Annotated in this window: 50 protein-coding genes, 8 tRNA genes, 1 other RNA gene and 1 pseudogene (2 of these 60 only partly in view); 28 read left to right on the top strand and 32 right to left on the bottom strand. The window is 72.0% G+C overall.

The features are described from left to right. A protein-coding gene (locus tag KV205_RS00540; RefSeq protein ID WP_265861237.1) for a TetR/AcrR family transcriptional regulator crosses the window boundary here: on the bottom strand, positions 1–271 show its 5' end (the start). 407 nt of this gene lie to the left of the window's left edge; only the first 271 of its 678 coding nucleotides appear in the window; its start codon is at positions 269–271; the stop codon falls past the left edge of the window. Between the two features lie 225 nt (positions 272–496). Between KV205_RS00540 and KV205_RS00535 the strand changes: the two genes are divergently transcribed. After that, entirely contained in the window at positions 497–1,897 is a 1,401-nt protein-coding gene (locus tag KV205_RS00535; protein WP_265861235.1) for an MBL fold metallo-hydrolase, read from the top strand. Next, the gene (locus KV205_RS00530; protein ID WP_265861233.1) at positions 1,891–2,667 is read left to right on the top strand and encodes a sulfite exporter TauE/SafE family protein; all 777 of its coding nucleotides are present in this window, start codon (positions 1,891–1,893) and stop codon (positions 2,665–2,667) included. The genes KV205_RS00535 and KV205_RS00530 overlap by 7 nt, the downstream gene beginning before the upstream one ends. A 10-nt stretch (positions 2,668–2,677) precedes the next feature. On the opposite strand, the gene KV205_RS00525 is transcribed toward KV205_RS00530, so the two are convergent. Beyond that, positions 2,678–2,965, bottom strand: coding sequence for a metal-sensitive transcriptional regulator (locus tag KV205_RS00525; RefSeq protein WP_265861231.1), 288 nt, complete (start codon positions 2,963–2,965; stop codon positions 2,678–2,680). Positions 2,966–3,046: 81 nt separating this feature from the next. Here KV205_RS00525 and KV205_RS00520 point away from each other — a divergent pair, with 81 nt between their 5' ends. Next, the gene (locus tag KV205_RS00520; protein WP_265861230.1) at positions 3,047–3,637 is read left to right on the top strand and encodes a rhodanese-like domain-containing protein; all 591 of its coding nucleotides are present in this window, start codon (positions 3,047–3,049) and stop codon (positions 3,635–3,637) included. A 28-nt stretch (positions 3,638–3,665) separates the two neighbouring features. Here KV205_RS00520 and KV205_RS00515 read toward each other — a convergent pair whose 3' ends face one another. The 7 genes from KV205_RS00515 to KV205_RS00485 all read right to left on the bottom strand — a co-directional run bounded on the left by KV205_RS00515 (position 3,666) and on the right by KV205_RS00485 (position 11,527). Further along, positions 3,666–5,807, bottom strand: coding sequence for a TerD family protein (locus tag KV205_RS00515; RefSeq protein ID WP_265861229.1), 2,142 nt, complete (start codon positions 5,805–5,807; stop codon positions 3,666–3,668). 93 nt (positions 5,808–5,900) lie between these two features. Then, the gene (locus KV205_RS00510; protein ID WP_265861227.1) at positions 5,901–6,332 is read right to left on the bottom strand and encodes a YciI family protein; all 432 of its coding nucleotides are present in this window, start codon (positions 6,330–6,332) and stop codon (positions 5,901–5,903) included. 113 nt (positions 6,333–6,445) lie between these two features. Further along, positions 6,446–7,261 carry an ATP-grasp domain-containing protein gene (locus KV205_RS00505; protein ID WP_265861226.1) on the bottom strand — a complete coding sequence of 272 codons (816 nt, stop codon included), beginning with the start codon at positions 7,259–7,261 and terminating at the stop codon, positions 6,446–6,448. Then, entirely contained in the window at positions 7,258–8,508 is a 1,251-nt protein-coding gene (locus tag KV205_RS00500) for a winged helix DNA-binding domain-containing protein (RefSeq protein ID WP_265861225.1), read from the bottom strand. Before KV205_RS00500 ends, KV205_RS00505 begins: the two co-directional genes overlap by 4 nt. A 64-nt stretch (positions 8,509–8,572) precedes the next feature. Then, complete coding sequence (locus KV205_RS00495) at positions 8,573–9,634, bottom strand: aldo/keto reductase (protein WP_265861223.1); 1,062 nt, start codon at positions 9,632–9,634, stop codon at positions 8,573–8,575. Between the two features lie 10 nt (positions 9,635–9,644). Beyond that, positions 9,645–10,550 carry an alpha/beta fold hydrolase gene (locus KV205_RS00490; RefSeq protein ID WP_265861221.1) on the bottom strand — a complete coding sequence of 302 codons (906 nt, stop codon included), beginning with the start codon at positions 10,548–10,550 and terminating at the stop codon, positions 9,645–9,647. Then, complete coding sequence (locus tag KV205_RS00485) at positions 10,547–11,527, bottom strand: DUF5937 family protein (protein WP_265861220.1); 981 nt, start codon at positions 11,525–11,527, stop codon at positions 10,547–10,549. Before KV205_RS00485 ends, KV205_RS00490 begins: the two co-directional genes overlap by 4 nt. A 30-nt stretch (positions 11,528–11,557) precedes the next feature. On the opposite strand from KV205_RS00485, the pseudogene KV205_RS00480 reads away from it, so the two are divergent. Continuing rightward, positions 11,558–12,910, top strand: a pseudogene (locus KV205_RS00480) (MDR family MFS transporter); the annotation flags it as partial. Positions 12,911–12,958: 48 nt separating this feature from the next. Here the strand turns inward: KV205_RS00480 and KV205_RS00475 are convergent. The 4 genes from KV205_RS00475 to KV205_RS00460 form a co-directional block, all read right to left on the bottom strand. After that, on the bottom strand, positions 12,959–13,189 hold the full coding sequence (locus KV205_RS00475) for a DUF4287 domain-containing protein (RefSeq protein ID WP_265861218.1): 231 nt from the start codon (positions 13,187–13,189) through the stop codon (positions 12,959–12,961). Positions 13,190–13,322: 133 nt separating this feature from the next. Further along, on the bottom strand, positions 13,323–15,605 hold the full coding sequence (locus tag KV205_RS00470) for an FtsX-like permease family protein (RefSeq protein WP_265861216.1): 2,283 nt from the start codon (positions 15,603–15,605) through the stop codon (positions 13,323–13,325). Between the two features lie 4 nt (positions 15,606–15,609). Beyond that, positions 15,610–16,290: an ABC transporter ATP-binding protein gene (locus KV205_RS00465; protein ID WP_265861215.1), complete on the bottom strand. Its 681-nt coding sequence runs from the start codon at positions 16,288–16,290 to the stop codon at positions 15,610–15,612. Then, positions 16,287–16,721: a hypothetical protein gene (locus KV205_RS00460; RefSeq protein ID WP_265861214.1), complete on the bottom strand. Its 435-nt coding sequence runs from the start codon at positions 16,719–16,721 to the stop codon at positions 16,287–16,289. Before KV205_RS00460 ends, KV205_RS00465 begins: the two co-directional genes overlap by 4 nt. 194 nt (positions 16,722–16,915) lie before the next feature. Here KV205_RS00460 and KV205_RS00455 point away from each other — a divergent pair, with 194 nt between their 5' ends. The 3 genes from KV205_RS00455 to KV205_RS00445 all read left to right on the top strand — a co-directional run bounded on the left by KV205_RS00455 (position 16,916) and on the right by KV205_RS00445 (position 18,899). Further along, positions 16,916–17,236 carry a hypothetical protein gene (locus KV205_RS00455; RefSeq protein WP_265861213.1) on the top strand — a complete coding sequence of 107 codons (321 nt, stop codon included), beginning with the start codon at positions 16,916–16,918 and terminating at the stop codon, positions 17,234–17,236. A gap of 61 nt (positions 17,237–17,297) precedes the next feature. Beyond that, entirely contained in the window at positions 17,298–18,185 is an 888-nt protein-coding gene (locus KV205_RS00450; RefSeq protein ID WP_265861211.1) for a GNAT family N-acetyltransferase, read from the top strand. A 153-nt stretch (positions 18,186–18,338) separates the two neighbouring features. Next, complete coding sequence (locus tag KV205_RS00445) at positions 18,339–18,899, top strand: hypothetical protein (RefSeq protein ID WP_265861209.1); 561 nt, start codon at positions 18,339–18,341, stop codon at positions 18,897–18,899. Between the two features lie 322 nt (positions 18,900–19,221). Here the strand turns inward: KV205_RS00445 and KV205_RS00440 are convergent, their stop codons facing one another. The 3 genes from KV205_RS00440 to KV205_RS00430 all read right to left on the bottom strand — a co-directional run bounded on the left by KV205_RS00440 (position 19,222) and on the right by KV205_RS00430 (position 21,642). After that, positions 19,222–19,743: a hypothetical protein gene (locus KV205_RS00440; protein WP_265861208.1), complete on the bottom strand. Its 522-nt coding sequence runs from the start codon at positions 19,741–19,743 to the stop codon at positions 19,222–19,224. A gap of 107 nt (positions 19,744–19,850) precedes the next feature. Beyond that, positions 19,851–21,323, bottom strand: coding sequence for an ATP-binding protein (locus KV205_RS00435; protein ID WP_265861207.1), 1,473 nt, complete (start codon positions 21,321–21,323; stop codon positions 19,851–19,853). A gap of 234 nt (positions 21,324–21,557) precedes the next feature. Then, positions 21,558–21,642, bottom strand: a tRNA-Ser gene (locus KV205_RS00430). A 129-nt stretch (positions 21,643–21,771) separates the two neighbouring features. Between KV205_RS00430 and ffs the strand changes: the two genes are divergently transcribed. The 6 genes from ffs (at position 21,772) to KV205_RS00400 (ending at position 30,215) form a co-directional block, all read left to right on the top strand. Further along, positions 21,772–21,870, top strand: an RNA gene (gene ffs, locus KV205_RS00425) — signal recognition particle sRNA small type. A gap of 100 nt (positions 21,871–21,970) precedes the next feature. Continuing rightward, positions 21,971–24,076: a DNA polymerase III subunit gamma and tau gene (locus KV205_RS00420; protein ID WP_265861206.1), complete on the top strand. Its 2,106-nt coding sequence runs from the start codon at positions 21,971–21,973 to the stop codon at positions 24,074–24,076. Positions 24,077–24,137: 61 nt separating this feature from the next. Next, positions 24,138–25,388 carry a phosphoribosylamine--glycine ligase gene (gene purD / locus KV205_RS00415; RefSeq protein WP_265861205.1) on the top strand — a complete coding sequence of 417 codons (1,251 nt, stop codon included), beginning with the start codon at positions 24,138–24,140 and terminating at the stop codon, positions 25,386–25,388. A 279-nt stretch (positions 25,389–25,667) separates the two neighbouring features. Further along, positions 25,668–27,482 (top strand): hypothetical protein, encoded by a 1,815-nt coding sequence (locus tag KV205_RS00410; RefSeq protein WP_265861204.1) that lies wholly within the window; start codon positions 25,668–25,670, stop codon positions 27,480–27,482. A gap of 231 nt (positions 27,483–27,713) precedes the next feature. Next, positions 27,714–29,174, top strand: a complete 1,461-nt coding sequence (locus tag KV205_RS00405; protein WP_265861203.1) for a N,N-dimethylformamidase beta subunit family domain-containing protein — start codon at positions 27,714–27,716, stop codon at positions 29,172–29,174. A gap of 129 nt (positions 29,175–29,303) precedes the next feature. Then, positions 29,304–30,215: a phosphoribosylaminoimidazolesuccinocarboxamide synthase gene (locus tag KV205_RS00400; protein ID WP_265861202.1), complete on the top strand. Its 912-nt coding sequence runs from the start codon at positions 29,304–29,306 to the stop codon at positions 30,213–30,215. A 45-nt stretch (positions 30,216–30,260) separates the two neighbouring features. Here the strand turns inward: KV205_RS00400 and KV205_RS00395 are convergent. The 8 genes from KV205_RS00395 to KV205_RS00360 all read right to left on the bottom strand — a co-directional run bounded on the left by KV205_RS00395 (position 30,261) and on the right by KV205_RS00360 (position 34,924). After that, positions 30,261–30,336: transfer RNA gene (locus KV205_RS00395), tRNA-Gly, on the bottom strand. Between the two features lie 22 nt (positions 30,337–30,358). After that, positions 30,359–30,976, bottom strand: coding sequence for a response regulator transcription factor (locus KV205_RS00390; protein WP_265861870.1), 618 nt, complete (start codon positions 30,974–30,976; stop codon positions 30,359–30,361). 8 nt (positions 30,977–30,984) lie between these two features. Next, complete coding sequence (locus KV205_RS00385; RefSeq protein WP_265861201.1) at positions 30,985–32,253, bottom strand: sensor histidine kinase; 1,269 nt, start codon at positions 32,251–32,253, stop codon at positions 30,985–30,987. An 82-nt stretch (positions 32,254–32,335) separates the two neighbouring features. Beyond that, a complete protein-coding gene (locus KV205_RS00380; RefSeq protein WP_265861199.1) occupies positions 32,336–33,130 on the bottom strand; it encodes an ABC transporter permease in 795 nt (264 codons plus the stop codon). After that, a complete protein-coding gene (locus tag KV205_RS00375) occupies positions 33,127–34,068 on the bottom strand; it encodes an ABC transporter ATP-binding protein (RefSeq protein ID WP_265861198.1) in 942 nt (313 codons plus the stop codon). The genes KV205_RS00380 and KV205_RS00375 overlap by 4 nt, the downstream gene beginning before the upstream one ends. 138 nt (positions 34,069–34,206) lie before the next feature. After that, positions 34,207–34,279, bottom strand: a tRNA-Gly gene (locus tag KV205_RS00370). 83 nt (positions 34,280–34,362) lie between these two features. Next, positions 34,363–34,434 (bottom strand) — tRNA-Gly (locus tag KV205_RS00365). 133 nt (positions 34,435–34,567) lie between these two features. Continuing rightward, complete coding sequence (locus KV205_RS00360; protein WP_265861197.1) at positions 34,568–34,924, bottom strand: Lsr2 family protein; 357 nt, start codon at positions 34,922–34,924, stop codon at positions 34,568–34,570. Between the two features lie 316 nt (positions 34,925–35,240). Between KV205_RS00360 and purS the strand changes: the two genes are divergently transcribed. From purS to purL, 3 genes are read left to right on the top strand one after another with little or no spacing between them, the layout of a single operon-like run. Then, complete coding sequence (gene purS / locus KV205_RS00355) at positions 35,241–35,486, top strand: phosphoribosylformylglycinamidine synthase subunit PurS (protein WP_137994413.1); 246 nt, start codon at positions 35,241–35,243, stop codon at positions 35,484–35,486. Beyond that, complete coding sequence (purQ, locus tag KV205_RS00350; RefSeq protein ID WP_265861196.1) at positions 35,483–36,163, top strand: phosphoribosylformylglycinamidine synthase subunit PurQ; 681 nt, start codon at positions 35,483–35,485, stop codon at positions 36,161–36,163. The genes purS and purQ overlap by 4 nt, the downstream gene beginning before the upstream one ends. Further along, a complete protein-coding gene (gene purL / locus KV205_RS00345) occupies positions 36,163–38,412 on the top strand; it encodes a phosphoribosylformylglycinamidine synthase subunit PurL (RefSeq protein ID WP_265861194.1) in 2,250 nt (749 codons plus the stop codon). Before purQ ends, purL begins: the two co-directional genes overlap by 1 nt. A 59-nt stretch (positions 38,413–38,471) precedes the next feature. On the opposite strand, the gene KV205_RS00340 is transcribed toward purL, so the two are convergent. Beyond that, complete coding sequence (locus tag KV205_RS00340; protein ID WP_265861192.1) at positions 38,472–38,879, bottom strand: nuclear transport factor 2 family protein; 408 nt, start codon at positions 38,877–38,879, stop codon at positions 38,472–38,474. A gap of 72 nt (positions 38,880–38,951) precedes the next feature. On the opposite strand from KV205_RS00340, the gene KV205_RS00335 reads away from it, so the two are divergent. The 4 genes from KV205_RS00335 to purM all read left to right on the top strand — a co-directional run bounded on the left by KV205_RS00335 (position 38,952) and on the right by purM (position 43,508). Continuing rightward, complete coding sequence (locus tag KV205_RS00335; RefSeq protein ID WP_265861191.1) at positions 38,952–39,749, top strand: maleylpyruvate isomerase family mycothiol-dependent enzyme; 798 nt, start codon at positions 38,952–38,954, stop codon at positions 39,747–39,749. A 50-nt stretch (positions 39,750–39,799) separates the two neighbouring features. Beyond that, a complete protein-coding gene (locus KV205_RS00330; protein ID WP_265861188.1) occupies positions 39,800–40,654 on the top strand; it encodes an META domain-containing protein in 855 nt (284 codons plus the stop codon). Between the two features lie 216 nt (positions 40,655–40,870). After that, entirely contained in the window at positions 40,871–42,397 is a 1,527-nt protein-coding gene (purF, locus tag KV205_RS00325; RefSeq protein WP_265861186.1) for an amidophosphoribosyltransferase, read from the top strand. A 43-nt stretch (positions 42,398–42,440) separates the two neighbouring features. Next, positions 42,441–43,508, top strand: a complete 1,068-nt coding sequence (purM, locus tag KV205_RS00320; protein ID WP_265861185.1) for a phosphoribosylformylglycinamidine cyclo-ligase — start codon at positions 42,441–42,443, stop codon at positions 43,506–43,508. 127 nt (positions 43,509–43,635) lie between these two features. Here the strand turns inward: purM and KV205_RS00315 are convergent, their stop codons facing one another. Continuing rightward, on the bottom strand, positions 43,636–43,890 hold the full coding sequence (locus KV205_RS00315; RefSeq protein WP_265861184.1) for a DUF3073 domain-containing protein: 255 nt from the start codon (positions 43,888–43,890) through the stop codon (positions 43,636–43,638). Positions 43,891–44,211: 321 nt separating this feature from the next. After that, complete coding sequence (locus tag KV205_RS00310; protein WP_265861183.1) at positions 44,212–45,300, bottom strand: Glu/Leu/Phe/Val dehydrogenase dimerization domain-containing protein; 1,089 nt, start codon at positions 45,298–45,300, stop codon at positions 44,212–44,214. A 154-nt stretch (positions 45,301–45,454) separates the two neighbouring features. Here KV205_RS00310 and KV205_RS00305 point away from each other — a divergent pair, with 154 nt between their 5' ends. Then, complete coding sequence (locus KV205_RS00305) at positions 45,455–46,315, top strand: hypothetical protein (RefSeq protein WP_265861182.1); 861 nt, start codon at positions 45,455–45,457, stop codon at positions 46,313–46,315. A 513-nt stretch (positions 46,316–46,828) separates the two neighbouring features. Further along, positions 46,829–47,035 carry a developmental transcriptional regulator BldC gene (gene bldC / locus KV205_RS00300; RefSeq protein ID WP_003949541.1) on the top strand — a complete coding sequence of 69 codons (207 nt, stop codon included), beginning with the start codon at positions 46,829–46,831 and terminating at the stop codon, positions 47,033–47,035. Between the two features lie 429 nt (positions 47,036–47,464). On the opposite strand, the gene KV205_RS00295 is transcribed toward bldC, so the two are convergent. After that, a tRNA-Asp gene (locus KV205_RS00295) sits at positions 47,465–47,538 on the bottom strand. A gap of 93 nt (positions 47,539–47,631) precedes the next feature. Then, positions 47,632–51,636, bottom strand: coding sequence for an ATP-dependent RNA helicase HrpA (gene hrpA / locus KV205_RS00290; RefSeq protein ID WP_265861181.1), 4,005 nt, complete (start codon positions 51,634–51,636; stop codon positions 47,632–47,634). A 118-nt stretch (positions 51,637–51,754) separates the two neighbouring features. Between hrpA and KV205_RS00285 the strand changes: the two genes are divergently transcribed. From KV205_RS00285 to KV205_RS00275, 3 genes are read left to right on the top strand one after another with little or no spacing between them, the layout of a single operon-like run. Then, the gene (locus tag KV205_RS00285; RefSeq protein ID WP_265861180.1) at positions 51,755–52,132 is read left to right on the top strand and encodes a hypothetical protein; all 378 of its coding nucleotides are present in this window, start codon (positions 51,755–51,757) and stop codon (positions 52,130–52,132) included. Positions 52,133–52,189: 57 nt separating this feature from the next. Beyond that, positions 52,190–52,993, top strand: coding sequence for a thioredoxin domain-containing protein (locus tag KV205_RS00280; RefSeq protein WP_265861179.1), 804 nt, complete (start codon positions 52,190–52,192; stop codon positions 52,991–52,993). Continuing rightward, on the top strand, positions 52,990–53,880 hold the full coding sequence (locus tag KV205_RS00275) for a cytochrome c biogenesis CcdA family protein (RefSeq protein ID WP_265861178.1): 891 nt from the start codon (positions 52,990–52,992) through the stop codon (positions 53,878–53,880). Before KV205_RS00280 ends, KV205_RS00275 begins: the two co-directional genes overlap by 4 nt. A gap of 43 nt (positions 53,881–53,923) precedes the next feature. On the opposite strand, the gene KV205_RS00270 is transcribed toward KV205_RS00275, so the two are convergent. The 3 genes from KV205_RS00270 to KV205_RS00260 all read right to left on the bottom strand — a co-directional run bounded on the left by KV205_RS00270 (position 53,924) and on the right by KV205_RS00260 (position 54,206). Further along, positions 53,924–53,997: transfer RNA gene (locus KV205_RS00270), tRNA-Phe, on the bottom strand. Between the two features lie 22 nt (positions 53,998–54,019). Next, positions 54,020–54,093: transfer RNA gene (locus tag KV205_RS00265), tRNA-Asp, on the bottom strand. A 40-nt stretch (positions 54,094–54,133) separates the two neighbouring features. Further along, positions 54,134–54,206, bottom strand: a tRNA-Glu gene (locus KV205_RS00260). Between the two features lie 104 nt (positions 54,207–54,310). Between KV205_RS00260 and KV205_RS00255 the strand changes: the two genes are divergently transcribed. From KV205_RS00255 to KV205_RS00245, 3 genes are all read left to right on the top strand, one after another. Next, on the top strand, positions 54,311–54,661 hold the full coding sequence (locus tag KV205_RS00255) for a metallopeptidase family protein (RefSeq protein ID WP_265861177.1): 351 nt from the start codon (positions 54,311–54,313) through the stop codon (positions 54,659–54,661). A gap of 250 nt (positions 54,662–54,911) precedes the next feature. Next, entirely contained in the window at positions 54,912–55,439 is a 528-nt protein-coding gene (locus KV205_RS00250) for a hypothetical protein (protein WP_265861176.1), read from the top strand. A 201-nt stretch (positions 55,440–55,640) separates the two neighbouring features. After that, on the top strand, positions 55,641–55,933 hold the beginning of the coding sequence (locus KV205_RS00245) for a DEAD/DEAH box helicase (protein ID WP_265861175.1). Its footprint extends 1,918 nt past the window's final position; only the first 293 of its 2,211 coding nucleotides appear in the window; it begins with the start codon at positions 55,641–55,643; its stop codon lies off the right edge, out of view.

Here is a 55,933-nt window from a genome sequence, read left to right as displayed (position 1 = left end):
CGCGGTCGTCGAGCAGCGCCCACAGCAGCTGGGAGACGTCGCCGAAGCGCCGGTAGACGGTGCCGACGCCGATGCCGCTGGCGTGGGCGACCTGGTTCATCGTGACGCACTCGGGGCCCTGCTCGGCGACGATCCGGGCGGCGGCGTCGAGGATCTTGCGCCGGTTGCGGGCGGCGTCGGCCCGCTCGGGCGCGGGTCCGCCGATGCCCGGCAGCAGGTTGAGCAGGGGCGCGGCACTGCCGTCCGCGGGCTGCCGTCTCGTCATGCTCATCCGCCGCTCCCTGCCTTTCCCGCCTGTGCGCCCCCTCGCGTACGGCCTTCGCATACGTCCTTGACTTCGAGCATACCCGCCCACCCGACAAACCGGATAGATGTCCGCTTAGCAGTCCGGAGAGGTCCTCGGAGATACCCCCGGGGGTACTTCTGTTATGGTCGTTCACATACCCCGGGGGGTAAGCGTTCCTGAAGTTCTGGAGCTCCTGGAAGGAGTACGGGCGTGTTCTTCGTGGACACCGTCGAAGTGCCGGGCCTCGGCAACCGCAGCTATCTCGCGGGCGGTCGGACGGCCGCGGTCGTGATCGACCCTCCGCGCGACATCGACCGGGTGATCGCCGCCGCCGCGCAGCGCGGTGTGCGGATCTCCCATGTGGTCGAGACCCATGTGCACAACGACTACGTGAGCGGCGGCCATGAGCTCGCCCGGATCACCGGAGCCGCGTACGTCGTCCCGGCCGCCGCGCCCGTCTCGTACGAGCGGCTGGCCGTGACCGACGGGGACGTCCTCCCCGTCGACGCGGGGATCGCGCTGCGGGCCGTGGCGACCCCCGGGCACACGCCGCACCACACCGCGTACGTGCTTGAGGAGGGCGGCGAGGCCGTGGCCGTGTTCACCGGCGGCTCGCTGCTCATCGGCACCGTCGGCCGGCCCGACCTGGTCGAGCCGCGGCTCACCGCCGCACTGGCCCGGGCCCAGCACGCCTCCGCGCACCGGCTCGCCGCCGAGCTGCCGGACCGTACCGCCGTCCTGCCCACCCACGGCTTCGGCAGCCTGTGCGCCGCGGGCGCCGTGCCCACCGATGTCTCCGGTGCGCCGACCACGATCGGGGAGCAGGCCGCCGTCAACGAGGCCCTCGTCAAGGACGTCGACACCTTCGTCGCCGACCTGCTCGCCGGGCTCGACGACATCCCCGCGTATTACGCCCACATGGGCCCGCTCAACAGTGGCGGCGCCGCGCCCGTCGACCTCACCCCGCCGGCCGTCGCCGACGCCGACGAGATCGCCGCGCGGCTGGCCGCCGGCGAGTGGGTGGTCGACCTGCGGAGCCGGGTCGCGTTCGCCGCGGGGCACGTGGCCGGCTCGTACAACATCGAGGCGGGCGAGGGCCCCGGCGGTCAGCTCGCCCTGCTCCTCGCCTGGCTGATCCCCTGGGGCAAGCCGGTCACCCTGCTCGCCGAGTCGCCCGAGCAGCTCGCCAAGGCGCAGCGCGAGCTGGTCCGGGTCGGCATCGACCGGCCGGCCGCCGCCGCGACCGGGACGCCGGAGGAGTGGGTACGGGACGGGGAGCGGCCCGCGACGCTGCGCCGCGCCACCTTCGCCGACGTCCGTGAACTCCCGGAGGGATCCGTCCTGTTGGATGCGCGCCGGGCCACCGAGCGGGCCTCCGCCGGGTACGTCGAGGGCTCCCGGCACATCCCGCTGCACGAACTGCGCGCCCGTATACGGGAGATACCGCTCGGGGTCCCGGTGTGGGTGCACTGCGCGGGCGGTCTGCGCGCCTCGCTCGCCGCCTCCCTGCTCGCCTCGGCCGGTCACGAGGTCGTCGCGATCGACGACTCCTTCGACAACGCGCCGTTCGTGAACACGTTCGTGAACACGCCTGCCGCCGACCGATGTTGACCGCTCTGACGGCACTGGCCGCCGGGGCGGTGGTCGGGCTCGCGCTCGGTGCGCTGGGCGGCGGCGGCAGCGTGCTCGCCGTACCGGCCCTGATCTATCTGCTGGGCTTCAGCCCGGGCGCCGCCGCGACCGCCAGTCTGCTGATCGTGCTCGGCACGGCCGCCACCGCGCTGTACGGGCACGCCCGCGACGGCCAGGTCCGCTGGCGTACGGGAGCGCTGTTCGCCGCGGCCGGCCTGGTGCCGGCGGCACTGGGCGGGCTGCTCTCGGCGCATCTGCCGGACTGGCTGCTCACCCTCGGCTTCGCGGGGGTGGCGGGGATCGCGGCGGTACGGATGGTCCGCCGGGCCCCGGCCCCGGCCGCCGCCCCCGCCTCGGCCTCGGCCGGGGAGTCGGGCGTACGCCGCTCGGGTCCGGCGGTCGCGGGTGCGGGCGCCGGTCTCGGCGCCGTCACCGGGGTGCTCGGCGTGGGCGGCGGCTTCCTGACCGTACCGGCGCTCGTCCAGGTCGTCGGCCTGCGGATGCGTCCGGCGGTCGGGACCAGCCTGCTGGTCGTCGCGGTCAACGCGCTGGTCGCGCTGCTCGCCCGGGCGGGCGGCTCGGCGCCGGTGGACTGGGCGGTCGTCGCCCCGTTCACGGGCGCGGCGGTCCTGGCGGCCTGGGACGGCCGGCGGCTCGCCTCCCGCATCCCGGCGGACACGCTGCGCCGGGTGTTCGGGGCGGTGCTGCTGGTGGTCGCGGCGCTGATGCTGCTCGATTCGGCGATGTAGCGGGAGGCGCTCAGGCCAGGGAGAGGAAGAGCTTCTCCAGACGGGCCCGCATCTGCTCGGGGTCCTCGCCGTCCTTCCTCCCGTTCTCCATGTCCGTCAGGCACTGCTGGAGCCCGGTCGCGATGATCGCGAACCCGGCCCGGTCGAGTGCCCGGGACGCGGCCGCCAGCTGGGTCACGACCTCCTCGCAGTCGCGGCCTTCCTCGATCATCCGGATCACTCCGGAGATCTGTCCCTGCGCCCGGCGCAGCCGGTTCAGCACGGCCTTCAGCTCGGCGCCCGCGAGATCCAGTTCCACAGCCACTCCTCAGCAGATACCCCAGGGGGTAATTTACTCCCCACCACGGGGTCCCGTCGAAAACCAAGGATGACACCTGCCATGCCCACCCCCACCCCCGCTTCCCTCGACGCCGACCAGACCCGGGCCCGGCTCGCCGAGCTCACCGTCGTCGACGTCCGCACCCCCGGCGAATACGCGGGCGGCCACGTCCCCGGCGCCCTCAACGTGCCCCTCGACCGGATCGACCGCGCCGTCCCCGCCCTCAAGGAGGCGGCGGCCCGCGGCGAGCTCGTGATCGTCTGCCAGTCCGGCAACCGCTCCCGCACCGCCTGCGACCGCCTCGCCGCCCACGGCATCCCGGTCACCAACCTGACCGGCGGCACCTCCGGCTGGGCCGCCCGCGGCCACGCCCTCGCCCACCCGGCCGGCCCCGCCCCGACCCGTACTCCCTGGGCCATGGACCGCCAGGTCCGCCTCACCGCCGGCACCCTGGTCCTCCTGGGCCTCCTCCTCGGCCTCCTCCACCCCGCCTTCCAGCTCCTCTCGGCGGCGATCGCGGCCGGCCTGGTCTTCTCGGCCCTCACCAACACCTGCGGCCTCGCCGCCCTCCTCGCCAAACTCCCCCACAACCGCACCACCTCCTGCGCCGTGGACCTGGACACGACCCTGGCCCGGCTCAGGCAGGGCTGAGCCGGGGCTGAGGGGCGGCCGAGCTGTTTCAGGCCCGGGCGGCGGGTGCGGGCGTGGGCGCGGCCGCGGGCGTGGGCGCGGCCGCGGGGGTGGCGCGGCGCTCGAACTGGCCGAGATGGGCGACCACGGAGCCGTGGAACCGGTCCACGGCGTCGTCCACGCTGCGGATGAACCCGGACTCCGTACTGCCCCGGCTGGCGCCCATGCCCTTGAACAGGGACAGCCGGAATCCGGTGATCGCCGCCCCGTCCTTCGGCAGCAGGTCGCCGGGCTCCGGCCGCAGCCGCTCCAGGGTGCCGCGCGGCCCGTTCCGGCCCTCCACCAGGGTCTCCACGTGCAGGTCCGCCGGAGCCTCGGCCAGGACCCGGACGAGCCGCTTGGCGACGGACAGCGGATATCCGCTGTCCGGGGCCGCGACCTCCACGGACGTGCGGATCTTGCCCGTGCGCAGGTCAGCGGTGACGGTGAGGATGCTCTGCGCGCCGTCCATCCGCACCTCCGCGCTCAGCCGGCCCTCCTCGCACAGCCGGTCCGCGAGCTCCGCGCGCCGCGACATCGGGTCGGTGCCCCGCCGGGCCCGCTGCACGGGCAGCACCTTCTGTCCGAGCTCGCCGCCGAGCCGCAGACACACCTGGCGTACGAGGCGCTCCCAGCTCTCCACGACCTCCACGGCCCGCGGGTCGCCCTGGCAGAGCGTCTCGGCGTCGATGCCGTTGCGAACGGGGACCCAGGCGGGGCCCATGTTCTGGAAGCCGTGGCAGCCCGAGTTCTCGTGCTGGAGGTAGTGGAGCAGCTCCTGCAGCAGCCAGGCGTGCGCCGCGTTGCCGACGCCCTCGTGCCGGATCAGCATCTGCGCCTGGTGGGCGACCTCGGCCCATGAGAGATGCCGGAGCGCCACCCTGTGCTTGCGCCGGCCGTCGATCTTGACGTCGACGAGCGGGGTGCCCTCCAGTGCCACGTCGTTGGAGAGGGTGATCACGGCCTCGTAGCCGCGCCGGGCCGCGATGTCCATGTAGTCCTGGACCTGCTCGGCCTTGAGCGGATTGCCGTTCGTCTTCGTCTCGACGAGCGCCGTCCACAGCTTGCCCGCCCGCTCCACCCGGATCACGCCGTCCGGGCGCCTGGGGGTGTCCCCGTGCGGGAGCGAGACCTCCGTGAACGTCTGCATCCGCCCCGCCGGTGCGCCGAACGCGGCGGTGAGCCGCCGCCCGAACTCCGGCACCTCCGCCATCACCGACAGCAGCACGGACGTCGCCCGTACCTCCCGCTCCCGGTCGCTCTTGTAGGAGGGGACGGGGAAGAGCCGGGCGGGCTTCCACGCGTCGTTCTCCGCGAGGGACTTCTTGGGGGTGGTGGGGAGGGTGACCTTCTTCTTCGCGGTGCGGGGGCGCCGGCGCGGTGCGGGGACGGGGGCGACCGGCGTGGGGCCGGGGGCTGCGGCGGGGGCTGGGACCGTGGAGGGCGCGGCGGGTGCGGCGGACGGTGCGGCTTCGGTGGGCGAGGCGGGCGCGGAGGGGGCCGGGTGTGCGGGCGGTCCGGAGGTTTCCACTGCCGTGGCGGCCTCCGCGCCCGCCGCCTCCGCCGCCTCGGTCGTGACGTCGCCCTCTCCGTCGCCGTCCGCCTCGTCCTCGAGGATGTCGATGCCGAAGTCGGTGGCGAGGCCGGCGAGCCCCGTCTCGTAACCCTGCCCGACCGCGCGGAACTTCCACTCCTCGTTGCGCCGGTACAGCTCGCCGAAGATGAACGCCGTCTCGACCGTGGCGTCGCTGATCGAGAAGCCGAGCAGCGTCTCGCCCGAGCGGTCCGAGACCGTCATCCGCAGGTCGTCCAGGTCGCCGAAGCGGGCCCCGCCGTACTGGCTCGCCGCCACGACGACGGTCCGTACGTCGTCCGGGACGGCCGTGAGGTCGAGCCCGATGCGGTCCTCACTGCCGTTCTCGGTGGGCGTCTTGCCGAGCAGCTGCACGCTGCCGTCCTCGGCGGCCGGGTGGTTGTAGAAGTAGAAGTCGGCGTCGTTGCGGACCTTGCCGTCGCCGTCCAGAAGCAGGACGGACACGTCCGCGTCCCCGGCGCCGGAGGCGCTGCTCCAGCTCAGACCGACGATCACCGATCCCGCGTCCTCGCTCAGTTCGGCGAGGCCGACATTGGCTCCCTTGGTCAACTCGTGCATGTGTCCCCCCGGACAGTTCCGATGCGGCAGGCGCCCCGGGGGAACCGTAACGTCCGCAACCGCCGGTTGAGGAGGAGTTGTGAATTTCGGGCGTCACGTCGTGGCGGCGCCGATGTCGGCGCCGCCCGCCTCGTCGATCGGGCGGATCACCACCGGGTACTCCGGTGCGCCGGGCGGCTGCGGGCACTGGGCCACCCGGGCCGCGATCTCCGTGACCCGGTCCAGGCTCGCGCAGTCCACCACCCAGTAGCCCGCGAGCACTTCCTGGGTCTCCGCGTACGGCCCGTCGGTCACGACCGGCCGGCCCTCGGAGTCGGCGGTCACGAACCGGGTCCTGGCCGGCTCGACCAGCCCCTGCCCGTCGATCCACTCGCCGCTCTCCGCGAGGTCCTCGTTGATCGAGTTCATGTAGGCGAACATCGCCCTCAGGTCCTGTTCGCTCCACGCCGGGCTCTCGGGCGTGGCCTTGCCGTTCATCGCGTCGTAGTCGGCCTGCGAGCCCTGCACCATCACCAGGTACTTCATGACGTTCTCCTCGCTCCTCGTCCGGAGGGGTGGGGTGGGGTGTTCTGGTGTGCTGTGGTTCTCTCACAGGGGACGTCGGAGCCGGGGCGCGTTTCTCGTCACCCGTACGCCAGTCAGCCCGATCCCGTCGGCGATGTCACCCGAAGGAACGAGCGGTCCCGCTCCGCGACCCGCTCGCGCGGGCCCGCCGCCCGCAGGACCACATCGAGGACGGCATCCGGATCCGCCGCGTAGCACTGGGCGAACCACGCCATGTTCGCCTCCACCACCGCCCACCCGGTGCCTTCCACCGTGCCCACGTCCACGACCACCCCGCTCGGCAGGGTGTCGCCCACCGCCGAGAGCAGCTCCTCTCCGAAGCGCCGCGCCTCCGGCGTGAGCGGGCCGGGGTCGAGCCGCCCGTACACGGCGTAACGGCTCCCGGTCACGACCCGCCCGTCGAGGACGAAGAGGCGGTACTCGGCCGTGAACGTCACCGGGTCCGAGACGAGGACCGGCGTGTGCGGCGGCACGGTGCGCGCGAGGTCGGAGAGGCCGCGGTCGGGGTCGTCGCCGTACACCCCGGGCGCGAACGACTTGTCCGACGGCGGCTTCAGGAACACCGGCTGGAACACCTCCCGGTAGACGGCCGAGAACGGCTCCAGCGTGATCCGGCGCCGCGTGAACTCCCACGGCAGCCCCGCCAGCCAGCCGTCCGACGGCTCAAGCAGCCCGAGCCCGAGCCCGGACCCGAGCGCTGGAGCGACCCGGTCGGCGAGCCGCGGCCCGCCGTGCCAGTGCACGGCCTCGCCCGGGCGTACGACGGAGTCCGCCGGCCGGCTCCCGTCGAGCACCCGGGTCGCCATGCCGCGCCGCCGGGCGGCCTCGGTGAGGAGGAGCGCGGTGGAGGTGCGCTGCGCGGATATCAGGAGGAGGTCGGTGCCGGTCACAGGGAGCTCAGTTCCTTTTCGAGAGGGGTACGGAAGCGGGGCGTGATCCGGACCTCGCCGACCCAGGCCGCCAGTCGCGCCGCCTCGGCCTCCACCGCCACCTCCACCGCTCGTACGGCATCCTTCCCCAGGTCCGTGCCCATGCCGGCGCCTGTGAACAGCCGCCACACGATCTCGCCGTCGGCGCGCTGCGCCCAGCCGCCCACGATCCGCCCGTTCCACCACACCGTCGGACCGATGTTCCCGCTCCGGTCGAACAGCGCGGCGCGGTGCGCCGGGTCCAGGTACCAGTCGCGGGACTGCCACCCCATCGGCGTCGGATCGAGCGCCGGCAGCAGCGCCGCCCACGGCTCGTCCGCCGGCGGTACGTGTTCGGATACGGGTACGGGTACGGGATCGAGGTCGTCCGGCAGGACGAAGCCGGTGCCCTCCTCCAGCGCGACGCGTTCCGCCCCGACCGCCGCCAGGGCCCGCCGTACGTCCGTGACCTTCCAGCCCGTCCACCACTTCAGGTCCGCCTCGGTCGCCGGACCGTACGCGGCCAGCCAGTGCCGTACGAGCTCCGCCTGCGCCTCGCCCCGCGGGATCTCGGCGTACGGCGGGGCCGGCGCCCAGCGGAACCGGCTCGACGTCCAGCCGCCCTGCGGCCGCCCCCGGGCGATCCGCCCCTCCATGCCGAGCACCCGCAGCACCCGGCTCGCGACCGACTGCGGCCCCTCCTGGTTGGTGCCCACCCCGTACACGTACTGCGCCCGCAAGCGCGGTACGGCCGCCCCGAGTTCCGCACCCGTCGCCTCGCCTCGCGCCGCCAGCTCGGCCAGGACCTGCCGCTCGGTCTCGGCAAGCCACTGCGCGTCGTAGTCGCTGCCCGCCGTCAAGTGCTTGACGAGCGTGGTGCGTTCGCGGACGGAGGCGGCGTCGGCGGTGGAGGAGTGGACGACGGCGGCGAGCGCGGACGGCACGACGAAGAGGGTGTGCCGCATGCCGTGCATCCGGGTGAGGGTGCGTTCCCCATACAGTGCCTGCTCCAGCGCTGTCACCGGGTCCGGGGCCCGGCCGGGCGCGGCCGCGAGCCGCGCGCCCACGGCCAGGAACACCGTCGCCGCGTCCGTCGCGTGCAGCGCCACCAGCGAACCGGCGACCTCCTCCGCTGTCCCCGCCCGCGCCGCCCCGGCCAGCCGGTGCCGCACCGCGAGCCGCGCCCGGCGCTCCTCCGGCCCGATCGTTCTCCTCGTGGTCTCACCCATGGGCCCAGGATGACCTCACGCGGCGCGCCCGGCGAGGAACCTGGGCGGGAATCCACTCGGGAACCTAGTCGGCGGCGGCGCGTTCGCCCGCCGGCCGTCGCCGTGCCGCCGGGTCGGTGAGGGAGCGCGGCTGCCAGACGCCGTCCGCCCGGTAGACGTCGGTGCCGGGCGGCACGATGGAGTCGATCCGGTCCAGGATCTCGTCGCTCAGCACCAGCGAGGCGCCCTTAAGGAGCCCGTCCAACTGCTCCTGGGTACGCGGCCCGAGGATGACGGAGGTGACCGCCGGGTGCGCCGCCGCGAACGCGATCGCGAGCTCGGGAAGCGTGCAGCCGATCTCCTCGGCGATCGCCGTGAACTCCTCCACGGCGTCCAGCTTGGCGGCCGTGACCGGCAGCTCCGGGTCGAAGCGCTGCGGGTGGATCGTGGGGCGCCCGGAGCCGAGGTCCATCGGCCGGTTCTTGCGGTACTTGCCGGTGAGGAAGCCGGACGCCAGCGGCGACCAGGTCAGCACGCCCATCCCGTACCGCTGCGCGACAGGCAGCACGGAGGTCTCGATGCCGCGCGCGAGCAGCGAGTACGGCGGCTGCTCGGTGCGGAAGCGGCGCAGGCCGCGCCGCTCGGCGACGGCGTGCGCCTCGACGATCCGTTCGGCGGGGAAGGTGGAGCAGCCGAAGGTCCGGATCTTCCCCTGGGTGACGAGGTCGCCGAGGACGTCGAGGGTCTCCTCGATGTCGGTGCGCTCGTCGGGCCGGTGTACCTGGTAGAGGTCGATGCGGTCGGTGCCGAGCCGCCGCAGGCTGTTCTCCACCGCCTGCATGATCCAACGCCGGGACGTGCCGCCCCGGTTGGGGCCTTCGCCGCCCACCGGGAAGTACACCTTGGTGGCGAGGACGGTGTCGTCGCGGCGCCGCGGGTCGCGCAGCGCCTTGCCGACGATCTCCTCGGCCTCGCCCGACGAGTACATGTCGGCCGTGTCGACGAAGTTGATGCCCCGGTCGAGGGCGCTGTGAATGATCCGCTCGCAATCCTCGTGGTCGCGATTGCCGATGGCCCCGAACATCATCGTGCCGAGGCAGTACGTGCTGACTTCGATCCCGGTCCCGCCGAGTACCCGATAGCGCATGCGCCGCACCCTAGGTGTTGGAGTCCACTCCAGGGCAAGCGAGTTGGGCGTCGGAGTCGAGGCCGACGTCGGCGAGGAACTCGGTCACGAGGGCGTGGAGCAGTTCGGGGCGTTCCAGGTGCAGGTCGTGGCCGGTGCCGGGGAGGCAGACACCGCGCAGGCGGTCGGGTCGGAGCCGCGCCATCTCGTCGTACTCCTCCGTCCCGATGATCCCCTTCTCGCCGAGCACGGCGAGGACGGGCACGCGGATCGCCGCCCACTCCTCCCACCAGGCTCGGCCGGTGGGCCGGGTGTTCTCGGCGAGGGAGGCCACCATCACCTCGGGGTCGAATCGGGGCCAGAGGCCGTCCTCCCGCTGCTCGAGCCCGTCGGCCCAGCCTTCCCCTACGGGTCCGCCGCCGAGGTGGGCGACGGCCGCCGCCCGGTCCGGGAACGGCACCGGCCAGGCCCGCAGCCAGCCCCCGACCTCGTCCAGGACGCCGGGTTCGGCGGCACCGGGACCGGCCTCGACGAGGACGACCGCGGCGAGGTTCTTCGCCTGCCGGCCGGCGGTGAGGAGGGCGGCATGGCCGCCGTACGACTGCCCGAGGAGGACGGTCCCGTCGAGCGCGAAGTGATCGAGTACGGCGAGGACGTCGGCGACGTACGCGGCGCGCGAGACATCGGCCGGGTGCCGCTCGCTCGCGCCGTGTCCGCGCTGGTCGAGGGCGAGGACGCGGTGTCCGTCGGCGCGCAGCCGGCGGGCGAGCCCGGCCCATTCGCCGGCGTGGCCGGCGAGCCCGTGCAGCAGGAGGAAGGGCCGCCTCCCGTCGCCGCCCCAGTCGCGCACCGAGAGCCGTACGCCGTCGGGTTCGCGCGCGCTCCGCCGTACGAGAACGTGCTCGGTCCACGATTCGCGGGAGGTCCATGAGTTCATCGAGGCTCCAACTGGGTGTCCGGCCGGGGGCAGAGCAGCGTGTCGGCGACGGCGGTGCGGGCGTAGAGGACGGACCGGCCGCTGCGGTGCGCGGTGACGAGCCCGGCGTTGCGGAGGGCGGTGAGGTGCTGGGACACCGCGGCCGCCGACAGGCCGAAGACGGCGGCGAGCTGGGTGGTGGAGGCGGGGGTGTCGAGCTCGGCGAGGAGCAGCGCGCGGGACCGCCCGAGGACGCCGGCGACGGCCTCGGTGGCGTTCGTGGTGGTGCGTGGCTCCCACAGGTTGCCGATGCCCCGTGCCGGATAGGCGAGTTGGGGCGGATCCGGGGCCACCGAACGGGTCAGCACGCGCGGCCACGCGAACGCGGACGGGATGAGCAGCAGCCCCGAGCCCGCCTGGTCGCGGGTGAGCGCGCAGGCCCGCCGGACGAGCCGCAGGGTGCCGTCGTCCCAGCGCACGGTCTCGTGGAGTTCGCCGAGGACGCGCGCCGATCCGTGCTCGGCGACCTGGCGGGCGCGGTGGAAGACATCGGCTTCGAGGAGGCCGCGGATGCGGGCCCAGTAGGGGGCGAGGGCGATCTCCCAGTAGGTGAGGATCTCCTCGCGGAGCCGTTCGAGGTCGATGTGTTCGGCGCGAACCCCCGTCCTCCCGAGCATGTCCAGGTCGCGGGCGATCTGCTCGACGGGTGTGCCTCCGATGGCGTCGAGTTCGCCCTCCAGGGTGGGGAAGGGCCCGGCGGGGGTGGGGTTCAGGAAGTCGGCGAGGTAGCCGTGCGGTGGTACGAGCGCGGCGAGGCGCCCGCGGTCCAGCCCGGCCCGCCGGAAGCGGGGCCGCACCTGATCCGCCCAACTGTGGTGGAGCGGCGTCGGGTTGTCGTTGCGGAGGAGGCGGAAGCTGGTGACGACCTCCCACATGGGGGAGACGGCGAAGCGGGTCTGGGCGAGGTCGGCGGCGGAGAAACTGAGCGCGGAGTCCATGTGTGCGTGCTGCCCCCGTGATCGATCCCGATGGCGGATCCCCATGCTGGATCCCGATGGTGGATCCCGATGGTGGATCCCGATGGTAGATGGATTCGGCTGGAGCTTAATCATTGGAGGGGGTACGGGGCACGCCCGCAAGCTCCTGCCATGCCCTCCCAGCCTGCCAAGCTTCCCAAGCCCGTCTCCTCCTCGTCTTCCTCGTCCTCCTCGTCCTCCTCGTCGTTCGGGAACCTTCCGCCCGTCGTCTGGACGCTGTTCGCCGGCACGGTGATCAACCGGCTCGGCTATCTCGTCACCCCGTTCCTCGTCTTCTTCCTCGCCTCGCGCGGGGTCACCGGCACCGACACCACGTACGTCCTCGGCGCGCTCGGCGCCGGCAACCTGGTCGGCCCGGCGGTCGGCGGCATCCTCGCCGACCGCATCGGACGCCGCCCCACGATGCTGATCGGCCTGCTCGGCTCGGCCGCGGCGCAGGGCGCGCTGTTCATGGCGCCCGGCGTGTGGACGATGGCCGCCGCGGCGCTGCTGATCAGCGCCACCGGCATGGCCGTGCCCCCGGCGGCGTACGCGCTGATGGCCGACGCCGTCGACCCGGACCGCCGGCAGCGCGCGTACGCCCTCTTCGGCTGGGGCGTCAACATCGGCACGGCGGTCGCGGGCGTCCTCGGCGGCTTCCTCGCGGCGCAGGGCTACTGGCTGCTGTTCGCCGTCGACGCCGGTTCGATGCTGCTGTACGCGGTGGTGGTCGCCGCCCGCCTGACCGAACCGCCGCGCGGCCCCCGCCCCGCCGGCGACGGCCTCGGCTACGGCGTCGTCCTGCGCGACCGCCTCGCCGTCCTCCTCCTGCCGCTCTTCGGCATCGCGCTCTTCGTCTACTCCCTCACCGAGGTCGCCCTGCCGCTCGCCATCCGCGACAACGGCCTCTCGCCCGCGGTGTACGGGACGATGGCGGCCCTCAACGCGATCCTGGTGGTCGGGCTCCAGCCCTTCACCACGGCGCGGCTCGCCCGGCTGCCGCAACTCCCGGTGTACGTCGCGGGCAGCGTCCTCGTCGCGATCGGCGTGGCCCTCACCGGACTCGCCGACGGTGCGGCCGGCTTCGCCGTCTCGGTCGTCGTCTGGTCGCTCGGCGAGGTGGTGGTCGCCGGCATCGGCGCCGCGATCGTCGCCAACCTGGCCCCGGCCCACGCCCGCGGCCGCTACCAGGGCGCCTTCAGCTGGACCTGGGGCGTCGCCCGCTTCGGCTCCCTCACCCTGGGCGTCACCCTCTACACCGGCCTGGGCCCCGCCACCCTCTGGTGGACCGCCCTGGTCGCGGGCGTGGCCGCCTCGGCGGCGACGCTGGCCCTGAAGGGGCGCGTGACGGAGCGTGCGACTGCGACTGCGACTGCGACTGCGACTGCGACTGCGGCTGAGGCTGAGGCTGAACTAGCGGTTCCGGCCGGCGAGGACGTGCGCGACGAGGGCGTTGGCGTGGCCGTGCCCGAGCCCGTACTCGCTCTTGAGCCAGCCGACGAGCTCCATGTGCTTGACGAGCGGTGACCCGTCGACGATCTCCAGCCACTCGGCGATCGGACGCCCGTACTTCTTCTCGATGGAGGGGAAGTAGCTGGCGGGACCCTTGACGGCGGGCGCGGGAGCGGCGGGGGCGGTGGACATGAGGCGACCTCTTCTCGTCGGGGCTTCCCCTGGGCTTCTCCTGGGCTGTCCCGGGGCTTTCGGGGAGGTAGACGTGGGGCGCGCCGAAAAGTCATCGGCGCGCCCGCGATCTTTTCGATTCCTTGCGACGTGGTCAGTCCCGGCGGATGTGCTCGGGATCGACGTGCCGCCGTACGACGGGCAGCGCGGCCACCCCGCCCACCACCAGCACCCCGACCGCGCTCCCCACGAGCAGCGGCAGCCCCTCCCAGTCCCAGTGCACGGCCCCGCCCCCGGTGATCAGATAGCTCGACTCCGCCAGCCACCCGGTCACGACCGCCGCCCCGAGCCCCACCCCGAGCGGCAGCACCACCTGCGCACACTGCGCCACCCGCAACGTCCCGCCCCGCGCCCCCAGCAGTGCGAGCGCGGCCACCTGGCCCCGCCGCTCCATCGCCCGATCGGCCACGGACACGAGGAAGGCGGCCACCCCGACGACCAGCCCGAGCGCCATCCCGGACACGAGCAGGCTGCGGATGACGGTGAGTTGGTGGAGCGAGGTCACGACGATGCCGACGGGCTCGACGTGCGCGGTGGGGGCGACGGCGCCGATGGCGTCGAGGGTGGCGCGGACGGTGGCGGGGTCGGAGGAGGTGGCGAGGCTGAGGGTGCCGTGGACCGTGCCGTACGGCGCGATGAGCGAGGGCGGTACGAGTACGTCGGCGCCGACGACCACCGACGGCTGGACGACGCGCACCGCCGTCGCATCCTTCGGCACCGTGATGTCGAGGCCGCGGCCCTCACCGAACCGGAAGGGGTAGGTGCGCCCCGGGATCGCGTCGGGGTCGGGAAGGAGGTCGGGATCCTCGATGCGGAGCACCTTCCCGTCCACGCACTCGCTGGACGAGCTGACAAAGGCAGCAAGTTGGGCACACGTGGCCACCATGACGGTGAGCTGGGGCCGGAGTTCCCCGTCCTTCGGTGCCCACGAATCCGTGGCGAGCGCCTGGCCGCGTAGGTCGGCCACCTGCCCCAGCCGACCGCGCTGCTGCGCGCTCAGCTCGTCGGTCGACAGCTGGTACTCCTGTACGGGCGCGGTGCGCCGGCTCACCTGGTCCAGTTCCACCAGCACGCCCTGCGTCAGCGAGGTCGCGTACACCAGCAGCACCAGCCCCGTGACGACCCGCAGTGCGCTGCCCGGCTCGACCTCGGCGCGCCGCATCGCGAGGGCGAGGGGCAGGGACTGCACACGGCCGGCGAGCTGCCGGGCGAGCCAGGCGGTGATGGGCGCGAGTCCGAGTACGAGGCCGGCGCCGGTCAGGAGCACGGCTCCGGGGATCAGCAGGCTGGAGGCGGCGCCGCCGCTCGGGTCGCGGCCGATGACGCTGAGGACGCAGTAGCCGCCGATGACGCCGAGGCCGGGCAGCAGGAGCAGCGTTCCGTACTTCCGCGGCGGCTTGCGCTGCGCGGTGCGGCGGACGTTGAGCGGCCGGAGCGCGGCCTCGCGCGCGGACCGCCGGCCCACGAACCAGGCGAGCGCCGGGCACAGTACGAGACAGACGCCGAGCGTCGTCGCCTCGGGGCGTCCGTCGGCCGGGAACCAGTGCAGTCCCGGCAGCCCGATCCGTGCCATGACCTCGTTGAAGCCGAGGTATCCGGCGATCCCGATGACCGCACCGAGGAGGGCGGCCGCGACGGTCTCGCCGGCGTTGACCCGCAGGGTGTCCTTCACGCTCAGGCCGACGAGGCGGAGCGCGGCGAGCCGGCGGGCCCGGGTCTCGGCGGAGAGCCGGGCGCAGACGGAGAGGAAGACGGCGAGGGGGAGCAGGACGATGCAGGAGAGGGTGAAGCGCAGGATGTCGAGGGTGGACGGCTCGACGACCTCGTGGTCGGGGTACGCCTTGCCGAACGAGACCAGGGGGTGGGCGTCGGAGGGCAGTTGGGCGGGGGTCCGGCCGATGTACGCGTAGAGGTCGTCCTGCGCGGCGAGCCCGGCGGGTCCGATGACGCCGGTGATCCGGCCGGGTACGAGCCCGGCGAGAGCGGGCCGCTCGGCGAGGAGCCGCTTCAGACGGGGCGAGACGACGGTCTCGCCGGCGGCGGGCAGCCGGTCGAGGCCGGGCGGTACGGGTACGGGGGCCGCGCCTGGCGTGGTGCGGGCGACGAAGACCCGGTACATCGGCTCGGAGCCGTAAGCGTCCTCCCGTTCCGCTGCGGCGACGGTGGAGACCTGCCTCGGCTCCGCCAAGGGGTCGAGGAACCGCAGGCTGCGGGCCGCGTCCCGGGCCTCGTTGGCGGCGAGGACCGTCGGGATGGTGAGGACGGCCGCCAGACAGGCCACGCCGAGCGCGCACCCGCCGGTCATGAGCAGGAACCGGGCGCGGGCCCGGTTCCCGCCGCGCCACAGCAGGCGCAGGCCGAGGAGGAAGGAGTTCACGCGGTCACCGCCCGACCGCTGCTACGGGGCTCAGGACGCCGTCGACCATCGTGTACGTGACGTCGGCGCGGGCGGCGACGCCCTGGTCGTGGGTCACGATCACCACGGCGGTGTCCTGGTCGCGTGCGAGCCGCAGGAACTCGTCGAGTACGGCGGTGGCGTTGGCGCTGTCGAGCGCGCCGGTCGGCTCGTCGGCGAACACGACGGCCGGCCGGTGTACGAGCGCCCGCGCGACGGCGACCCGCTGGCTCTGCCCGCCGGACAGCTGCGACGTCCTTCGCTGCAGCAGACCGGTCATCCCCAGCCGCCCGAGCACTTCTCCGGCCGCCGCGTGCGCGGGGGCCTTGCGCTGCCCGGCGAGGCGCAGCGGCAGGGCGGCGTTCTCCTCGACGGTCAGCTCCGGCAGCAACTCCCCGTACTGGAAGACGAACCCGAACCGCTCGCGCCGCAGCGCGCTCAGCTCCTCGTCCCCGAGCCCGGCGAGGTCCACCCCCTCGAAAACCACCCGCCCCCCACCCGGCGCGAGCACCCCGGCCAGGCAGTACAGCAACGAGGACTTCCCGGACCCGCTGCTCCCCATGACGGCGGCCACTTCTCCGCGCCGCAAGGCGAAGTCGACGCCGCTGACGGCCCGGTGGTCCCCGTAGAAGAGATCCACGCCCTCGGCGCGGAGAAGGTCACTCACGACTCGCCGTTCCCCTGTCGGAGGTAGTGGAAAGTGGGAACGCAGTTGTCGGGCCGCAGTGAGCCGCGGTCGCGGCACACGCGGAGGCGGGCCTCCGAGGTGAACTGCGCTGCCCCGTCCCAGACGACCCTGTCGAGGTAGACGTATTTCTTCTGGGTCCCCTTGAACCGGTTCCAGTCGTAGGCCTCGACCTTCACCTCGACGTAGACGTTGTGGCCGTCGTTCGGCGAGACGTCCCTCAGGCTTCCCTTGAAGTGGAAGCCGCCGTGGTTCCGGCTCTTCGGCTCGAAGACGTAGGAGCCACCCTTGAACTCGACTCCGTCGGTGTGCACGTTCGGAATGGTGTGCCACGAATCCGCCACCGCCCCGCCCGCCCCGCCCAGGAACAGCCCGGCGGCGATCGCCACCGACACCCACGTGCGCTTGCGCATGTGTCCTCCACTCGTCGCACCAAGAAGATCTTGTCGCGATGAGTATTGAGGTGACTACTCGGCGTAGTGAAATGCGGGATCGTTTCCTTCCCACCATCTGGTGAACCGACGAACGGATCGTCAACACAAGCCGCACCCCCGCGTGTCGCGCGAATTCCGCCGCGCCGTCCCGGGGTTGCTCCTAGGCTCCTCGCGTGACCGAGAACGAGATCAAACTCAAGGCCATCGCCGCATTGACGGCGCTCCGCGGCGGCGTCGACGAGAGCCTGGTCTCGGATCTGTTGGGCGAGGTCATTCCGGGGCAGTTCGCGGTGCCGGCCGACGCGAGTGCGGAGGAGGTCGGGCTGTCGGTCCTGGCGCAGTTGTCGGAGCCGCTGAGCGCGCTCGTGAACGGGTTCATCCTCGCGTTCGAGGCCGTCGCGGACGCGCATGACGCCTCCGGTGCCGTACCGGCCACCGAGCCGATCCTCCAGGAGCTCGCGCTGCGACTGGCCAGCGACAACTTCGACGACTGACCTCCTCCCCTCCCTCCTCCTCCCCTCCCTCTCCCGTTCTTCACCTGCTTACGGAGCTGACGTGCCCATACGCCTGACCGCCCTCGCCGACCCCGAGCCGAACTCCATCGGCCGCCGTCTCGCCTGGCTCGCCGACGGGCCCGAGGGGGCGCCCGCCGGGTCCGCCTTCCTGCGGCTCTTCGAGCGGGAGGGGCAGCGGCACCTCGCCGAGTTCGACGCGCGGGTCCATCCGTCCGAGCGGCGGCGGGGCGTCGCCACCGCGCTGCTCGACGCGGTGGTGGCGGCGGCGCGGGAGGACGGGCGGCGCAGTCTTGTCGCGCAGGCGGAGGCGGGGTCGCCGGGCGCCGCGTTCCTCGCGGCGCGCGGCTTCCGGGTCGCGATGACGCTCACGTACGCCCGACTGCCCCTCGCCGAGGCCGATGTCCCCGCGCTCGCCGCGGAGGTCGAGAAGGCGCCGGCCGGCTACCGGCTCGTGGAGTGGGAGGGCATGGTGCCGGACGACCTGGCGGCGAGCTACGTCGCCTCGCGCCGTGCGATGGACGACATGCCGATGGGGACGATCGACTACGGCACGGTGGTGTGGGACCTGGAGCGGGTACGGGCGGCGGTCGGCGCGGTCGAGGGGCGCGGCGAGGTGCTGCACACGGTGGCGGCGGTGGCCGAGGCGGACGGTTCGGTGGTCGGGTTCACCGAGCTCGTGAGCCCGGCGGAGGGGGTGGGCGACGGGGAGCACTACGGCACCGCCGTCCTTCCCGAGCACCGCGGCCACGGCCTTGCCCGCTGGATGAAGGCCGCCTCGATCGTGCGCGCCCGCGAGCGGCAGCCGAAGCTCGGCGGGCTCGTCACGGACACGGCCGACAACAACCCGTACATGCGGCGCGTGAACGACGCCCTCGGTTACCTGCCGACGCACGAGGCGCACGAGTTCCAGCGCGAACTCACGGGCTGACGACTCACGGCTGACGGCTCACGGGCGGAAGGGATTCCCGGCACGGACCTCCCCCAGCGGTCGTCACTCGCCGGGGTGATCACCGGTGTGATCACCCCGCTCCGGCGGTGCGCCTGCGTGAACGGGCGCGGCGCGGCTGCCGAGGATGCGCGCATGCGCCTCTCCTCGACCCTGCCGCGTCGTGTCCTCGTACCGTTCGTCACCGCCGTCGCCCTGCTCACCACCGGGGCCGCGGCCTCGGCGGGCGCCGCCGAGGCCTGCGGTTCGATCATCACCGCCCCGCTCGCCCCGCCCGTCGCCGCCGACGACCCGTGTCCCAGCACCGACCCGGTCGTGTGCCGCATCCGCGTGATGCCGATGGACGAGAAGGTCGACGCCCAGCGCACCCGCATCCGCTACCACGAGCTCCTGGAGGACATGCACCGCACGGAGGCCGACATGCGGGCGGCGGGTGCCACCGAGGAGGAGATCGCCCGCGAGCTCGTCGACATGCGCAACCAGGCCAAGGAGATCACCCGCGCCGGCATGACCCCGGCCGAGGTCCGCATCCTGGAGGAGCGCAACATGGCGAAGTACGGCAACCCCCTCGGCCCGACGGCCGACCAGCTGTACGCGAAGTACGGCTCCTGGGAGAAGGTCACCGACGCCTCCATGCGCACCAGCTACGCCGTCGACCGCGAACTGAGCCTGGAGTACCGGCCCTGCCCGGTGTGATTCAGGCCCGGCCCGGTGGAACGACAAAGGCCCGGACCGCTGAGCGGTCCGGGCCTTCTGCCTGGCGGAGGATACGAGATTCGAACTCGTGAGGGGTTGCCCCCAACACGCTTTCCAAATGTTCGTACGGGGGTACGGCGGGGCCGTAGGTGACCTGACCTGCGACGGAGCCTTCGGGGTGGACCCGCCCGGACGGGGCCGGACGAAGGCGAATGAGACCAGAACTGAGACCAGAACTGAGACCAGAGACAGCCGCTGCGTCGCTGATCACCGAGAACCTCTCGGCCTCCTACCGCACGGTTGCCCATCAGGGCCGGCCGTTCTATGCGATCTTCTGCCAGGACTTGCAGTCGGAACTCTGAAACGCCTTGTCGCTTGGGTCGATCTTGACGATGGCCTGCCCCTCGGCATTCCCGCTGGCGATGATGTCGCCCAGCTCGCCGGTGGTGTCGCTCAGCCGTGCCCAGTAGCAGAGGACGTTGTCCTTGCCGTCGCTGCGATATGTGCCCGGCTGGATGTCTTTGCCCACGAGGAAGACGCCGTCACCAGGGATTTCCGCGGTAGGCGTGGAGTCCTTCTTCGGTGTGCTGATGGTGGGCTGGCCGGCGGTCTCGGGCGTTTGGGTTGTTTGAGGCGTGGCAGTCACGGTCTGGGTAACGGATGGGGAGTCCGCGGTGTCGCCTCGCGATCCCACCACGCCGATGAGCACACCGACCAGTAGTCCGCCGAGCGCTGCGGCGGCATGGCTGAGGATCTTCCTGCGTGGCGAGGGGGCCGAAGGCGAAGGCCGTGATTGCCCCCGCTGCCGTCCCGGCGGTGGACCGGTGGGCTTGTTTCCGCTCATGCCATCAGGTTGCGCCCCTCCCTCGTGATCCGCATGGAGATGCCTCCAGCCTGTGAATGCGTCTCATCGGCGCGCTCACCATGGTGTTCCGACAGCACGGGCAGTGGTCAGACTCGGCCGTAGAGGGTCGCCAGGTCGATCAGTCGGACGTCCGGGTCGGCCGCAGCGGTGGCGTGCGCCTTGTCGTTGAATCCGGCTCCGCTGAAGCAGATGAGCCGGGTGCCGGTGGTGTCGTAGCGCCCGGCCTGGGCGATGAGGTCGCGGATGTGCCGGAGGCGTTCGATATGGGCGATGCCTATGGTGTCGTTCCACTTGGCCTCTCCGATGGCCAGGAGGGGCGGCTTGCCACCATCCGCGATTCCGACGACAGCCACGTCGACCTCGTGGCCGGTGCGGGCCTTGGGGTCGTGGACGACGCCGTGTCCGACGCGGGCGGGTAGACCGCCCAGGAGCTCGGGGGCGGCGTGATGTAGTGCCCAGTCACGGCAGACCTGTTCGAAATGCGGCCCAAGGACGTTGCTGACGAAGCGGCGACGGCTGGCCTGCCAGACCCGTGTCGCGCTGCCGGGGCGTTCGAGCTGGTCCCAGACCGGTCGCATGATCGCGTGGTAGAAGCCGATCAGCGGTTCGGCGATGCGGTAGGTGGGACGGTTGTCGCGGAAGGCATCCGCGTCCCGGTGCAGCAGGCCCGCGTCTTCGAGGACGTTGATGGGGTGGGCGATGTCGGTGGCCTTGCGTTCCAGGTAGCCGGCCATGCCCCCGCGGGTGGCGTTGCCGTCGGCGACGGCGGCCAGGACGGACAGGTACAGGGCGGTGTCGCGGAGGTCGGGTTCTTCGGCAAGCAGGTAGCGGGCCTCGCGGAAGAGGGGGGTTTCGGGATTGAGGACGGTGCGGATGACCCAGTCGTCGAAGTCATCCGGACCCTTTGGCGTGTCGCCGCGTGCGAATTCGCGCCGATAGGCCGGGGTGCCGCCCACGATCGCGTTCACCTTCATGGCCAGGTGGGGGTCGGTGATGTCCCAGAACTCGGCGGCGAGGCGGTGGTCAAGGGGGCGGACGACCAACTCCAGCCCCGCCCGTCCGCGCAGTGGGGCGTTACCTGAGAGCAGCCTGCCCATGAAGGACAGTGCCGAGCCGCACAGCAGCAGCCGGGTACGGGAGCCTGTGCGCTGGTCACGCAGGGGCCGCAACGCCTCCTGGATGATCGAAGGCAGCTCGGGGTTGGCCTTGGCGAGGTAGGGAAACTCGTCGATCACCACGGGGACGGGCCGCTCGGCGCCGAGCGCGAGCAGTGCGTCGACGGCCTCTGCCCAGTTGGCGAAGTGGAACGGGCTGGCAGGACGGACGTGGGCGGTCAGCGCCGCGCTGATCCGCCGTAGCGACTCGGCATCGGCGGCCTCGGTGGCCCCGAAGTAGAACCCCCCGGTGGCACGGCAGGCGGCATCCAGCAGGAACGTCTTGCCCTGGCGGCGACGACCGGAGACCACACCCAGGGTCGCTCCTGGCTGAGGATCGGTGATGAACCGGCTCAGCGCCGACCACTCGTAATCCCGGTCGAACATCTCGGCAGGCTTGTCCACGAGTGCTCCAGATATAGAAGTACGCCTACATAAAACATACTCCTGGTTCTGGCGGCCCTCGCAGTGTGCACCCGTCGGCCCCGACGCTCGCCGCTCCCCAAGGGTGTCCTGGCGCATCGCGAGAAATATCGCGAATGTCGCAAATAAATGAGACCGAAACTGAGACCAGGGCATGCCGAAGACCCCGGCCGCTGGAGCGGTCCGGGGTCTTCGTTTCGCCTGTTCAGGCGGCTGCGGAGGATACGAGATTCGAACTCGTGAGGGGTTGCCCCCAACACGCTTTCCAAGCGTGCGCCCTAGGCCTCTAGGCGAATCCTCCGTGGAGAACATTACATGACCGGGAGGGGTGCTCGCGCACATGATCTGGAGCGGGGGTCGGGGGAAGGGTGCAGGTCGGGGAGTGGGGGAGGGTGGGGGACGGGTGGGGGTGGGGATCGGGTACTCTGGGCGGAGCCCCTCACGTGGCGCTATCTGACTGAACTCCCCCAGGGCCGGAAGGCAGCAAGGGTAGGTCGGCTCTGGCGGGTGCGTGGGGGGCGCTTGCGTTTCCGGGCGGGGGCGGACACGGGGCCCGGGCCGGAGGTGGCCGGGCGGCCGGGCGGGCGATTGTTCTCGGGTTGTCAGTGGGCGCCTATAACCTCGTATACGTGTCGTCTCTCGCGCTGTACCGCCGCTACCGCCCCGAGTCCTTCGCCGAGGTCATCGGGCAGGAGCATGTCACCGACCCGCTGCAGCAGGCGCTGCGGAACAACCGGGTCAATCACGCGTACCTGTTCAGCGGGCCGCGCGGCTGTGGCAAGACGACCAGTGCGCGCATCCTGGCGCGCTGTCTGAACTGTGAGAAGGGTCCCACCCCGACGCCGTGCGGGGAGTGCCAGTCGTGCCGGGACCTCGCGCGCAACGGGCCGGGGTCGATCGACGTCATCGAGATCGACGCGGCCTCGCACGGTGGTGTGGACGACGCCCGTGACCTGCGCGAGAAGGCGTTCTTCGGGCCGGCGTCCAGCCGCTACAAGATCTACATCATCGACGAGGCGCACATGGTCACCTCGGCGGGCTTCAACGCCCTGCTGAAGGTGGTCGAGGAGCCGCCGGAGCACCTCAAGTTCATCTTCGCCACCACGGAGCCCGAGAAGGTCATCGGGACGATCCGCTCGCGCACCCACCACTACCCCTTCCGGCTCGTGCCGCCCGGCACCCTGCGGGAGTACCTGGGCGAGGTCTGCGGCCGCGAGGGCATCCCGGTCGAGGACGGGGTGCTGCCGCTGGTGGTCCGGGCCGGTGCCGGGTCGGTGCGTGACTCGATGTCCGTGATGGACCAGCTGCTCGCCGGCGCCGCCGACGACGGTGTGACGTATGCCATGGCCACGTCCCTCCTCGGTTATACGGACGGCTCGCTGCTCGACTCGGTGGTGGACGCGTTCGCCGCCGGGGACGGGGCCGCGGCCTTCGAGGTCGTGGACCGGGTGATCGAGGGCGGCAACGACCCGCGGCGCTTCGTCGCCGACCTCCTGGAGCGGCTGCGCGACCTGGTGATCCTGGCCGCCGTGCCGGACGCCGCCGAGAAGGGCCTCGTCGACGCGCCCGCCGACGTCATCGAGCGGATGCAGGCGCAGGCCTCCGTGTTCGGCGCCGCCGAGCTCAGCCGGGCGGCGGACCTGGTGAACGCGGGTCTGACCGAGATGCGCGGCGCGACCTCGCCGCGGCTCCAGCTGGAGCTGATCTGCGCGCGCGTGCTGCTGCCCGCCGCCTTCGACGACGAGCGGTCGATGCAGGCGCGCCTCGACCGGCTGGAGCGCGGGGTCGCCGCCGCGCCGCCCGCCGCCGTCTTCACGACCACCTCGCCCGCGCCGCAGATGGGGTACGTGCCGACGGCGGAGGCCCATGTCCCGCCGCCCGCCCCCGCGCCCGCCCCGCAGGCCCCCGCCCCGGCCCCTGCCCCGGCACCCGCACCCGTACAGCAGCAGCCGCAACAGCAGCCCCAGCCCGGGGCCTGGCCCGGAGCCGCCCGCCCCGGTGGCGGTGCCGCACCCGGCGCCTGGCCCGGAGCCGCACCCGCGGCGCCCGCGCCCGCCCCGCAGGCACAGGCCCCCGCTCCCCAGCAGGCCCCGGCGCCGCAGGGCGCCGCGCCCTCCGGGGACATGGCGGCCGGCGCCGCCCAGGTGCGGAACATGTGGCCGCAGATCCTGGAGGCGGTCAAGAACCGGCGCCGCTTCACCTGGATCCTGCTCTCGCAGAACGCGCAGGTCGCGGGCTTCGACGGCACCACCGTCCAGCTCGGCTTCCTCAACGCGGGCGCCCGGGACAACTTCGCGAGCAGCGGCAGCGAGGACGTCCTGAAGGCGGCCCTGGCCGAGCAGTTCAACGTGCACTGGAAGATCGAGGCGATCATCGACCCCTCGGGCGGTGCCAACCCGCCGCCCGCCGCCACCGGCTTCGGCGGCGGCCGCCCGTCCGCCCCGGCCCCGGTGCGCCCGCAGGCGCCCGCGCCCGCCCCCGTACAGGCTCCGCCGCCGATGCAGCAGGCCCCGCAGGCGGCGGCGCCCGGCCCCGCGTCCGTACCGTCGGCTCCGCAGCCCGCCCCGCAGGCGCCCGCGCCCGCCCACGTACCCCAGGGACCGCCGCCGGTGGCGCCCGAGGACGACGTGCCGGAGGAGGACGACCCGGACCTCGTGGACTCCGCGCTGTCCGGGCACGAGCTGATCGTGCGCGAGCTCGGGGCCACCGTCCTGGAGGAATACACGAACGAGTAGGAGCGTCTCGCTCAGCGGCCCGCACAAAGATCATGGTCAGCCGCGGGCTACCCTGGCTGGCGTGAAGGTCCTCGTCATCGGCGGCGGCGCCCGCGAACACGCCCTGTGCCGCTCCCTCTCCCTCGATCCCGACGTCACCGCTCTGCACTGCGCGCCCGGCAACGCCGGCATCGCCGAGGTCGCCGAGCTGCACGCCGTCGACCAGCTCGACGGCGCCGCCGTCACGGCGCTCGCGACCGAGCTCGGTGCCGAGCTCGTCGTCGTCGGCCCGGAGGCCCCGCTCGTCGCGGGCGTCGCCGACGCCGTGCGCGCCGCCGGCATCCCGGTCTTCGGCCCCTCCCAGGAGGCGGCGCAGCTGGAGGGCTCCAAGGCCTTCGCCAAGGACGTCATGGCCGGCGCCGGCGTGCCCACCGCCCGCAGCTACGTCTGCACCACCCCCGCCGAGATCGACGAGGCGCTCGACGCCTTCGGCGCTCCCTACGTCGTCAAGGACGACGGTCTCGCCGCCGGCAAGGGCGTCGTGGTGACCGAGGACATCGAGCAGGCCCGCGCCCACGCGCTCGCCTGCGACCGCGTGGTCATCGAGGAGTTCCTCGACGGCCCCGAGGTCTCCCTCTTCGCCATCACCGACGGCAGCACCGTCCTCCCGCTGCAGCCCGCGCAGGACTTCAAGCGCGCGCTCGACGGCGACGAGGGCCCGAACACCGGCGGCATGGGCGCCTACTCGCCGCTGCCGTGGGCCGACCCGAAGCTGGTCGACGAGGTCCTGCAGACCGTCCTCCAGCCGACCGTCGACGAGCTGCGCCGCCGTGGCACCCCGTTCTCCGGCCTGCTCTACGCGGGTCTGGCGATCACCAGCCGCGGCGTGCGGGTCATCGAGTTCAACGCGCGCTTCGGCGACCCGGAGACCCAGGTCGTGCTCGCCCGCCTGAAGACCCCGCTGGCCGGCGTGCTGCTGCACTCCGCCAACGGCACCCTTGCCGACCAGGCCCCGCTGGCCTGGCGCGACGAGGCCGCCGTGACCGTGGTCGTGGCCTCCCACAACTACCCGGGCACCCCGCGCACCGGCGACCCGATCGAGGGCCTGGCCGAGGTCGCGGAGCTGGACGCGCCGCACGCGTACGTGCTGCACGCGGGTACGAAGAAGGACGGCGACGCCGTCGTCAGCGCCGGCGGCCGGGTGCTCTCGGTGACCGCCACCGGTTCGGACCTGACCGAGGCCCGCGAGCGCGCCTACGCGGCGGTCGGCCGAATCCGTCTTGACGGTTCGCAGCACCGTACGGACATCGCCGAGAAGGCCGCCCGGGGCTGACGTCCCGGGCGCACCGGCGCCTCATGGCGCCTCAGGGGCGCGGCGGCACAGTCAACCGCACCGCCGCGCCCTCGTCATCACCTTTGCCCAAAGCCATTCCATCGAGTGACGGCTCGCCCATCCGGATGACGCCCGCCGAAGCCCCAACTAGGGTGCGGCGAAGGCATTCCGGCACTTGGCCCTCCGATCTTGCGATGTCAGTGGCGGGTGCCACAGTGGGGGAGTGAGCAACACCGCCACGGGCCGCACGGGCCGTCCCGACCAGGGCAGGAGGGGGTGATGTACGGCGTGACCGGTACCGGTTCCGCACCCGGCGAGGAGCTCGGCGCACGCGCCGCCCGCTCCCGCGCGCTCGCGGTGCTCCGCGTGCGCGGCAGGGCGCTGGGCCTCGCGGTGCTGCCCGCCGCCGTCGCCGTCGTGCTGTACGCGGGCGGGGTCACCGGCCACTTCACCGGCCCCGGCTGGGACACCGCCCGCTGGGTGGTGACCGCGCTCGCCGTCGTCGTGCTGCTCGTCGCGGCGGCCGTCGCCCTGGTCGTCGCCCGTTCGAAGCCCGCGGTGACCCCGACGGTGGAGCTCGCCGAGAGCGCGGCCCCCGATCTCTACCGGATGGTGCGCGACCTCGCCGACCGGCTCGGCGTGCCCGCGCCCTCCGCGATAGCCCTCACACCGGACTGCGACAGCTGGCTGGAGGACCGCTCGCACCCGGCCCACCGGTCGGCGCACCGGACGCACACGCGCGGTGGGGAGCGGGCCGACGAGGCGCCCGTCCTGGTCATCGGCTCGCCGTTCCTGTGGTGGATGCGGGTCGCCGAGCTGCGCGCGGTGCTCGCGCCGGTCGTCGCGGGTACGGGCCCGGCCGCGCATCCCGACATAGCCGCCGCCCGCCGCTTCGTGCGCGGGCTCGACGCGGCCGTCGCCGTGCCCCGCCGCCCCGGCCTCGACCCGGTGCGCCGGATCGGCGCGGAGGGCGTGGGCCGGCTCGCCCGGATCATGCTGCGGGGCTGCCGCGGACACGCCGCCGAGATGGAGCGGGGCGTCGCCGCGGCCGGCTCCGAGCGCGCCCAGGCCGTGGACTACGGGGTGCGGATCGTCGCCCAGGAGCAGGTCGGCCTCGCCTACGCGGGCTGGGACCGGCTGCTCACCCGGGTCGCGCTGCCCGCCTGGCGGATGGGCCGCTGGCCCGCGCGCCTCGACGCGGGCGTGGTGTCGGCGCTCACGGAGCTGTCCCGCCGCGACCGGCTCGCCGACGGTTTCGCCTCCCGGCTCGGCGAGCGGCCCGCCTGCGACCTCCTGGAGGAGCCGGGCGCGGTCGACGAGGCGACCTCGCTGCTCGCCGCCCGCCTCTTCCACGGCGCGCCCGCCGAGCCGGGCCCGGACTGGGCGCCGGTGGAGTGGAGCGCGTACGCGGAGGAGGTCGTCGACCGGAAGTGGCGCGCCGACGCCGCCCGCCTCCACCAGGTCCTCGACCGGCTCGGGGCGTCCGGTCCCACCGCCCCCGGCGGACCCGCCGCGCGCCGGGACCAGGACGCCCCCGAGGCCCCGACCCTGACCCGGGTCATGGCCCACCTGACGACGACCCGGGGCCGGGCCGACATCGAAGCCCCGGCCCCGGCTCCTGAAGCCCCCGACGTCCTGGACCCGGACCTCGACCCGGACCTCGACCCGGACCTGGGCTCGGACCTCGGCCCGGACTTCGCCCCCGAGCGGGTGCCCGGCACCGAGGCCGCCGACGTGCTGGCCGCCGCGCTGACCGCGCAGACGGTCCGCGAGGAGGGGCAGCGGCCGGTCGCGCCGGTCGACGAGGGCCCCGACGGGCCGCTGCCGCTGTTCCCGCTCCAGCCGCCCCGTACGGGCCGGGACCTGCTCGCCGACCACGTCGCCGCTATGGTCTGCTGCGCCGCCGTGGACACCGCCGACGCGGCGCCCGGTCTGGACTGGCTGGACGGTCCGGCGCTGCTCGTGCGCGGCGAGCGGAGCACGGACCTGGTGCCGGCGGTGCTCTGCCTGGTGGAGGACGGGGACCCGGAGCCGCTGCGGGCCTGGCTGCACCGCACCGGGGTGCGCCCGGAGAAGCCGGTCCGGTTGCTCTGAGGCCGCGCCCAGGGGCGTGCCCACGTACGTGCCCCCGGGCGGACCGCCGAGGCCGGCCTCCCGGAGGGCTGCCTTCCACTCTCGTCAATTCACGACGAAGGGTGACGGAGTGCGTGCGTTATGTGATGTGCTGGAGACCGGCACTGACAGAGGCATCTTCGGCAGGCAGACACCAGAGGCACCGAGCGGGACGGACCGGACGACCGGGGGAGTCGAGGGAGGGGCGCGGCAATGGGAGCGGAGCAGATCAGGCGGTGGGAGTCCGGCGCGCTCGCGCACGCCGTCTCGGACCCCTTCGGGCAGGGCCCGCTGCCCTGGCTGCGCGGTTCGGAGAACTACTTCGACGACACCGGCCAGATGGTCCCGTGGTACGCGGACGAGACCCTGGCCCGGGGCGGGCTCGGCGGCCCGCGCACCGCGGACGACGCGCACGGCCAGATCAAGGGCTTCGTCTCCAACGGCGCGGTGGCGCCCGGCGAGGCGCTCGACTTCCACATCACCGTGGACCCGCCGCAGCAGTTCTCGGTCGACATCTACCGGATCGGGCACTACGGCGGCGACGGCGCCGCCAAGATCACCACCAGCCCACGCCTCTCCGGGATCGTCCAGCCCGCCCCGCTGACCGCCGACCGGACCGTCTCCTGCCACCACTGGTGGCAGTCCTGGCGGCTGCAGATCCCCTCCTACTGGTCGATCGGCGCGTACGTCGCCGTGCTCACCACCGTCGGCGGCTACCGCTCCCACATCCCCTTCACCGTCCGCGACGGGCACCCGGCGGACCTGCTGCTGGTGCTGCCGGACGTGACCTGGCAGGCGTACAACCTCTATCCGGAGGACGGCCGGACCGGCGCCAGCCTCTACCACGCCTGGGACGAGGAGGGCCGGCTGCTCGGCGAGGAGGAGGCGGCCGTGACCGTCTCCTTCGACCGCCCCTACGCGGGCGCGGGCCTGCCGCTGCACGTGGGGCACGCGTACGACTTCATCCGCTGGGCCGAGCGCTACGGCTACGACCTGGCGTACGCGGAGACCCGCGACCTGCACGCCGGCCGGGTGGACCCGAGCCGGTACCGGGGCCTGGTCTTCCCGGGCCACGACGAGTACTGGTCGGTGCCGATGCGCCGGACCGTCGAGCTCGCCCGCGACCAGGGCACGTCCCTCGTCTTCCTGTCCGCCAACACCATGTACTGGCAGATCGAGCTGGCCCCGTCACCGTCCGGGGCGCCCGACCGGCTCCTCACCTGCCGCAAACGCCGCGGGCCCGGCCGCCCGGCGCTCTGGCGGGAGGTCGACCGCCCGGAGCAGCAGCTGCTCGGCATCCAGTACGCGGGCCGGGTGCCCGAACCGCACCCGATGGTCGTACGGAACGCGGAGCACTGGCTCTGGGAGGCGACCGGCGCGGGCGAGGGCGACGAGATCCCGGGCCTGGTCGCGGGTGAGGCAGACCGCTACTTCCCGCGCACCGCGCTCCCTGAGCACCAGGGCCGCATCCTGCTCGCCCACTCGCCCTACCGGGACGGCGAGGGCGCGCTGCGGCACCAGGAGACCAGCCTCTACCGGGCCCCGTCCGGCGCCTGGGTCTTCGCCTCGGGCACCTTCGCCTGGTCGCCGGCGCTCGACCGGCCGGGCCATGTGGACCCCCGGATCCAGCGGGCCACGGCGAACCTCCTCGACCGCATCTGCAAGCGGGACTGAGCGGGGCTGAGCGCGGACGCGCTCGTACGACGGGGGACTGAGCGCGGGCTCACACCGCCCGGCGGCCGGACCCGCCCCGACGTGCGAGAGAATCGGAGCTGCTCCTGGATCAACCTACGCGGAGGAACCGTGTCCGGATTCGTAGAAAAGCCCGAGCCCGTCCAGGTCCCGGGCCTGACCCATCTCCACACGGGCAAGGTCCGCGACCTGTACCGCGACGAGGCGGGCCACCTCGTCATGGTGGCGAGCGACCGCCTGTCCGCGTACGACTGGGTGCTGCCCACCGAGATCCCGGACAAGGGCCGCGTCCTCACCCAGCTGTCGCTCTGGTGGTTCGACAAGCTCGCCGACCTGGCCCCCAACCACGTCCTGTCGACCGAGCTCCCGGCCGGCGCGCCCGCCGACTGGGCCGGCCGCACGCTGATCTGCAAGTCGCTGGACATGGTCCCGGTCGAGTGCGTGGCCCGCGGCTACCTCACCGGTTCCGGCCTGGTCGAGTACGACGAGTCCCGCACGGTCTGCGGCCTCGCCCTGCCCGAGGGCCTGGTCGACGGCTCCGAGCTGCCCGCGCCGATCTTCACCCCGGCGACCAAGGCCGCCGTCGGCGACCACGACGAGAACGTGTCGTACGAGGAGGTCGCCCGCCAGGTCGGCGCCGAGACCGCCGCGCTGCTGCGCCAGACGACCCTCGCCGTCTACTCCCGGGCCCGGGACATCGCGCGCGAGCGCGGGATCATCCTGGCGGACACGAAGTTCGAGTTCGGCTTCGAGTCCACCCCGGAGGGCGCCCGCCTGGTCCTCGCCGACGAGGTCCTCACCCCGGACTCCTCGCGCTTCTGGCCGGCCGCCGAGTGGCAGCCGGGCCGCGCCCAGCCCTCGTACGACAAGCAGATCGTGCGCAACTGGCTGACCTCGCCGGCCTCCGGCTGGGACCGCAAGAGCGAGCAGCCGCCGCCGGCGCTTCCCGCCGAGGTCGTCGAGAAGACCCGCGCCAAGTACACCGAGGCGTACGAGCTCCTCACCGGCCAGGCCTGGAGCTAGGGCAACGAGAAAGCCCCCGGTCGGATCGACCGGGGGCTTTCTGTATGGAGCGGACGACGAGATTCGAACTCGCGACCCTCACCTTGGCAAGGTGATGCTCTACCAACTGAGCCACGTCCGCATGCGCCGTAGCGCGCTGCTAACTATACCCAACCTTTCGCGCGGGCGAGACGCACCGCCGTGTGACGGTTCTCGGCGCCGAGTTTCGCGGCGGCGGAGGAGAGGTAGTTGCGCACCGTCCCGGGGGACAGCGCGGCGCGCTCGGCGATCTCCGTCACCGGTGCTCCGTCGGCGGCGAGTTCGAGCACCTCGGCCTCGCGCGCGGTCAGCGGGGAGTCCCCGGCGGCGATCGCGTCGGCCGCCAACTCCGGGTCCACATAACGGTTTCCGGCGTGCACGGTACGGATCAGCTCGGCCAGCCGCTGGGCGCTGACCGTCTTCGGGACGAAGCCGCGGACGCTGGCGGCGAGGGCCCGTTTGAGGTGCCCGGGGCGCCCGTGGCTCGTCACGATCATGGTGCGGCAGTCCGGGAGTTCGTCCCGGATCGATGTGGCCACCGTCACACCGTCGGCGCCCGGCATCTGCAGATCGAGCACCGCGACATCGGGCCGGTGGGCGCGCGCCATCGCGAGCGCCTCGGGGCCGGAGGCCGCCTCGGCGACGACCACGAGATCGTCCTCCAGGGCGAGCAGCGCGGCGAGCGCGCCGCGGATCAGATGCTCGTCGTCGGCGAGCAGGACACGGACGGGCGGTTCGGTCACGGCCTCGGTCACAGGACTCTCTCCTCTTCGATACGCGGCGCGGGCAGCGGCACCCGGGCGGTGACGCGGAAGGAGCGCGGGGCCGCCGGGCCGGCCTCCAGGGTGCCGTCCACCGCGCCGAGCCGTTCGCGGAGCCCGGCGAGGCCGGACCCGGACCCGGACCCGGACCTGGACCCGGACCCGGTGCCCGCGGGTGTGGCATCCGCGCCGTCGTTCTCCACGGTCAGGACCACCGCGCCGGCCGCCTCGCCCAGGGTGATCGCGCAGTGCCGGGCGTCGCCGTGCCGCAGCACGTTGGTGGTGGCCTCCCGGACCACCCACCCGAGGGCCGACTCCACCGTGGCGGAGAGATCGAGCTCGGGCGCGTCGACGGCGCAGGCGATGCCGGCGGCGGCCAGGACGCCCCGGGCGCCCTCGAGTTCGGTCCGCAGGTCGGCCGCGCGGTAGCCGCGCACCACCTCGCGCATCTCGCGCTGCGACTCCCGGGAGATCCGCTGCACCTCGGTCATCTGGTCCACGGCCGCCTCGGGCCGCCCGCGCCGGGAGAGCTGCACGGCGAGCTCGCTCTTGAGTGCGATCACCGAGAGGTTGCGGCCCATGACGTCGTGCAGATCGCGTCCGAAGCGGAGCCGTTCCTCGGCGACGGCGAGCCGGGCCTTCAGCTCGCGGGACCGCTCCAGCTCCCAGACGATCCGCACCAGCCAGCCGGAGAAGCCGCAGGCGCCGGCCAGTCCGTAGCCGCCGAACAGGACGCCGACGGCCAGGCCGGCCGCCGGGCCGAACCCGATGCCGCACAGTGCGCCCAGGGCGCCGACGGCGAGCGCGGCCGCGGGGACCGCGTACAGGATGTGGCGCACCCGGGGGAGGCAGAGCGCCAGGGTGCCGACGGTGAAGCTGACGAGCCCGACCGAGACGCCGGCGACGATCGACGCGTCGCGGATCACCCCGGCTCGTAGCAGGACGAGCGTGCCGACGACCTCGCCGGAGGTCAGCGCGACCAGCGCGCCGGCGAGCCGGGTGGGGTGCTCGCGCCGGTCGAGGCCCCAGTCCAGGGCGCGGGAGGCGACCACGGCGCCGAGGACGGCGTGCACGCAGGTCAGCAGGATCAGCGTCGCCGCGCCTCCCGTGCCGAGCGGGCTGTCGGCGGCCCGGCCGATCGGCAGGCTGGTGAGCGCGACGATCTCCAGCGGCACGAAGGTGTGGAAGGTCCACCGGGTGTACAGCTCGACCTTGGCCGCGCTGCTGCGCCCGCTCCACCATCCGGTCAGCCTCGACACGACTTCCGCCCCCGTTGTCTTCCCCGGTCCCCAGTCCCAGTCCCAGTCCCGGTCCCCAGCCCCGGTCCCCAGCCCCGGTCCCCTACCGGCGCGGTTCCCAGCGGAACCACTTCCGCACAGCAAACACGCTGATCACGATCCAGGCCACCGTGGTCAGGACCGCACCGAGCAGTTCCTTGCCGTCCCCGCCGCCGAGCCAGCCGGCCCGTACGAGCTCCATGGCGCCGCTCAGCGGAAGCACCGAGCAGACCGCGGCGACCGGGTCGGGCAGCGAGTCGGTCGGGACCATCAGGCCCGAGCCCGTCGCGGAGAGGAGGAAGAAGGGGAGGGTGGTCAGCCCAGCGCTCTCGACGGTGCGGGTGATCACGGTGGTGAGGGCGGCGAGCGCGGCGAGCAGCGGTACGGCGCCGAGCACGCCCAGGACCAGCAGGTCGGGGCGGCGCGGGGCGGCCACGTCGAGGACGGCGGGGCCGAGCGCGCTGAGCACGGCGCACTGGACGAGGGCGATGACGACGGCCGGGAGCGCGCCGCCGGCCAGGATCTCGGGGTCGCGGGCCTCGCCGGTGCGCAGCCGCTTGAGGACGAGCTCCTCGCGGCGGGCGACGTAGGTGGAGACCAGGCTCATATAGACGACGAGCATCAGGATCATGCCGGTGCCGCCGACCAGGGTGGCCGCGGCGATGCCCATGGGCAGCCGCTCCGCGCCGCCCGGGCCGCCGCTCAGCCCGGTGAGCGAGGAACGCAGCAGGAAGATCATCAGCACCGGCATGAGCAGCGCGACGAAGAGGGTGTTGCGGTTGCGCCCGAGGAGGGTGAGTTCGGCCCGGCCGAGGGCGGTCAGGCGGGCGGCGGTGGCGTTCATCGGCGCGGCGTTCATCGGACCTCTTCCAGGGCGGCACGGTCGGTGGCGTCGAAGGACTCGGCGCGGGAGGCGATCTCCAGGAAGGCCTCTTCGAGGGAGGCGGACCGGGCGTCGAGCCCGTCGAGCCGGACGTCTTCGGCGGCGGCCCAGTGGAGGAGTTCGCCGAGCGCGTTCTGGAGCTCGTACGTACGGATCTCGACGCGCGGGCCGTCGGCGGCGGCCTTGAGGCCGAGCGGCAGCCGGCCGGCCGGGACGCCCTCGGGGAGCCGGAACCGGATCCGGGCGGGGCGGGCGGCGGTGACCTCGGCGGGGGTGCCGGCGGTGACGATCCGGCCGCGGTGCATGATCGCGAGCCGGTCGGCGAGGCTCTCGGCCTCCTCCAGGTAGTGGGTGGTGAGGAGGACGGTGGTGCCGCCGTCGCGCAGCCGGCGCACCAGCTCCCAGGTGTCGCGGCGGCCCTCGGCGTCCAGGCCGGTGGTGGGCTCGTCGAGGAAGAGCACCTCGGGCCGGCCGATCAGGGCGAGCGCGAGGTCGAGCCGGCGCCGCTCGCCGCCGGAGAGCTGCTTGACGCGGACGCCGGCCCGGTGGCTGAGGCCGACGGTGTCCAGCGCCTCGGCGACGGGGCGGGCGCCGGTGGTGCAGCCGGCCCACATCCGCGCGGTCTCGGCGGCGGTGAGGTCGGAGGGGAAGCCGCCTTCCTGGAGCATCATCCCGATGCGGGGGCGGACGGCGGCGCGTTCGCGGTACGGGTCGTGGCCGAGCACGCGGACGGTGCCGCGGGTGGGCGCGGCGAGCCCTTCGAGGAGTTCGACGGTGGAGGTCTTGCCCGCGCCGTTGGTGCCGAGCAGCGCGAAGACCTCGCCGCGCGGCACGGTGAAGGAGATGCCCCCGACGGCCTCGAAGCCGCCGGAGTAGGTCCGGTGGAGGCCGTCCGCCTCGATCACGTTCGTCATGACACCAGGCTCGGGCCGGTGCCGGGCGGTCGGCAGTGCGCGCTGTCATCGCCCCGACTGACAAATGTCATAAGGGCGGGACAGGCCCTGAACACGACGAAGACCCCGGTTCCTGAGAACCGGGGCCTTCGCTCCCTGAGCGGACGACGAGATTCGAACTCGCGACCCTCACCTTGGCAAGGTGATGCTCTACCAACTGAGCCACGTCCGCATTGCTCCCGACTGGCTTTCACCGGTCGGTGCGTGCACCACTGTACCTGATCCACCGGAGTGGTTGGTAACCGTGATGCAGAGAGCGGGTGACAGGGATCGCACACTGCGGCTTCCCTCTGGAAGAGGGCTGTTCTACTACTGAACTACACCCGCACGCTCTGCTTGTGGGACTTGGCTTTTCGGCCTCGCCCCTCGGCGTGATCCAGACTCTAGCGGATCATGGGGGGTGCAATGCAAATCCGGGTCCGGGGCCGCCCCCGGACCGGCACCGCGGAGCCCCCGGCCGTCAGCTCGCCGCCTGGAACGCCTCGTAGATGCGCTTGGGGATCCGGCCGCGCGCGGGGACCTCCAGCTTGTTGGACTGGGCCCAGGCGCGGACCGCGGCCGGGTCCGGGGCGAGCGCGGTGTGCTTGAGCGGGACCGCGGGGGTCCGGGCGCCCGATTTCCCGCCGGCCCTGTGACCTGCGGCACGAACGGTGCGGCCGGCGGCCAGGTAGGGGGCGAGGACCTTGCGCAGTTTCTTTGCATTGGCGGGATTCAGGTCGATCTCGTACATCTTCCCGTCCAGGCCGAACGCGACCGTTTCCGCCGCTTCTCCGCCGTCGATGTCGTCGAAGAGAGTGACCACTACTCGCTGAGCCACGGATATCGGTCCTTTCCTGCGGATCGCGTGTGGGCTGAGGGGTTGGCACCGCTTTGACGTGCGGCGATGCCGATGCGACGGCGATCCGGGGACAAAATTGCGTTCCTCTGCATTCCTTTGTACAGCGAGGGGTGCGGCAGGGGAAGCCCAGGCAATTGTTTCCGCGTGTCACGGGCGGCGATCAGTATTCCGCCCGAATTCATCGGCCCGGTCGTTTCCCTGCCCTTTGTAGGATCCTTCAGACTTCTACCCGCGTAGAATTTGGAGGCAGGTACGCTGAGGGAACCGCCCACGCAACACACCACCGGGAGTGCCAGTGGCACGCGTCGTAGTCGACGTCATGCTCAAGCCGGAGATCCTCGACCCGCAGGGACAGGCGGTGCAGCGTGCACTGCCCCGCCTCGGGTTCGACGGGATCGCCGACGTCCGCCAGGGGAAGCGCTTCGAGCTGGAGGTGGAGGGACCGGTCGACGAGGCCGCCCTCGCCCGCATCCATGAGATGGCCGAAACCTTCCTTGCCAACACCGTGATCGAAGACTTCACCGTGAAGGTGGAGTCGTGACCGCACGCATCGGCGTCGTCACGTTCCCCGGAACGCTGGACGACCAGGACGCGCTGCGCGCCGCCCGCCTCGCGGGCGCCGAGCCCGTCTCGCTGTGGCACCGCGACAAGGACCTCAAGCAGGTCGACGCGGTGGTCCTCGCGGGCGGCTTCTCCTACGGCGACTATCTGCGGGCCGGAGCCATCTCCCGCTTCTCGCCGGTGATGGAGACGATCATCGAGCAGGCGAAGGCGGGCATGCCCGTCCTCGGCATCTGCAACGGCTTCCAGATCCTCACCGAGGCCCACCTGCTGCCGGGTGCCATGCTGCGCAACAACCACCTGCACTTCATCTGCCGCGACCAGAAGCTGCGGGTGGAGAACGCGGAGACCGCCTGGACCTCGGACTACACCGAGGGCCAGGAGATCGAGGTCCCGCTCAAGAACATGGACGGCCGGTACGTCGCCGACGAGCGCACGCTCGACGAGCTCGAGGCCGAGGGGCGGGTGGCCTTCCGCTACCTGGACATGAACCCCAACGGCTCGCTGCGCGACATCGCGGGCATCACCAACGCCGCGGGCAACGTCGTCGGCCTCATGCCGCACCCCGAGCACGCCGTCGAGCCGCTGATCGGAACCGGCAAGACCGACGGTCTCGGTTTCTTCACCTCGATCCTCAAGAAGCTGGTCAACGCCTGATGAGCCTCGACACCGTCAAGCACGCCACCGAGACGCCCGACGTCGAGCAGCCCTGGAAGGAACTCGGCCTCAAGGAGGACGAGTACGCGCGCATCCGCGAGATCCTCGGCCGCCGTCCCACCGGCGCCGAGCTCGCGATGTACTCCGTCATGTGGTCCGAGCACTGCTCCTACAAGAGCAGCAAGGTCCACCTGAAGCAGTTCGGCGAGAAGGCCCCGCAGAACGACGCCATGCTCGTCGGCATCGGCGAGAACGCGGGCGTCGTCGACGTCGGCCAGGGGTACGCGGTCACCTTCAAGGTCGAGTCGCACAACCACCCCTCGTACATCGAGCCCTACCAGGGCGCGGCCACCGGCGTCGGCGGCATCGTCCGCGACATCCTCGCCATGGGTGCCCGCCCGGTCGCCGTGGTCGACCCGCTGCGCTTCGGCGCCGCCGACCACCCCGACACCAAGCGCGTGCTGCCCGGTGTCGTCGCCGGCATCGGCGGCTACGGCAACTGCCTGGGCCTGCCCAACATCGGCGGCGAGGTCGTCTTCGACTCCTGCTACCAGGGCAACCCGCTGGTCAACGCCGGCTGCATCGGCGTCATGAAGCACGAGGACATCCACCTCGCCAAGGCCTCGGGCCCCGGCAACAAGGTCATCCTCTACGGCGCTCGCACCGGCGGCGACGGCATCGGCGGCGTCTCGGTCCTCGCCTCGGAGACCTTCGACGACAGCAAGCCGACGAAGCGCCCCGCGGTCCAGGTCGGCGACCCGTTCCAGGAGAAGCTCCTCATCGAGTGCACCCTGGAGATCTTCCAGGAGAAGCTGGTCGCGGGCATCCAGGACCTCGGCGGCGCCGGTCTGTCCTGCGCCACCTCCGAGCTGGCCTCGGCCGGCACCGGCGGCATGCGGGTCGACCTGGAGAAGGTGCACCTGCGCGACGCGACGCTCTCGCCCGAGGAGATCCTCATGAGCGAGTCGCAGGAGCGCATGTGCGCGATCGTCGAGCCGCAGCACGTCGACCGCTTCCTGGAGATCTGCGAGAAGTGGGACGTCATCGCGGTCGTCATCGGTGAGGTGACGGACGGCGAGCGCCTGGAGATCTTCTGGCACGGCGAGCAGATCGTCGACGTCCCGCCGCGCACCGTCGCCCACGAGGGCCCGGTCTACCAGCGCCCGTTCGCCCGCCCGGAGTGGCAGGACGCGCTGCAGGCCGACGACGCCGGCAAGCTGGCCCGCCCGCAGGACGGCGCCGAGCTGAAGGAGCAGGTCCTCAAGCTGGTCGGCTCCCCGAACCAGGCCTCCAAGTCCTGGATCACCGACCAGTACGACCGCTTCGTGCAGGGCAACACCGTGCTCGCCCAGCCCGAGGACGCCGGCATGGTCCGCATCGACGAGGAGACCAACCTCGGCGTGGCCATGGCGACCGACGGCAACGGCCGGTACGCCAAGCTCGACCCGTACACCGGCGCCCAGCTCGCGCTCGCGGAGGCGTACCGCAACGTCGCCGCCTCCGGCGCCAAGCCGCTCGCCATCTCCGACTGCCTGAACTTCGGCTCGCCCGAGGACCCGGCCGTCATGTGGCAGTTCGCCGAGGCCACCCGCGGTCTCGCGGACGGCTGCTTCCAGCTGGGCACCCCGGTCACCGGCGGCAACGTCTCGCTGTACAACCAGACCGGTGACGTGGCGATCCACCCGACGCCCGTCGTGGCCGTCCTCGGTGTGATCGACGACGTCACCCGCCGCACCCCGATCGCCTTCGCGGAAGAGGGCCAGCTCCTCTACCTGCTCGGCGACACCAAGGAGGAGTTCGGCGGCTCGGCCTGGTCCGAGGTGATCCACCAGCACCTCGGCGGTCTCCCGCCGGCCGTGGACCTCGACCGGGAGAAGCTGCTCGGCGAGATCCTGATCTCGGCCTCCCGCGACGGCATGATCGACGCGGCGCACGACCTGTCCGACGGCGGTCTGGTCCAGGCGGTCGTCGAGTCCTGCCTGCGCGGCGGCAACGGCGCGCGCCTGGTCGTGCCCGAGGGCCTGGACGCCTTCACCCTCCTCTTCAGCGAGTCGGCCGGCCGCGCGGTCGTGTCCGTCCCGCGCAGCGAGGAGCTCCGCTTCACCGACATGTGCGGTGCGCGGGGTCTGCCGGCGACCCGGATCGGCGTCGTCGACGGCGACTCGGTGGAGGTCCAGGGCGAGTTCAGCGCCTCCCTGGAGGAGCTGCGCGCCGCGCACGAGGCGACGATCCCGGGCCTGCTGGCCTGATCGGTCCCCGGATCCGTACGGAACGGAGCCCCCACCCTCGCGGTGGGGGCTCCGTGCTGTCAGCCCGTGCCCCAGAAGGCGTCCGACTCGACGATGTCCGCCACGCACTCGTCGATGTCGGAGATCTTGCCGCCGATCAAGGTGAAGAAGAGGCCGCCCTCCATCTCGATGCCCCGGTCGGTGCCGTCGGCGTGCCACTTGTGCACCGACATGACATGGCCGCGGCCGTCCGGGTAGATGCCCTTCACCTCGACCCGGAAGGTGCCGTTGGTGAGCTCCATGAGCTGTCCGTAGTGGGCGAGGACGTTGTCCCGGCCCTTGAAGTGCCCGGACATCTGGCTCTCGCCGGGCGAGTGGTGCGTGCAGTCGCTGGTCATCAGGGAGGCGAGCGTCTCCATGTCTCCGGTGCTGAACGCTTCGTAGCCCCGCCGTACCAACGCGGCATCGGGGTGCTCGTGATGGGTCATGGTCCCGTCGCCTGCCTTCGCTGCGAGTGACTCCCGTCCTTTCCTTCCCAGTCTCGGCGTTAGCCTCGGCCCATGCCACCTGCCAAGAAGCGCGCCCGCAGCTACGACTCCGCCCGGACCCGGGCGGCCGTCCTGGCCCAGTTCCGGAACGTACGGGAGGCGGTGAGCGCGCTGACGCCCGAGCAGTTGGAGGGGCCGACGCGGCTCGGCGAGTGGACGGTACGGGAGCTGGCGGCGCACCTGACGATGGTGCTCGCGTCCCTGGCCAGGAAGCTCACGGAGCCCGAGCCGGCGCGGCGGGAACTCGCCCTGGTCGACTGGCCCCTGGCCACGGCGACGGCGGCGCGGAGCATCGACGAGGACACCCGGGCGATCGGCACGGGCGATCTGCCGGAGCTGTACGCGCGGACGCTCGCGCGGTACGAGGAGGCGATCGCGGGCGTGTCGGACGAGCGGCTCGTCCCGACCCGGTTCGGCGCGATGCGGCTCGGCGACTTCCTGGTCACCCGGACCGTCGAACTCGTCGTCCACACCGACGACCTGAACGCGGCGACCGGGCCCGACGTCCCGGACGTCCCCTTCGACCGGCAGGCGCTCGCCGCCTGCGTCCGCCTCCTCGCCGACACCCTCGCCGCGAAGGCCCCCGGCGGCGCGGTGGAGGTGCGGATCCCGCCGTACGCGGTGGTGCAGTGCGTCGAGGGCCCCCGGCACACCCGGGGCACCCCGCCGAACGTGATCGAGACGGACCCGCTGACCTGGGTGCGGCTCGCGACCGGGCGGGCGGACTGGGCGGTGGAGCTGGACGCGGCGCGGGTCAGCGCGAGCGGGGAGCGGGCCGATCTGGGTGGGCTGCTGCCGCTGATGGGCTGACCCGGGGCCGTGGACCGGAACCGTATGGCTGCGGCCTCCGTCCCACCGCCATGAAGAAGCCCCGCGTCCTCGCCGGAACCGCCGGAACCGCCGGAACCGCCGGAACAGCTCTCGCTCTTCTCCTCCTTCTCTCCGCCTGCGGTACGGGACAGGGCACGGGCCCCGGCGGCGGCGCCGGCTCGCCCGATCTGCCCGTCGCGGGCACCTCGTGGACGATCGCCGCGGCCACGGTGGACGGCGTCCGCTCGGTCGCCCCGGCCGGTGCGCAGCTGGACTTCGAGAAGAACGGCCAGGCCCACGGCACCTCCGGCTGCAACGGCTTCGGCGCCGACGTCGCCGTGAAGGGCGACACCCTCACCGTCTCCCCGGGCCCGGTCACGGCCATCGGCTGCCCCGACGACCGGCAGCGGTTCGAGACGGCGCTGCTCAAGGCGTTCACCGGCGAGCTCAAGGGGAAGCAGTCGGGGACGTCGCTGGTCCTCGCCTCGGCCGACGGGCGCAACAGCGTGGAGCTGACCGCCGAGGCGGACGCGCCGCTGCTCGGCACCACCTGGAAGGTCGACGGCCTCGTCTCGGGAGGCGACGACGACGGCACGGCCTCCTCCCTGCCGGCCGGCAGCGGGTCCAAGGCGCGGCTCGTCCTCGGCGCCGACGGCCGGGCCACCGGCAACCTGGGCTGCAACAACTTCTCCGCCGCCGTCCGCGTCGACGAGAAGGCCCGGACCCTGACCGTCGAGGGCCCGACGGCGACGACCCGGATGATCTGCACGGGCCCGGAGATGGCCCTGGAGACGCGGCTGTACGAGCTCCTGGACGGCCCGCTCTCGTATCGGCTGAACCACCGAACGCTGACCCTCACCGACGCCTCGGGCGAGGGCCTCACGGCGACCGCGACCGCCCGCTGAGCGGACGCGGACTGCGGCGTCCGTCACATCGCGGGGCGGCCCCGGGCCTGGTACGAGCGTCCGCTCGCCGGGTCCCGTGGGCCGGAATCCCTTACCCCGCCTGCTTCGTAGCCCTCTCCGAGCCGGAGTTGATCTCCTCGTGCGATCGCACGAGTATCCCCACCTCCGCATTTCCTCAATTCGGACCAGTGGGCGAGCCCGTCTACACTCGGAAACGTGCCACGCGGAGACGGTCGACTCAATCACGATCTGCTCCCCGGTGAGAAAGGCCCCCAGGACGCTTGTGGCGTCTTCGGTGTCTGGGCTCCGGGTGAAGAGGTCGCAAAGCTCTCGTATTTCGGGCTCTACGCCCTCCAGCATCGGGGTCAGGAATCCGCGGGAATCGCGGTGAGCAACGGCTCCCAGATCCTCGTCTTCAAGGACATGGGACTTGTCTCCCAGGTCTTCGACGAGACTTCTCTCGGTTCCCTTCAAGGTCATATCGCGGTCGGTCACGCCCGCTACTCGACCACCGGGGCTTCCGTGTGGGAGAACGCGCAGCCGACGTTCCGGGCGACCGCCCACGGCTCGATCGCGCTCGGCCACAACGGCAACCTGGTGAACACGGCGCAGCTCGCCGAGATGGTCGCCGACCTCCCCAAGAAGGAGGGCCGGTCCACCCAGGTCGCCGCCACCAACGACACCGACCTGGTCACCGCGCTGCTCGCGGGCCAGGTCGACGAGGACGGCACGCCGCTCACCATCGAGCAGGCGGCCGCGAAGGTCCTCCCCGAGGTCCGGGGCGCCTTCTCCCTCGTCTTCATGGACGAGCACACCCTCTACGCGGCCCGTGACCCGCAGGGCATCCGCCCGCTGGTGCTCGGCCGGCTGGAGCGCGGCTGGGTGGTCGCCTCCGAGTCCGCCGCCCTCGACATCTGCGGCGCCAGCTTCGTCCGCGAGGTCGAGCCGGGCGAGCTGATCGCGATCGACGAGAACGGCATCCGTACCTCTCGATTCGCGGAAGCGAAGCCCAAGGGCTGTGTCTTCGAGTACGTGTACCTGGCGCGCCCCGACACCGACATCGCAGGCCGGAACGTCTACCTCTCCCGCGTGGAGATGGGCCGCCGGCTCGCCAAGGAGGCGCCCGTCGAGGCCGACCTGGTGATAGCGACGCCGGAGTCCGGCACCCCGGCCGCGATCGGCTACGCGGAGGCCTCCGGCATCCCGTTCGGCGCCGGCCTGGTCAAGAACGCGTACGTCGGCCGGACCTTCATCCAGCCCTCGCAGACCATCCGCCAGCTGGGCATCCGGCTGAAGCTGAACCCCCTCAAGGAAGTCATCAAGGGCAAGCGCCTGGTGGTCGTCGACGACTCGATCGTCCGCGGCAACACCCAGCGCGCGCTGGTCCGGATGCTCCGCGAGGCCGGCGCCGCCGAGGTCCACATCCGGATCTCCTCCCCGCCGGTCAAGTGGCCCTGCTTCTTCGGCATCGACTTCGCCACCCGCGCGGAGCTGATCGCCAACGGCATGTCGGTCGAGGAGATCGGCACGTCGCTCGGCGCGGACTCGCTCTCGTACATCTCGCTCGACGGGATGATCGAGGCGACCACCATCGCCAAGCCCAACCTCTGCCGGGCCTGCTTCGACGGCGAGTACCCGATGGAGCTTCCGGACCCCGAGCTGCTCGGCAAGCAGCTCCTGGAGACCGAGCTGGCCGCCGGCCCCGCCGCCACCGCGGCCGCCGACGCGCTCCGCCGCCCGTAAGACCCCCGCAGTACCGCAGTAACGACACGAAAGCTCTGAACCCATGTCTCAGACCACCGGTGCCTCCTACGCGTCCGCGGGCGTCGACATCGAAGCGGGCGACCGCGCCGTCGAGCTCATGAAGGAGTGGGTGAAGAAGACCCAGCGCCCCGAGGTCCTCGGCGGCCTCGGCGGCTTCGCCGGCTACTTCGACGCCTCCGCCCTCAAGCGCTACGAGCGCCCGCTGCTCGCCTCCGCCACCGACGGTGTGGGCACGAAGGTCGACATCGCCCGTCAGATGGGCGTGTACGACACCATCGGCCGCGACCTGGTCGCCATGGTCATGGACGACATCGTGGTCAGCGGCGCCGAGCCGCTGTTCATGACGGACTACATCTGCGTCGGCAAGGTGCACCCCGAGCGGGTCGCCGCCATCGTCAAGGGCATCGCCGAGGGCTGTGTCCTGGCCGGCTGCGCCCTGGTCGGCGGCGAGACCGCCGAGCACCCCGGCCTGCTCGGCCCGGACGACTTCGACGTCGCCGGCGCCGGCACGGGCGTCGTCGAGTACGACCGGCTGCTCGGCTCGGATCGCATCCGTACGGGTGACGCCGTCATCGCGATGGCGTCCTCCGGTCTTCACTCCAACGGGTACTCGCTCGTCCGGCACGTGGTCTTCGACCGCGCCGGCATGGCCCTCGACCAGCAGGTCGAGGAGTTCGGCCGGACCCTCGGCGAGGAGCTCCTGGAGCCCACCAAGATCTACTCCCTGGACTGCCTGGCGCTCACCCGCACCACCGAGGTGCACGCCTTCAGCCACATCACCGGCGGCGGCCTGGCCGCCAACCTGGCCCGGGTGATCCCGGACGGCCTGCACGCCGTCGTGGACCGCTCGACCTGGACCCCGGGCGCCGTCTTCGACCTGGTCGGCACGGCCGGTCAGGTGGAGCGCCTGGAGCTGGAGAAGACCCTGAACATGGGCGTCGGCATGATGGCCGTGGTCCCCGCCGAGTCCGTGGACGCGGCCCTGACCACGCTGGCCGACCGCGGGGTCGACGCGTGGGTGGCCGGCGAGATCACGGAGCGCGGCGACAAGGCGACGGGCGCCGAGCTGATCGGCGACTACGCCAAGTAGGAGCAGCTACGGAAAAGGGGGCCCTCAGGGGCCCCCTTTTCCGTTGGTCGCATGCCGTTCCCGATGGTCACGGACAGCGCAGAAACCCGGTCCGGTTACCCCGGACCGGGTTTCCATGTTCAGAAGGTCAAGCGCGACGCTGAGTGGACGCCGGACCGGACTCGTCGTCCTCGTCCTCGTCGTCCGTGTTGTAGAGATCCGCGTACTGCGCGTACGGGTCGTCTTCCTCGTCGTCGTCCTCGAACGGCTCGCCATTCGGCGGCTGGCTCGAAGTCGAAGCGCCCAGCTCGTTGGCCAGACGCGACAGGTCAGTCCCGCCGCTGCTGTACTTCAGCTGGCGGGCGACCTTGGTCTGCTTGGCCTTTGCCCGGCCGCGCCCCATGGCTCGACCCCCTCGGTGACGGGGCTCTCTGGCCCCAGAGTCTTGACACGCGTTCATGATCCGGAACGGACTCTCGAAAGAGAGACCGGTCCGTAGGGCTTCAACGGTACCTGTTTCCGTCGGTCTACGGTACGCCGCGCGCATCACATACCCCGGTACAGAACCATCGAGGTGCCCCGTCCTCGCTGGTCAATCGCGATTTTAACCTCTTCTTGAGGTCCGACCCGCCGAACGGCGTGAGCGAAGTCTCGCGAAAGCCCCGCGAATCGCCCACGCCGTTTGATCGATCATCGGGCCGGACCTGTCAAGCCCGGGCCGGGCTCAGGCCTGACGTGCCTCGGCCATCCGCTGCTCGGCGATCCGGTCGGCCGCCGCGGCCGGCGGAATTCCGTCCGACTTCGCACGTGCGAAGATCTCCAGGGTGGTGTCGAAGATCTTCGTGGCCTTGGCCTTGCAGCGGTCGAAGTCGAAGCCGTGCAGCTCGTCGGCGACCTGGATCACGCCACCGGCGTTGACCACGTAGTCGGGCGCGTAGAGGATGCCGCGCGCCTCCAGGTCCTTCTCGACGCCGGGGTGGGCCAGCTGGTTGTTGGCCGCGCCGCAGACGACGGTCGCGGTGAGCACCGGGACGGTCGTGTCGTTGAGCGCGCCGCCCAGGGCGCACGGGGCGTAGACGTCCAGGCCCTCGACGCGGATCAGCGCGTCGGTGTCGGCGACCACGGTGACCTGCGGGAACTTCTCGGTGATCCGGCGCACCGACTCCTCGCGCACATCGGTGATCACGACCTCGGCGCCGTCGGCGATCAGGTGCTCGACCAGGTAGTGGCCGACCTTGCCGACACCCGCGACGCCGACCTTGCGGCCGCGCAGGGTGGGGTCGCCCCACAGGTGCTGCGCGGAGGCGCGCATGCCCTGGAAGACGCCGAAGGCGGTGAGGACGGAGGAGTCGCCGGCGCCGCCGTTCTCGGGGGAGCGGCCGGTGGTCCACTGGTTGGTCCGGGCGACGACGTCCATGTCGGCGACGTAGGTGCCGACGTCGCAGGCCGTCACGTAGCGGCCGCCGAGGGAGGCGACGAAGCGGCCGTAGGCGAGGAGCAGCTCCTCGGTCTTGATCTGCTCCGGGTCGCCGATGATGACGGCCTTGCCGCCGCCGTGGTCGAGACCGGCCATGGCGTTCTTGTACGACATGCCGCGGGAGAGGTTGAGCGCGTCGGCGATCGCCTCGGCCTCGGTGGCGTACGGGTAGAAGCGGGTGCCGCCGAGGGCGGGGCCCAGAGCGGTGTTGTGGAGGGCGATGACGGCCTTGAGGCCCGTGGTGCGGTCCTGGCACAGCACGACTTGCTCGTGGCCGCCCTGCGCGGAGTGGAACAGGGTGTGCACTACGTCGGGCACGCCGGTCACATCGGTCACGGTGGTGACTCCCAAGTAAGAAGCGGCGGAAGGTCCCCCCTGTGGGTGGGGGTGGGACCAGGTCGCCATGAGGGTAAGTCCTACCTGGCCGTAGCAGGGGCGCAGTGCTGAGGATCACCCCCTCGCGGAGTACGCGCGTGGAAGGATTTGCGACATGTCGGTCCCCTCCTCGGTGCTCGTCCCCTATGCCGCCTATCTGCGGGTGTACGAGCCGCTGGCCGCGTTCCCGGAGCCGGAGCGGGGCCACTGGGCGCGCTACGCGCGGCGGGCGGACCCGCCGGGCGTCCAGGACGAACTGCGCCGCTCGCTGGCGGACTTGGTGCCGGTGCCGCCGGTCCCGGTGCCGGTGCACGAGAGCGCGGACGCCTTCGTGGCGGAGGTCGACGGGGTGGTCCTGGTGTGTCCGTGGCGGACCCGGCTGCGCGGCTGGCTGGCGATGGAGGAGCTGGTGGGCGGCACGCTGCCGGCGCCGGTCCTGGACGCGATGCTGCCGCCGGTGGTGCGGGCCCAGGCGGCGGCGGACCACGAGCGGTGGCTGGAGCGGAACCCGGACGCGCGGCCGTGGATCCGCAGCGCGGTGTGGCGGGTGCCGCCGGCCTGGTTCGCGCTGTTCGCGGACGAGGAGCGGGAGTACGAGCCGGGTGCGGGCGCGGGTGCGGGGGAGGGGGCCGGGCCGGTGTTCCGTTACCGGACGCCGATGGTGCAGGCGCGGCGGCGGCTGGCGCGGGCGCTGAAGGCGCTGCGCGCGGCGATCGCGGAGGGGCCGATGACGGAGAGTCTGATCGAGGTGGGGCGCTGGCTGGAGGAGTTCCATCCGCGGGCCCTGGTGGAGCTGGACTACGGCGGTCTGGTGCACGTCCTCCCGGCGGAGGCGCTGGACGCGGACCGCTCGGCGGCGGACGTGGCGGCCGGGATCGAGGCGCTGCGGGCGGGTGACGGGCCGGGCGCGCAGGAGGCCTACGGGCGGTTCGCGGAGCGCTGGAAGGCCGTGCACAACCTGCAGTTCGCCAATTGATCATCGACAGGACATGTCGACCTGATGTAAATGATCTTCATGGCTGGACGCCGGCTCCTGCCGTCGGGTAGGACGTTGGTCCCGATCCGGGCCTTTGACCCAAGCGTGACGGACAGCACTTAACGCACCCTTGCGCCCATCGCCCACCCTCGTGCCAAAATAGGACAAGGAGTCCGGGGAGGGTTCCTTCCGTCCAAGTATGGGCGGAACGCTCGACATTGCACTCTATGGGGGGTCTGAGGACTCCTGATCGCTCTGTGACTGATCGTCACAGTGGCGTGACTGTCCGTTATGGCATGGTCCATCGACTTCCGCCGCTGATGAACACCTGCGAGGGCAATTCCATCGGTTTGGCCGACGTGGCTGGACGGATGGTGTAGTTGTAGTGCCGAGGACAAGCCGTTCGTCCTATAACCGACTCGACCCGCTTCCGCCATTTCGGGCAAGGCGGGTCAAGGTGCAGAATTTAGAGGAAAGAACCGAGATGGTTCGGTTCTCCCGAGGAGGCCGCTCATGACCGCTCGCACCCCTGATGCCGAGCCGCTGCTGACCCCTGCCGAGGTTGCGACCATGTTCCGCGTGGACCCGAAGACGGTGACTCGCTGGGCCAAGGCCGGCAAGCTCACGTCCATCCGCACCCTGGGTGGACACCGCCGGTACCGCGAGGCCGAGGTCCGCGCCCTGCTGGCGGGCATTCCGCAGCAGCGCAGCGAGGCCTGAGGCGCCCGCGACACGCGCAACACCCCGTAACACCCTGCAGTACCGGGCACTTCCGGGTCCCCCAACCCGGGCCGCTCACCCCAAGCTCTGCCGACGCGCGACCTGCCCCAACAGGTCCCCCGTCATCGATCGCACTGGACTCCGCCGGGTCCGGTGCGATCTTTTTATGTCCCGGTTCACCCGCGTAGACCGGGTGCAATTGCACATATTAAATCTGGGGCATGTAGGAGGGGTGTAAGTTCGGCCGTTCCGAAAACTGATTGAGTGACACCCGTCACATCGTCAAAGCCTTGCCCCAGAACAGCCTTCCACCCCAAGGGGGCCCGCCGCCACGGCGATGGTCACTCCTTGGGGGGACCTTGGTCCCTGGCTCCCGGGAACGCAAGAAGGCCCGCACCGATCGGTGCGGGCCTTCTCGTTTCTCTGCTGCGACTCTGACGGGACTTGAACCCGCGACCTCCACCTTGACAGGGTGGCGAGCTAACCAACTGCTCCACAGAGCCATCGCAGCCGGTGAACCGTGGCTGCGAGGAAAAGAGTACAGCAGGTCAGGGGGTGCGGTCGAACCGGCTGCCGGACCGGCTTACCGCCCGGGTCTACCGGGCGGGCTGCGGCACGGCCGCGTCGATCGCCTTCACGATCCGCTTGTCCGACACCGGGTGCGCCGTGCCGAGCGCGTGCGCGAAGTAGCTCACCCGCAGCTCCTCGATCATCCAGCGGATGTCCGTGACCGAGGACGGCACCGGGCGCCCCTTCGGGAGCTGTTCGAGCAGCCAGGCGTACTCGTCCAGCATCTCGTGCACCTTCTCCATCCGGGTGGTGTCCCGCTGCACGCCCGTCGGCATCTGCTGCAGCCGCCGGTCCGCCGCCACCAGGTAGCGCATCAGGTCCGGCAGCCGCTTCAGACCCGTACGGGTCACGAAACCGGCCGGCATCAGCCAGGAGAGCTGCGTACGCACGTCCTGGAGGTTACGGAGCAGGGCGGGGCTGTTCGTGGCCTTCAGGCGCCGCTCGCAGGCCTGCCAGGCGGCCAGCACCTGCTGGACCTGGCTCACCGTCCGTACGGTCAGCTCCACCAGATCGGCGCGCACCTTGTCGTACAGCTTCCGGAAGGACTCCTCGTCCCACACCGGGCCGCCGTGGTCCGCGATCAGCCGGTCGGCGGCGGCGGTGGCGCAGTCGTCGAAGAGGGCCTGGATCGAGCCGTGCGGGTTGGCCGACAGGGCGAGCTTCTGCTGGTTGGTCAGCCGGTCGGAGGCGAACTTCGCCGGGTTCACCGGGATGTTCAGCATGATCAGCTTCCGGGTGCCCCGCCACATCGCCTCCGCCTGCTCCTCCTCGGTGTCGAAGAGCCGCACGGCGACGCTGTCGCCCTCGTCGACCAGGGCCGGGTAGGCCTTGACCGGCTGCCCGCCGCGCTTGGTCTCGAAGACCCGGGTGAGCGTCCCGATCGTCCAGTCCTTCAGGCCCGTGCGCTCCAGGGAGGGCCCGGAGCCGTCCCGGCCGCCCGTGGCCGCCGCGGCGGCCTTGGAGAGCGCCTGGCGGGCCTTCGGGCGCAGCTTCAGCTTCAGCGCCTCCAGGTCCTTGTCCTCGGCCAGCTTGCGGCGCCGCTCGTCGACGATCCGGAAGGTGATCTTGAGGTGCTCGGGGACCTTCGCCCAGTCGAAGTCCTCGGCCGTCAGCGGCACGCCGACCATCCGCTGCAGCTCGCGCGTGAGCGCCGACGTGAGCGGCTCCTGCACGGGCACGACGGCGTCGAGGAACCGGCCGGCGAAGTTCGGCGCCGGCACGTAGTGGCGGCGGATCGGCTTCGGGAGGGAGCGGATGAGCTCCGTGACGACCTCTTCCCGCAGACCGGGGATCTGCCAGTCGAAGCCCTCGTCGGTGACCTGGTTGAGCACCTGGAGCGGTACGTGCACGGTCACGCCGTCCGCGTCCGCGCCCGGCTCGAACTGGTAGGTCACCCGGAACTTCAGCGCGCCCTGCCGCCACGAGTCCGGGTAGTCGGCCTTGGTGACCGCCCCCGCCTTCTCGTTGATCAGCATCTCGCGCTCGAAGTCCAGGAACTCCGGCTCCTCGTGGCGCTTGTGCTTCCACCACGAGTCGAAGTGCGCCCCGGACACGACGTGTTCGGGCACCCGCTTGTCGTAGAAGTCGAAGAGCGTCTCGTCGTCGACCAGGATGTCCCGGCGGCGGGCCCGGTGCTCCAGCTCCTCGACCTCGGTGAGCAGCTTGCGGTTGTCGGCGAAGAACTTGTGGTGGGTGCGCCAGTCGCCCTCGACGAGCGCGTTGCGGATGAACAGCTCGCGGGAGACCTCGGGGTCGATCCGGCCGTAGTTCACCTTGCGGTCGGCGACGATCGGCACGCCGTACAGCGTGACCTTCTCGAAGGCCATGACCGCGGCCTGGTCCTTCTCCCAGTGCGGCTCGCTGTACGTCTTCTTCACCAGGTGCTGGGCCAGCGGCTCGACCCACTCGGGCTCGATCCGCGCGTTGACCCGGGCCCAGAGCCGCGAGGTCTCCACCAGCTCGGCGGACATGACCATCCGCGGGGCCTTCTTGAAGAGCGCGGAGCCGGGGAAGATCGCGAACTTGGCGTTGCGGGCGCCCAGGTACTCGTTCCGGCCGCCGCCGCCCTCGCGCTTCGGATCCCGGCCGCCGTCCCTCTTCGCGCCGTCCTTGGACTCCTTCACGTCCTTCAGACCGACGTGGGAGAGCAGGCCGGAGAGGAGGGAGACGTGGATGGACTGCTCGGGCGCGTCCTCCTCGTTGAGGTGGATCCCCATCTGCTTGGCGACCGTGCGCAGCTGGGAGTAGATGTCCTGCCACTCGCGGATCCGCAGGAAGTTCAGGTACTCCTGCTTGCACATCCGGCGGAAGGAGGACGATCCGCGCTCCTTCTGCTGCTCGCGGACGTAGCGCCAGAGGTTCAGGAAGGCGAGGAAGTCGCTGGTCTCGTCCTTGAAGCGGGCGTGCAGCTGGTCGGCCTGCGCCTGCTTGTCGGACGGCCGCTCGCGCGGGTCCTGGATGGACAGCGCCGCCGCGATCACCATGACCTCGCGGACGCAGCCGTTGCGGTCGGCCTCCAGGACCATCCGGGCGAGCCGCGGGTCCACCGGCAGCTGGGACAGCTTGCGGCCGGTGTCCGTGAGCCGCTTGCGCGGGTCCTTCTGCGCCGGGTCGAGGGCGTGCAGCTCCTGGAGGAGCTGGACGCCGTCCCGGATGTTGCGGTGGTCCGGCGGGTCGATGAAGGGGAACTTCTCGATGTCGCCGAGGCCGGCCGCGGTCATCTGGAGGATGACGGAGGCCAGGTTCGTCCGGAGGATCTCCGCGTCCGTGAACTCGGGACGGGTGAGGAAGTCGTCCTCCGAGTACAGCCGGATGCAGATGCCGTCCGACGTACGGCCGCAGCGGCCCTTGCGCTGGTTGGCGCTGGCCTGGCTGACCGGCTCGATGGGCAGCCGCTGCACCTTGGTGCGGTGCGAGTAGCGCGAGATGCGCGCGGTGCCCGGGTCGATCACGTACTTGATGCCGGGGACGGTGAGCGAGGTCTCCGCGACGTTCGTCGCGAGCACGATCCGGCGGCCGGAGTGCGCCTGGAAGACCCGGTGCTGCTCGGCGTGCGACAGCCGGGCGTACAGGGGGAGGATCTCCGTATTGAAGAGTTTCTTCTTGGTCAGCGCGTCCGCCGTGTCACGGATCTCCCGCTCGCCGGAGAGGAAGACCAGGACGTCGCCCGGTCCTTCCTTCTGCAGCTCGTCGACGGCGTCGCAGATCGCGGTGATCTGGTCCCGGTCCGCCTCGTCGCTGTCCTCCTCCAGGAGCGGGCGGTAGCGGACCTCGACCGGGTACGTACGCCCGCTGACCTCGACGATCGGCGCGTCGCCGAAGTGGCGGGAGAAGCGCTCGGGGTCGATGGTCGCGGAGGTGATCACGACCTTGAGGTCGGGGCGCTTCGGCAGCAGCTGGGCCAGATAGCCGAGCAGGAAGTCGATGTTGAGGGACCGCTCGTGGGCCTCGTCGATGATGATCGTGTCGTAGGCGCGCAGCTCGCGGTCCGTCTGGATCTCGGCGAGCAGGATGCCGTCCGTCATCAGCTTCACGAAGGTCGCGTCGGGGTTCACCTGGTCGGTGAACCGCACCTTCCAGCCGACCGCCTCGCCGAGGGGCGTGCGGAGCTCCTCCGCCACGCGCTCGGCGACCGTGCGGGCGGCGATCCGGCGGGGCTGGGTGTGCCCGATCATGCCCCGGACGCCCCGGCCCAGCTCCAGACAGATCTTCGGGATCTGCGTGGTCTTGCCGGAGCCGGTCTCACCGGCGACGATCACGACCTGGTGGTCGCGTATCGCCTCGGCGATCTCGTCCTTCTTCTGCGAGACCGGGAGCTGTTTGGGGTACGTGACGGGGGGCACGCGGGAGGCGCGCCCGTCGACGCGCTCCTTGGCCTTGGCCGCCTCGACGGCGATCTCGTCCAGGACGGCCTCGCGGGCCTCGGGCTTGCGGATGCGGCGGGCGCCTTCGAGACGGCGGCCGAGCCGGTGCGAGTCCCGCAGCGAGACCTCGGCCAGGACGGTCTGGAGGGCGGCGAAGGAAGTAGACATACGGGATCCAGGATCGCACCTGCGGCGGAGAAGCGGCGAACCGATTTACGAGGGCTGCGCCACGCCTCTGCGTAGTATTTCGGACACACCGCCCAGCACCGCCCCGAAAGGTTTCCGCATGCCTCGCATTCCGGTCCCGCGCGCCGTTGTGGCGTTCGCGGCGCTCGCGGGGCTGGTGCTGGGGCTTGTGGTGTGCGGGGCGGTGAGCGCGGCTGGGGCGATGGGCGTCGCGGAGTCCGTGCAGGCCGGTCCGGTGCTCTCGGGCCCCGCCGCTCCCGGCTGCGGCCAGAGCCACGGCGCCGAGGAAGGCGCCGCCGCCCCCGCCGTACCGCCGCGCGGGCACGCCTTCGGCGAGCTGCTGCCGGCGCTCGCGGGGGAGCGGACGCCGTGCGGGGCCTGGGGCGCGGACCAGGACGTGGTGGACGTACGGGCGGGGCGGGCGCCGCCGGAGCTCGTACCGCCGTCACCGATGGAGCTGTCGATCCTGCGGGTCTAGTCGGGCGCCTTTCCTTCGCCGTCCGTCCTTTCTCTCCCGTCTCAGGAGCGCTTCAGCATGCCCAAGTCCAAGACCAGCAAGTCCAAGCCCGTGGTGATCGTTGCCGGTGTCGTCCTTGCCGCGACGCTGCTCGGCCTCGCCTCGTACGCCACCACCAAGCCGTCATCGCCCTCCGCGTCCTCCGGGGCCTCCGGGAGCGGTGGCGCGGTCGCCGAGGTGTCCGCCGACCCGGCCGACGGCGTCTACCCGGAGCTGGAGGCGTACGCCCGCCGGGACGCCGCCGACAAGCTCGCGATGGGCCGGGCCGACGCGCCGGTGGTCCTCATCGAGTACGCCGACTTCAAGTGCGGCTTCTGCGGGAAGTTCGCCCGTGACACCGAGCCGGCGCTGGTGAAGAAGTACGTCGACGCGGGCACCCTGCGCATCGAGTGGCGCAACTTCCCGATCTTCGGCGAGGAGTCGGAGGCGGCGGCCCGCGCCTCGTGGGCGGCCGGGCAGCAGGGCCGGTTCTGGGAGTTCCACAAGGCGGCGTACGCGCCGGGGTCCAAGGAGAAGGGCTTCGGCAAGGAGCGCCTGACCGCCCTCGCGAAGGAGGCCGGGGTCGCCGACCTCGCGCGCTTCGCCCGCGACGCGGACGGTTCGGCGGCCCGCGCGGCGGTGAGCAAGGACCAGGAGCAGGGCTACTCCATCGGCGCGACGTCGACCCCGTCCTTCCTGATCAACGGCCGCCCGATCGCCGGCGCCCAGCCCATGGAGGCCTTCACCCAGGCGATCGAGGCGGCGGCGAAGGCGGCTGCCAAGAAGTCGGCTGCCGAGAAGCCTGCCGCCGAGAAGCCTGCTGCCGAGCAGGGCAAGCAGTGACCTCCGGCATCGGCTACTTCGCCGCCTTCCTCGGCGGGCTGCTCGCCCTGCTCAGCCCGTGCAGCGCCCTGCTGCTGCCGGCCTTCTTCGCGTACTCCATGGACACCCGGGCCAAGCTGGTGGCCCGGACCGGGATCTTCTACGCGGGCCTGGCCACCACCCTCGTCCCGCTCGGCGCGGCCGGTTCCTTCGCCGGCCGCCTCTTCTACGGCCACCGCGATCTGCTTGTGGCCCTCGGCGGCTGGACGATCGTGGCCCTCGGCGTGCTCCAGATCCTCGGTCTGGGCTTCGCGTCCCGCCGGATGAGCGAGGTCAGCGGCCGGATCCGCCCCACGACGGCCTTCTCCGTCTATGCCCTGGGCCTGGTCTACGGCCTCGCCGGCTTCTGCGCGGGCCCCATCCTCGGCAGCGTCCTCACCGTGGCCGCGCTCGGCGGCAACCCGGTCTACGGCGGTCTGCTGCTCGCCGTGTACGCGCTCGGCATGGCCGTCCCGCTGTTCGTGCTCGCGCTGCTCTGGGAGCGTTACGAGCTGGGCCGGCGGCGCTGGCTGCGCGGCCGCCCGATCCGTATCGGCCGCTTCGAGGCCCACTCGACCTCGCTGCTCTCGGGCTTCTTCTTCATCGCCCTCGGCACTCTCTTCCTCGTCTTCGACGGCACCACCGCGCTGCCCGGGCTGCTGTCGGTCGACGATTCCTTCGCCGTGGAGGAGCGCGTCTCCGACCTCGGCCGTTCGGTCCCGGACTGGGCCCTGCTGGCGGCCGTGGTCGCGGTGGTGGCGGGCGCGCTCGCGTGGCGCGCCCGGCGGGGGACTCGGCAGGAGGAAGACGCCGAGGAGGCCGAGAAGGCTGAGGAGGCCGGGAAGGCCGGGAAGGCCGGGAAGGTCTAGGAACGAGGAAGGCCCCGTTCGTGAGAACGGGGCCTTCCGGTTGTGGCTGGGGCCGGGGTCGAACCGGCGACCTATCGCTTTTCAGGCGATCGCTCGTACCAACTGAGCTACCCAGCCACGAAGCTGTTTCCAGCTTCAGCGACTCTGACGGGACTTGAACCCGCGACCTCCACCTTGACAGGGTGGCGAGCTAACCAACTGCTCCACAGAGCCAAGCTTGTGCGCGATCACTAGTGTCGCACACGGTAATGCGTGCCCCCAACGGGATTCGAACCCGTGCTACCGCCTTGAAAGGGCGGCGTCCTGGGCCACTAGACGATGAGGGCTAGAGGCTCACCTGCGCACTTCTCAGTGCGTCGGGGACGTGAGAAGCATATGGGATGGCAGCCGCTATCGCCAAAACGGTTTCCCGGAGGGGGAGAATGGGCGCGTGCTGGAGATGACGCGCGAGGAGTTCGAGGAGCTCGTCGCCGAAGCCCTGGACCGGATCCCGCCCGAACTGACCCGGCTGATGGACAACGTCGCCGTGTTCGTCGAGGACGAGCCCTCGCCGGACGACCCCGAGCTGCTCGGCCTCTACGAGGGAACGCCGCTGACCGAGCGCGGCGAGTGGTACGCCGGGGTGCTGCCGGACCGGATCTCGATCTACATGGGGCCGACGCTGCGGATGTGCGAGTCGCGCGAGGACGTGGTCGCGGAGACCGAGATCACCGTCGTGCACGAGATCGCCCACCACTTCGGCATCGACGACGAGCGGCTGCACGCGCTCGGCTACGGCTGACCGGGGCCGGGGCCGGACCGGGACCGGGCAGGCGGGCGGGGAGCCGACTGGCGCGTACCCGGGCGAGAGGGGTGCTTTTCGGGCGTGTCCCTTGCGGCGCCGGGGGAGTTGGGCAGGGCGACGCGTTCGACCAGCGTCCCGTTCCTGCCTGTCATGTCCTGGAGGTGCCTCCGTGCGCCATTTGCCCACCCCCGTTCGATGGGCCGCCGCCGCGTTGGCGGTCGCCGCCTGCGCGGGCCTGAGCGGCTGTATGAGTGTGAGCGACGACGGGGCGAAGCCGGCGCCCAGCACGTCCGCGGGGAAGCGGGGCGAGGCGGCCGGGACCGCGGCCGACGGCGGTCTGTCCGGCGGCCACAGCGGGAGCGGTTACGACCGTACGGGCCGCAGCGGCCCGGACCCGGACGGCGAGGGCACGGAGACGCCGGTGCCGAGCGGCTCGCCGAGCGCGTCGGTCACGCCGTCCGGTGCGCCGGGCGTGCAGGGCCCCGGCGGGGCGCCGAAGCCGCAGCAGCCGCCGGGCGGGGAGCCGGGCGCCACGACGGCGGGCGGCGGTTCGGGCGAGCCGGGCGGGGAGACCCCGCCGCCGGTGGACCCGACGCCTTCGCCGACCCAGGAGCCGACCCCGGAGCCCACGCAGGAGCCGACGCCCGAGCCGACCGTCTCCGAGACGCCGACGACGACGCCCGGCGCGGACACCCATCTGGGTGCGATGCGGGCGGCCGACGGGCCGGGTCGGGCCAAGGAGCCGGAGGCATCGCCGCAGGCCGGACCGGTGTGACGGGGATCGGTTTGCCTTGGGTGGGGGAGAGTGCGTATGGTGGTAGATCGTTTGATCCCATTTGCCCGGCGCCAAGACCGAAGAGCGCCGTGACTGGCGCGTACTCTCCCTTGCCGTGGCTGACCGCATTGAGGCGGTCCGTAGTGCGAAACACGGAGTTGACGGGCGCGTGCCGAGACTCCGGAAGGTTTCGCATTTCGCATGTCCATTTTTTCTGATCACGCCGTCATGCCCGAGAACGACGAGATCGTCGACACGGCCGCGGCCGTCGAGGCCGACCTCGACGCCGAGCTCGACACCGATCTCGACCTCGACGCCGAGCTCGACGCCGACACTGACACCGACGCCGACGTGACCGACGCCGACGAGACCCCCGAGGTCCCGGAGATCACCTTCGGTGACCTGGGTCTCCCCGAGGGCGTCGTGCGCAAGCTCGCCCAGAACGGCGTGACGACCCCCTTCCCGATCCAGGCCGCGACCATCCCGGACGCCCT

Source organism: Streptomyces sp. SKN60 (assembly GCF_026236535.1).
Classification (GTDB): domain Bacteria; phylum Actinomycetota; class Actinomycetes; order Streptomycetales; family Streptomycetaceae; genus Streptomyces.
The sequence above is the reverse complement of the archived record's forward strand: the minus strand, read 5'-3'. Positions and strand labels throughout refer to the sequence as shown.

Excerpts from the sequence above, each read along its gene's own strand:
- KV205_RS00375 (WP_265861198.1), bottom strand. The coding sequence starts at position 34,068 with ATGACGAACGTGATCGAGGCGGACGGCCTCCACCGGACCTACTCCGGC.
- KV205_RS00500 (WP_265861225.1), bottom strand. The coding sequence starts at position 8,508 with ATGGGTGAGACCACGAGGAGAACGATCGGGCCGGAGGAGCGCCGGGCG.
- KV205_RS00285 (WP_265861180.1), top strand. The coding sequence starts at position 51,755 with ATGCCTCGCATTCCGGTCCCGCGCGCCGTTGTGGCGTTCGCGGCGCTC.
- bldC (WP_003949541.1), top strand. The coding sequence starts at position 46,829 with ATGACCGCTCGCACCCCTGATGCCGAGCCGCTGCTGACCCCTGCCGAG.
- KV205_RS00530 (WP_265861233.1), top strand. The coding sequence starts at position 1,891 with ATGTTGACCGCTCTGACGGCACTGGCCGCCGGGGCGGTGGTCGGGCTC.
- KV205_RS00380 (WP_265861199.1), bottom strand. The coding sequence starts at position 33,130 with ATGAACGCCGCGCCGATGAACGCCACCGCCGCCCGCCTGACCGCCCTC.
- KV205_RS00410 (WP_265861204.1), top strand. The coding sequence starts at position 25,668 with ATGTACGGCGTGACCGGTACCGGTTCCGCACCCGGCGAGGAGCTCGGC.
- purL (WP_265861194.1), top strand. The coding sequence starts at position 36,163 with ATGAGCCTCGACACCGTCAAGCACGCCACCGAGACGCCCGACGTCGAG.
- hrpA (WP_265861181.1), bottom strand. The coding sequence starts at position 51,636 with ATGTCTACTTCCTTCGCCGCCCTCCAGACCGTCCTGGCCGAGGTCTCG.
- KV205_RS00440 (WP_265861208.1), bottom strand. The coding sequence starts at position 19,743 with ATGAGCGGAAACAAGCCCACCGGTCCACCGCCGGGACGGCAGCGGGGG.
- KV205_RS00460 (WP_265861214.1), bottom strand. The coding sequence starts at position 16,721 with ATGCGCAAGCGCACGTGGGTGTCGGTGGCGATCGCCGCCGGGCTGTTC.
- KV205_RS00405 (WP_265861203.1), top strand. The coding sequence starts at position 27,714 with ATGGGAGCGGAGCAGATCAGGCGGTGGGAGTCCGGCGCGCTCGCGCAC.
- KV205_RS00445 (WP_265861209.1), top strand. The coding sequence starts at position 18,339 with ATGCGCCTCTCCTCGACCCTGCCGCGTCGTGTCCTCGTACCGTTCGTC.
- KV205_RS00330 (WP_265861188.1), top strand. The coding sequence starts at position 39,800 with ATGAAGAAGCCCCGCGTCCTCGCCGGAACCGCCGGAACCGCCGGAACC.
- purM (WP_265861185.1), top strand. The coding sequence starts at position 42,441 with ATGTCTCAGACCACCGGTGCCTCCTACGCGTCCGCGGGCGTCGACATC.
- KV205_RS00305 (WP_265861182.1), top strand. The coding sequence starts at position 45,455 with ATGTCGGTCCCCTCCTCGGTGCTCGTCCCCTATGCCGCCTATCTGCGG.
- KV205_RS00475 (WP_265861218.1), bottom strand. The coding sequence starts at position 13,189 with ATGTCCACCGCCCCCGCCGCTCCCGCGCCCGCCGTCAAGGGTCCCGCC.
- KV205_RS00485 (WP_265861220.1), bottom strand. The coding sequence starts at position 11,527 with ATGGACTCCGCGCTCAGTTTCTCCGCCGCCGACCTCGCCCAGACCCGC.
- KV205_RS00510 (WP_265861227.1), bottom strand. The coding sequence starts at position 6,332 with ATGAAGTACCTGGTGATGGTGCAGGGCTCGCAGGCCGACTACGACGCG.
- KV205_RS00495 (WP_265861223.1), bottom strand. The coding sequence starts at position 9,634 with ATGCGCTATCGGGTACTCGGCGGGACCGGGATCGAAGTCAGCACGTAC.
- KV205_RS00250 (WP_265861176.1), top strand. The coding sequence starts at position 54,912 with ATGAGTGTGAGCGACGACGGGGCGAAGCCGGCGCCCAGCACGTCCGCG.
- KV205_RS00515 (WP_265861229.1), bottom strand. The coding sequence starts at position 5,807 with ATGCACGAGTTGACCAAGGGAGCCAATGTCGGCCTCGCCGAACTGAGC.
- KV205_RS00335 (WP_265861191.1), top strand. The coding sequence starts at position 38,952 with ATGCCACCTGCCAAGAAGCGCGCCCGCAGCTACGACTCCGCCCGGACC.
- KV205_RS00520 (WP_265861230.1), top strand. The coding sequence starts at position 3,047 with ATGCCCACCCCCACCCCCGCTTCCCTCGACGCCGACCAGACCCGGGCC.
- KV205_RS00490 (WP_265861221.1), bottom strand. The coding sequence starts at position 10,550 with ATGAACTCATGGACCTCCCGCGAATCGTGGACCGAGCACGTTCTCGTA.
- KV205_RS00340 (WP_265861192.1), bottom strand. The coding sequence starts at position 38,879 with ATGACCCATCACGAGCACCCCGATGCCGCGTTGGTACGGCGGGGCTAC.
- KV205_RS00280 (WP_265861179.1), top strand. The coding sequence starts at position 52,190 with ATGCCCAAGTCCAAGACCAGCAAGTCCAAGCCCGTGGTGATCGTTGCC.
- KV205_RS00315 (WP_265861184.1), bottom strand. The coding sequence starts at position 43,890 with ATGGGGCGCGGCCGGGCAAAGGCCAAGCAGACCAAGGTCGCCCGCCAG.